Annotated in this window: 52 protein-coding genes and 1 riboswitch (1 of these 53 only partly in view); of the genes, 27 read left to right on the plus strand and 25 right to left on the minus strand. The window is 66.6% G+C overall.

Annotated features, from left to right (window positions below):
* Positions 1-64: 64 nt before the first annotated feature.
* The 14 genes from R5H30_RS10870 to napE all read right to left on the minus strand — a co-directional run bounded on the left by R5H30_RS10870 (position 65) and on the right by napE (position 12,868).
* Positions 65-1,174 (minus strand): ABC transporter ATP-binding protein, encoded by a 1,110-nt coding sequence (locus tag R5H30_RS10870; RefSeq protein ID WP_318328324.1) that lies wholly within the window; start codon positions 1,172-1,174, stop codon positions 65-67.
* An 11-nt stretch (positions 1,175-1,185) separates the two neighbouring features.
* The gene (locus R5H30_RS10875) at positions 1,186-2,085 is read right to left on the minus strand and encodes a carbohydrate ABC transporter permease (protein WP_318328325.1); all 900 of its coding nucleotides are present in this window, start codon (positions 2,083-2,085) and stop codon (positions 1,186-1,188) included.
* Positions 2,078-2,995 carry a carbohydrate ABC transporter permease gene (locus R5H30_RS10880; protein WP_318328326.1) on the minus strand — a complete coding sequence of 306 codons (918 nt, stop codon included), beginning with the start codon at positions 2,993-2,995 and terminating at the stop codon, positions 2,078-2,080. Before R5H30_RS10880 ends, R5H30_RS10875 begins: the two co-directional genes overlap by 8 nt.
* A gap of 64 nt (positions 2,996-3,059) precedes the next feature.
* On the minus strand, positions 3,060-4,331 hold the full coding sequence (locus R5H30_RS10885) for an ABC transporter substrate-binding protein (RefSeq protein ID WP_318328327.1): 1,272 nt from the start codon (positions 4,329-4,331) through the stop codon (positions 3,060-3,062).
* Positions 4,332-4,373: 42 nt separating this feature from the next.
* Positions 4,374-5,132 carry an SDR family oxidoreductase gene (locus tag R5H30_RS10890; protein WP_318328328.1) on the minus strand — a complete coding sequence of 253 codons (759 nt, stop codon included), beginning with the start codon at positions 5,130-5,132 and terminating at the stop codon, positions 4,374-4,376.
* 5 nt (positions 5,133-5,137) lie between these two features.
* Positions 5,138-5,887 (minus strand): SDR family NAD(P)-dependent oxidoreductase, encoded by a 750-nt coding sequence (locus R5H30_RS10895; RefSeq protein WP_318328329.1) that lies wholly within the window; start codon positions 5,885-5,887, stop codon positions 5,138-5,140.
* Complete coding sequence (locus R5H30_RS10900; protein ID WP_318328330.1) at positions 5,884-6,744, minus strand: fumarylacetoacetate hydrolase family protein; 861 nt, start codon at positions 6,742-6,744, stop codon at positions 5,884-5,886. Before R5H30_RS10900 ends, R5H30_RS10895 begins: the two co-directional genes overlap by 4 nt.
* Position 6,745: 1 nt before the next feature.
* Complete coding sequence (gene eno, locus R5H30_RS10905; RefSeq protein WP_318328331.1) at positions 6,746-8,059, minus strand: phosphopyruvate hydratase; 1,314 nt, start codon at positions 8,057-8,059, stop codon at positions 6,746-6,748.
* Positions 8,060-8,271: 212 nt separating this feature from the next.
* Positions 8,272-8,928, minus strand: coding sequence for a NapC/NirT family cytochrome c (locus tag R5H30_RS10910; protein ID WP_318328332.1), 657 nt, complete (start codon positions 8,926-8,928; stop codon positions 8,272-8,274).
* Positions 8,928-9,401: a nitrate reductase cytochrome c-type subunit gene (locus tag R5H30_RS10915; protein WP_318328333.1), complete on the minus strand. Its 474-nt coding sequence runs from the start codon at positions 9,399-9,401 to the stop codon at positions 8,928-8,930. Before R5H30_RS10915 ends, R5H30_RS10910 begins: the two co-directional genes overlap by 1 nt.
* 8 nt (positions 9,402-9,409) lie before the next feature.
* Complete coding sequence (gene napA, locus R5H30_RS10920) at positions 9,410-11,908, minus strand: periplasmic nitrate reductase subunit alpha (protein ID WP_318328335.1); 2,499 nt, start codon at positions 11,906-11,908, stop codon at positions 9,410-9,412.
* Positions 11,905-12,183 carry a chaperone NapD gene (locus R5H30_RS10925; RefSeq protein WP_318328336.1) on the minus strand — a complete coding sequence of 93 codons (279 nt, stop codon included), beginning with the start codon at positions 12,181-12,183 and terminating at the stop codon, positions 11,905-11,907. The genes napA and R5H30_RS10925 overlap by 4 nt, the downstream gene beginning before the upstream one ends.
* Positions 12,180-12,686 (minus strand): ferredoxin-type protein NapF, encoded by a 507-nt coding sequence (locus R5H30_RS10930; RefSeq protein WP_318328337.1) that lies wholly within the window; start codon positions 12,684-12,686, stop codon positions 12,180-12,182. Before R5H30_RS10930 ends, R5H30_RS10925 begins: the two co-directional genes overlap by 4 nt.
* A 5-nt stretch (positions 12,687-12,691) precedes the next feature.
* The gene (gene napE, locus R5H30_RS10935; protein WP_318328338.1) at positions 12,692-12,868 is read right to left on the minus strand and encodes a periplasmic nitrate reductase, NapE protein; all 177 of its coding nucleotides are present in this window, start codon (positions 12,866-12,868) and stop codon (positions 12,692-12,694) included.
* Between the two features lie 334 nt (positions 12,869-13,202).
* On the opposite strand from napE, the gene R5H30_RS10940 reads away from it, so the two are divergent.
* Positions 13,203-13,505 carry an SH3 domain-containing protein gene (locus tag R5H30_RS10940; protein WP_318328339.1) on the plus strand — a complete coding sequence of 101 codons (303 nt, stop codon included), beginning with the start codon at positions 13,203-13,205 and terminating at the stop codon, positions 13,503-13,505.
* Between the two features lie 113 nt (positions 13,506-13,618).
* Positions 13,619-13,830: riboswitch (cobalamin riboswitch) on the plus strand.
* A gap of 37 nt (positions 13,831-13,867) precedes the next feature.
* Positions 13,868-14,545, plus strand: a complete 678-nt coding sequence (locus R5H30_RS10945; RefSeq protein WP_318328340.1) for an energy-coupling factor ABC transporter permease — start codon at positions 13,868-13,870, stop codon at positions 14,543-14,545.
* A 135-nt stretch (positions 14,546-14,680) separates the two neighbouring features.
* On the opposite strand, the gene R5H30_RS10950 is transcribed toward R5H30_RS10945, so the two are convergent.
* Entirely contained in the window at positions 14,681-15,169 is a 489-nt protein-coding gene (locus R5H30_RS10950; RefSeq protein ID WP_318328342.1) for a MarR family winged helix-turn-helix transcriptional regulator, read from the minus strand.
* A 130-nt stretch (positions 15,170-15,299) separates the two neighbouring features.
* Between R5H30_RS10950 and R5H30_RS10955 the strand changes: the two genes are divergently transcribed.
* The 4 genes from R5H30_RS10955 to hmgA are packed head-to-tail and all read left to right on the plus strand — an operon-like array spanning position 15,300 to position 19,461.
* A complete protein-coding gene (locus tag R5H30_RS10955) occupies positions 15,300-16,250 on the plus strand; it encodes an MBL fold metallo-hydrolase (protein ID WP_318328344.1) in 951 nt (316 codons plus the stop codon).
* Positions 16,251-16,274: 24 nt separating this feature from the next.
* Positions 16,275-17,906, plus strand: coding sequence for an FAD-dependent oxidoreductase (locus R5H30_RS10960; RefSeq protein WP_318328345.1), 1,632 nt, complete (start codon positions 16,275-16,277; stop codon positions 17,904-17,906).
* A 2-nt stretch (positions 17,907-17,908) separates the two neighbouring features.
* Positions 17,909-18,115, plus strand: a complete 207-nt coding sequence (locus R5H30_RS10965) for a DUF2783 domain-containing protein (RefSeq protein ID WP_318328347.1) — start codon at positions 17,909-17,911, stop codon at positions 18,113-18,115.
* 59 nt (positions 18,116-18,174) lie between these two features.
* The gene (gene hmgA, locus R5H30_RS10970) at positions 18,175-19,461 is read left to right on the plus strand and encodes a homogentisate 1,2-dioxygenase (RefSeq protein ID WP_318328782.1); all 1,287 of its coding nucleotides are present in this window, start codon (positions 18,175-18,177) and stop codon (positions 19,459-19,461) included.
* A gap of 13 nt (positions 19,462-19,474) precedes the next feature.
* Here the strand turns inward: hmgA and R5H30_RS10975 are convergent, their stop codons facing one another.
* A complete protein-coding gene (locus R5H30_RS10975) occupies positions 19,475-20,344 on the minus strand; it encodes a LysR family transcriptional regulator (protein ID WP_318328348.1) in 870 nt (289 codons plus the stop codon).
* Between the two features lie 86 nt (positions 20,345-20,430).
* Here R5H30_RS10975 and R5H30_RS10980 point away from each other — a divergent pair, with 86 nt between their 5' ends.
* The 3 genes from R5H30_RS10980 to R5H30_RS10990 all read left to right on the plus strand — a co-directional run bounded on the left by R5H30_RS10980 (position 20,431) and on the right by R5H30_RS10990 (position 22,007).
* On the plus strand, positions 20,431-20,733 hold the full coding sequence (locus R5H30_RS10980) for a YciI family protein (RefSeq protein ID WP_318328349.1): 303 nt from the start codon (positions 20,431-20,433) through the stop codon (positions 20,731-20,733).
* Between the two features lie 172 nt (positions 20,734-20,905).
* Positions 20,906-21,127 (plus strand): hypothetical protein, encoded by a 222-nt coding sequence (locus tag R5H30_RS10985; protein ID WP_318328350.1) that lies wholly within the window; start codon positions 20,906-20,908, stop codon positions 21,125-21,127.
* Between the two features lie 94 nt (positions 21,128-21,221).
* Complete coding sequence (locus tag R5H30_RS10990; RefSeq protein WP_318328351.1) at positions 21,222-22,007, plus strand: HpcH/HpaI aldolase family protein; 786 nt, start codon at positions 21,222-21,224, stop codon at positions 22,005-22,007.
* Here R5H30_RS10990 and R5H30_RS10995 read toward each other — a convergent pair.
* Complete coding sequence (locus R5H30_RS10995; RefSeq protein ID WP_318328352.1) at positions 22,004-22,438, minus strand: BLUF domain-containing protein; 435 nt, start codon at positions 22,436-22,438, stop codon at positions 22,004-22,006. The genes R5H30_RS10990 and R5H30_RS10995 overlap by 4 nt on opposite strands.
* A 162-nt stretch (positions 22,439-22,600) precedes the next feature.
* Here R5H30_RS10995 and R5H30_RS11000 point away from each other — a divergent pair, with 162 nt between their 5' ends.
* The 4 genes from R5H30_RS11000 to R5H30_RS11015 are packed head-to-tail and all read left to right on the plus strand — an operon-like array spanning position 22,601 to position 27,963.
* A complete protein-coding gene (locus R5H30_RS11000; RefSeq protein WP_318328353.1) occupies positions 22,601-23,356 on the plus strand; it encodes a c-type heme family protein in 756 nt (251 codons plus the stop codon).
* Positions 23,353-26,049 carry a response regulator gene (locus R5H30_RS11005; protein ID WP_318328354.1) on the plus strand — a complete coding sequence of 899 codons (2,697 nt, stop codon included), beginning with the start codon at positions 23,353-23,355 and terminating at the stop codon, positions 26,047-26,049. Before R5H30_RS11000 ends, R5H30_RS11005 begins: the two co-directional genes overlap by 4 nt.
* Complete coding sequence (locus tag R5H30_RS11010; protein WP_318328355.1) at positions 26,046-26,411, plus strand: response regulator; 366 nt, start codon at positions 26,046-26,048, stop codon at positions 26,409-26,411. Before R5H30_RS11005 ends, R5H30_RS11010 begins: the two co-directional genes overlap by 4 nt.
* Positions 26,412-26,415: 4 nt before the next feature.
* A complete protein-coding gene (locus tag R5H30_RS11015) occupies positions 26,416-27,963 on the plus strand; it encodes an adenylate/guanylate cyclase domain-containing protein (protein WP_318328356.1) in 1,548 nt (515 codons plus the stop codon).
* A 9-nt stretch (positions 27,964-27,972) separates the two neighbouring features.
* On the opposite strand, the gene R5H30_RS11020 is transcribed toward R5H30_RS11015, so the two are convergent.
* From R5H30_RS11020 to R5H30_RS11035, 4 genes are read right to left on the minus strand one after another with little or no spacing between them, the layout of a single operon-like run.
* Positions 27,973-29,688, minus strand: a complete 1,716-nt coding sequence (locus R5H30_RS11020; RefSeq protein WP_318328357.1) for a hydantoinase B/oxoprolinase family protein — start codon at positions 29,686-29,688, stop codon at positions 27,973-27,975.
* The gene (locus R5H30_RS11025) at positions 29,685-31,745 is read right to left on the minus strand and encodes a hydantoinase/oxoprolinase family protein (protein WP_318328359.1); all 2,061 of its coding nucleotides are present in this window, start codon (positions 31,743-31,745) and stop codon (positions 29,685-29,687) included. Before R5H30_RS11025 ends, R5H30_RS11020 begins: the two co-directional genes overlap by 4 nt.
* Positions 31,742-34,468 (minus strand): molybdopterin-dependent oxidoreductase, encoded by a 2,727-nt coding sequence (locus R5H30_RS11030; protein ID WP_318328360.1) that lies wholly within the window; start codon positions 34,466-34,468, stop codon positions 31,742-31,744. The genes R5H30_RS11025 and R5H30_RS11030 overlap by 4 nt, the downstream gene beginning before the upstream one ends.
* Positions 34,458-35,294: an FAD binding domain-containing protein gene (locus R5H30_RS11035; RefSeq protein WP_318328361.1), complete on the minus strand. Its 837-nt coding sequence runs from the start codon at positions 35,292-35,294 to the stop codon at positions 34,458-34,460. Before R5H30_RS11035 ends, R5H30_RS11030 begins: the two co-directional genes overlap by 11 nt.
* Before the next feature lie 353 nt (positions 35,295-35,647).
* Between R5H30_RS11035 and R5H30_RS11040 the strand changes: the two genes are divergently transcribed.
* The 9 genes from R5H30_RS11040 to R5H30_RS11080 all read left to right on the plus strand — a co-directional run bounded on the left by R5H30_RS11040 (position 35,648) and on the right by R5H30_RS11080 (position 44,799).
* A complete protein-coding gene (locus R5H30_RS11040; protein ID WP_318328783.1) occupies positions 35,648-37,096 on the plus strand; it encodes a 6-hydroxynicotinate reductase in 1,449 nt (482 codons plus the stop codon).
* Positions 37,093-37,959 carry a UPF0280 family protein gene (locus R5H30_RS11045; protein ID WP_318328362.1) on the plus strand — a complete coding sequence of 289 codons (867 nt, stop codon included), beginning with the start codon at positions 37,093-37,095 and terminating at the stop codon, positions 37,957-37,959. Before R5H30_RS11040 ends, R5H30_RS11045 begins: the two co-directional genes overlap by 4 nt.
* Positions 37,952-38,536 carry an amino acid synthesis family protein gene (locus tag R5H30_RS11050; protein WP_318328363.1) on the plus strand — a complete coding sequence of 195 codons (585 nt, stop codon included), beginning with the start codon at positions 37,952-37,954 and terminating at the stop codon, positions 38,534-38,536. Before R5H30_RS11045 ends, R5H30_RS11050 begins: the two co-directional genes overlap by 8 nt.
* A 61-nt stretch (positions 38,537-38,597) precedes the next feature.
* Positions 38,598-39,671: an aromatic ring-hydroxylating dioxygenase subunit alpha gene (locus tag R5H30_RS11055; protein WP_318328364.1), complete on the plus strand. Its 1,074-nt coding sequence runs from the start codon at positions 38,598-38,600 to the stop codon at positions 39,669-39,671.
* 62 nt (positions 39,672-39,733) lie between these two features.
* On the plus strand, positions 39,734-40,933 hold the full coding sequence (locus R5H30_RS11060) for an ABC transporter substrate-binding protein (protein WP_318328365.1): 1,200 nt from the start codon (positions 39,734-39,736) through the stop codon (positions 40,931-40,933).
* A gap of 68 nt (positions 40,934-41,001) precedes the next feature.
* A complete protein-coding gene (locus R5H30_RS11065) occupies positions 41,002-42,861 on the plus strand; it encodes an ABC transporter permease (protein WP_318328366.1) in 1,860 nt (619 codons plus the stop codon).
* 1 nt (position 42,862) lies between these two features.
* Complete coding sequence (locus R5H30_RS11070; RefSeq protein ID WP_318328367.1) at positions 42,863-43,633, plus strand: ABC transporter ATP-binding protein; 771 nt, start codon at positions 42,863-42,865, stop codon at positions 43,631-43,633.
* Complete coding sequence (locus R5H30_RS11075; protein ID WP_318328368.1) at positions 43,626-44,327, plus strand: ABC transporter ATP-binding protein; 702 nt, start codon at positions 43,626-43,628, stop codon at positions 44,325-44,327. The genes R5H30_RS11070 and R5H30_RS11075 overlap by 8 nt, the downstream gene beginning before the upstream one ends.
* The gene (locus R5H30_RS11080) at positions 44,308-44,799 is read left to right on the plus strand and encodes a MarR family winged helix-turn-helix transcriptional regulator (protein WP_318328369.1); all 492 of its coding nucleotides are present in this window, start codon (positions 44,308-44,310) and stop codon (positions 44,797-44,799) included. The genes R5H30_RS11075 and R5H30_RS11080 overlap by 20 nt, the downstream gene beginning before the upstream one ends.
* Before the next feature lie 13 nt (positions 44,800-44,812).
* Here the strand turns inward: R5H30_RS11080 and R5H30_RS11085 are convergent, their stop codons facing one another.
* The 3 genes from R5H30_RS11085 to R5H30_RS11095 all read right to left on the minus strand — a co-directional run bounded on the left by R5H30_RS11085 (position 44,813) and on the right by R5H30_RS11095 (position 48,365).
* The gene (locus tag R5H30_RS11085) at positions 44,813-46,120 is read right to left on the minus strand and encodes an O-antigen ligase family protein (RefSeq protein ID WP_318328371.1); all 1,308 of its coding nucleotides are present in this window, start codon (positions 46,118-46,120) and stop codon (positions 44,813-44,815) included.
* Positions 46,117-47,622 (minus strand): GumC family protein, encoded by a 1,506-nt coding sequence (locus tag R5H30_RS11090; protein WP_318328372.1) that lies wholly within the window; start codon positions 47,620-47,622, stop codon positions 46,117-46,119. Before R5H30_RS11090 ends, R5H30_RS11085 begins: the two co-directional genes overlap by 4 nt.
* A 131-nt stretch (positions 47,623-47,753) precedes the next feature.
* Positions 47,754-48,365 (minus strand): response regulator, encoded by a 612-nt coding sequence (locus R5H30_RS11095; RefSeq protein ID WP_318328373.1) that lies wholly within the window; start codon positions 48,363-48,365, stop codon positions 47,754-47,756.
* Between the two features lie 359 nt (positions 48,366-48,724).
* Here R5H30_RS11095 and R5H30_RS11100 point away from each other — a divergent pair, with 359 nt between their 5' ends.
* The 4 genes from R5H30_RS11100 (at position 48,725) to R5H30_RS11115 (ending at position 54,290) form a co-directional block, all read left to right on the plus strand.
* A complete protein-coding gene (locus R5H30_RS11100) occupies positions 48,725-50,140 on the plus strand; it encodes a sugar transferase (RefSeq protein WP_318328374.1) in 1,416 nt (471 codons plus the stop codon).
* 24 nt (positions 50,141-50,164) lie between these two features.
* On the plus strand, positions 50,165-51,058 hold the full coding sequence (locus tag R5H30_RS11105; RefSeq protein ID WP_318328375.1) for a UTP--glucose-1-phosphate uridylyltransferase: 894 nt from the start codon (positions 50,165-50,167) through the stop codon (positions 51,056-51,058).
* A gap of 110 nt (positions 51,059-51,168) precedes the next feature.
* Positions 51,169-51,684: a putative pterin-binding protein gene (locus R5H30_RS11110; RefSeq protein ID WP_318328376.1), complete on the plus strand. Its 516-nt coding sequence runs from the start codon at positions 51,169-51,171 to the stop codon at positions 51,682-51,684.
* A 92-nt stretch (positions 51,685-51,776) separates the two neighbouring features.
* Positions 51,777-54,290, plus strand: a complete 2,514-nt coding sequence (locus R5H30_RS11115; RefSeq protein ID WP_318328377.1) for a hybrid sensor histidine kinase/response regulator — start codon at positions 51,777-51,779, stop codon at positions 54,288-54,290.
* On the opposite strand, the gene R5H30_RS11120 is transcribed toward R5H30_RS11115, so the two are convergent.
* Entirely contained in the window at positions 54,280-55,497 is a 1,218-nt protein-coding gene (locus tag R5H30_RS11120) for a polysaccharide biosynthesis/export family protein (protein ID WP_318328378.1), read from the minus strand. The genes R5H30_RS11115 and R5H30_RS11120 overlap by 11 nt on opposite strands.
* Positions 55,498-55,713: 216 nt before the next feature.
* Between R5H30_RS11120 and R5H30_RS11125 the strand changes: the two genes are divergently transcribed.
* On the plus strand, positions 55,714-56,337 hold the 5' portion of the coding sequence (locus R5H30_RS11125) for an oligosaccharide flippase family protein (protein ID WP_318328379.1). It continues 612 nt past the right edge of the window; 624 of the gene's 1,236 nt are visible here — the first part of the coding sequence; it begins with the start codon at positions 55,714-55,716; the stop codon falls past the right edge of the window.

Here is a 56,337-nt window from a genome sequence, read left to right on the forward strand (position 1 = left end):
CTATCAGCCATCGCGCTCGCCGCCGCAGTCATATTCTGGCTCTGAAAATCAATGAGTCTGGAGCCTAGAGGCGGCGCTCGGAGGCGGGGTCGAACAGGCTCACCTTGCTCATGTCGATCTCGAACGGAACGGTCTCGCCCGGGCGCGGTGCGTCGTCGGCCTCGCAGACCGTGACCGCCTCTTGCCCGGCGATGCGGCACATCAGGATCGTTTCGGCGCCGGTCGGCTCGTCCATGTCGATCTCGACCGGGAGCGTCACCGAAGGCCTGCCCTTGCGCTCGGCGCGTCGCGCCTGTGCCGGGCTGAGATGTTCGGGACGCACGCCAAGGATCACCTCGCGCCCGGCGGGCAGGTCGGCGCGCAGGTCAGGCGGCAGCGGCAGGACGGATCCGTCCCCGCCTGCGATGGTCACGCCGGCTCCGTCGCCCGCCGGCGCGCTACGCGCGGAGAGGAAGTTCATGTTGGGCGAGCCCATGAAGCCCGCGACGAACATGTTCGCCGGGGTTTCATAGATCGCCTTGGGCGTATCGTACTGCTGCAGCACGCCCTGGTGCATCACCGCGATCCGCGTGGCGAGCGTCATCGCCTCGATCTGGTCGTGGGTGACGTAGACGGTGGTGCGCCCGACGCGCTGGTGCAGCTTCTTGATCTCGCTACGCATCTCGACGCGCAGCTTGGCGTCGAGGTTCGACAGCGGCTCATCGAAAAGAAACAGCTTCGGGTCGCGCACCAGCGCCCGACCCATGGCGACGCGCTGGCGCTGGCCGCCTGAAAGCTGGCCGGGCTTGCGGTCGAGCAGCGGCTCGATCTGCAACAGAGCCGCCACGCGCGCGATGGTCGCGTCCTGCGTCGCCCGGTCGATGTTGCGGCATTCCATCCCGAAGGTCATGTTCTGGCGCACGGTCATCGTCGGGTAGAGCGCGTACGACTGGAACACCATTGCGATGTCGCGGTCCTTGGGCGCTTCGTCGTTGACCAGCCGGTCCTCGATCAGCACCTCGCCGCTGGTCACGCTCTCAAGCCCCGCGATGATTGACAGCAACGTCGACTTGCCGCAGCCCGAGGGACCGACAAGCGCGACGAACTCGCCCGACTCCGCCTCGAGATTGATGTCCTTGAGCACCTCGACAGCGCCGTAGCTCTTGCGGAGGTTGCGGATCTGCAGTGACGACATGTCGGATTTCCCTATTTGACCGCGCCGGAGGTCAGCCCCCGGACGAAGTACTTGCCCCCGATGACGTAGATGAAAAGCGGCGGCAGCGCCGCGAAGATGACCGAGGCCGCCTCGACGTTGTAATGCCGCTCGCCGGTGCCCGAGCCCGAGAAGGCGACGATGGCCGAGGTGATCGGCTGGTTGGCACCCGAGGTGAACACGGTGCCGAACAGGAACTCGTTCCAGATACCGGTGAACTGCCAGATCACGCAGACGATCAGGATCGGCGGCGAGAGCGGCAGCATGATGCGCCGGAAGATGCGCCAGAAACCCGCGCCGTCGATGCGCGCGGCCTTGATCAGGTCGTCCGGCACCGCGAGAAAGTAGTTGCGGCAGAACAGCGTGGTAAAGCTGATGCCCTGCACGGTATGCACCAGCACGAGGCCGGCAATCGTGTTCGAAAGGCCGATCTTGCCCAGCACGAAGGCCCAGGGCAGTAGTGTCATCTGCGCCGGCAGGAACACCCCGAGCGTGATCAGGCCGAAAACCCAAGTGTCGCCGCGAAAGCGCCATTTCGACAGAGCGTAGCCGTTCACCACGCCGAAAGCGGTCGACAGGATCGTCGCGGGGAGGGTCATCAGCAAGGTGTTGGAGAAATACCGCGACACGCCTTCGCAGGTGCCGCCGATGCAGAACGAACTCCAGGCTTCGCCCCAGTAGCGGGTCGACATCATGTCGGGGATCGAGATGAACCCCTGCCGCACGATCTCGTCGAGCGGCCGCAGCGTGTTCATCGCGATGATGAGCAGCGGCGACAGGTAGAGCAGCGCGAAAAGGCCGAGCAATCCATAGACTACCGCGCGGGCGCGAATCTGCCGTGACCGGCTGCCAGTGGCGAGCGGGTCGAACTCGTGATGCGTCGTCTCAGCCATGCGGGGCCGCCTCCTTGCGGCTGCGCCAGTTGGTCCAGAGCACGTAAGGCACCAGCACCAGCGCGAGGGCGACAAGGATCATGACGGCGGCGGCAGCCCCCTGGGCGATCTGGCCGCGCTGGAACATCAGGTCGTAAACGACAATCGCCGGAACGGTCGTCGCAACGCCCGGACCACCCTGCGTCAGGGCGACGACGAGGTCGTAGGTCTTGATCGCGAACTGCAGCAGCACGACGGTGACGGCCACGAAAATCGGCCAGATCGTCGGCAGGACCACGCGGCGGTAAATGCGCGGCATTCCGGCCCCGTCGATCTGGGCTGCCTTGACAAGATCGCCGTCGACCGAGCGCAGCCCGGCGAGGATCAGCGCCATCGCAAAGCCCGACGCGTGCCAGATGCCTGTGAAGACGACGACGTAAAGCGCCATGTCGCGGTCGGTGATCCAGTCGAACTGGGCGCTGATCCAGCCGAGGTCGTTGAGCGCGCGCTCGACACCGGTCTGCGGATGGAAGATCCAACGCCAGACCGTGCCGGTCACGATGAAGGAAATCGCCAGAGGATAGAGAAAGATCGTGCGCCAGACGGATTCGAAGCGCACACGCTGGTCGATCAGGATCGCCAGCAACGTTCCTACGGCAAGCGATCCAAGCACGTAGAGCAGACCGAAGAGAAACAGGTTCTGGTAGGAGACGATCCAGCGCTTGCTTTGCCAGAGGGCTGCGTATTCGCCGAACCCTCCATAGGCCATGTTGGGCAACAGGGTCGATTGCGAGACCGAGATCCAAAGGGTCCAGAGCGAGAAGACCACGACATAGATGAAGGCCGCGGCAAGTGTCGGCAAAAGCACGATCTGCGGAGTCAGCCCGGAGAGCCGCGCGAATAGCCTGGGCCGGGACGGACGGGACGTCATGGCATACCTCTCAAGGGAACGGCGCAGACCCGCACCGACCTCTGCCGGTGCGGGCCGCTGTCGGTCAGCTTTGCAGTTCGACCGCGTCGGCGAGCTGGTTCGCCGCCTCCTCGGGCGTGATCGAATCGTCGGCCACGAACTCGGTGATCACCTCCATCATCGCGCCACGGAACTTCTGCAGCACGGTCATGTTGTGGGCCATCGACCGCACAAGCGTGTTCTGTTCGACCGAGGCTTTCAGATCCTCCAGCCCCTTCTGCTGGCATTCTGTAAAACCGCCCTCGGAAAGATCGACGTCCGTGCGCGAGGGGATCGAGCCCTTGGCGACGTTGAACGTGACCTGGAACTCGGGCGACATGATCGTGCTTGCCAGCAGCTTCTGGCCCTCGACGTAGTCGGGGTCCTGCTGGTTGAAGAAGACCACCGAGTCGGCATTCAGGATGAAGCCGTCGCCACCCCAGTCGACCGGGGTCTGATTGCAGAGGTAATCCTCGCCCTCCTTGAACCCGGCGAGATTCGCCGAGGCAACCGTCCAGTCACCCATCAGGAAGAAGGCGGCCTCGCCAGACATGGTCATCGTCATCGATTGTTCCCAGGAGCGGCCGTTAATCCCGTCATCCATGTAGCCGACCATCCGGCGCAGCTGCGCGAAGGCGTCGATCATGCCCTGGCTTCGCATCGCCTCGACATCGGCCTCCTGGAAGGCCGCGCGGTAAAGGTCGATATCCATGCCGTAGACCACGCTGTCGAACGTCGTGGTGTCGGACCAGTCCGCGGCGCCGTGCGCGATGCAGGTGTACCCCGCTTCGATGATCTTTTCGCAAGCCGCGTTGAACTCGTCCCAGGTCTTGGGCACCTCGAGCCCGACCTCGTCGAGGATCTTGGGCGAGCTGTAGAGCCAGTTCACCCGATGGATGTTCATCGGGGCGGCTACCCAGTTGCCGGTGGGTTTCATCACCGAGACCAGCTCGGGCGCCACCACGTCGTCCCAGCCTTCAGCCTCTGCGACCTCGTCGAGGTTCGCGGTGGTGCCCGTGGCGTTCCATTCCGCGATCTCGGGACCTTTCAGCTGCACCGCCGCCGGCGCGTTGCCCGCCACCACGTCCGAGCGCAGCTTGGCCAGCGTGTTCGACGTGTGGCCGGAAATCGCCGTCTGCTCCCAGGTGCCGCCGGCCGCCTCGTACATCTCGCCGAGTTTGGCGATGGCCGCGGCCTCGGAACCCTGCGCCCACTGGTGCATCATGTTGGTCTTGGGCTCGGCCGCGGCGGCCGTGGCAAGCGCCACCAGCGCAAGCGCGGTGGCCCCGCTGGTCCGAAGGGTGTGTTTCATGGTCATCGTGGTTCTCCTCCTGTTTTCTTTCTGACTAAGGTCCGGCAGTCAGATCGAGATCCCGCCATCGACGTTGACGGTCTGCCCGGTGACGAAGCCGGCGTCTTCCGATGCCAGCCAGGCGCAGGACCCGGCGATCTCTTCGGGGCTTGCGAAACGACCCGCGGGCTGGCGGTCGAGAAACCATTTCTCCGCCGCCTCGAGGCTGCCCAACTCGTTTGCGAGATCCGCGATGCGCGCGCGCAGCGACGGGGTATCGACCACGCCGGGGCAGATCGCGTTGAAGCGGATGCCCTGGGACAGATAGTCGGCGGCGCATGCCTTCATCAGGCCGATCACACCGCCCTTGGCAGCCCCGTAGGCCGCGCGGAACGGGTATCCCTTGAGAGACGAGGCCAGTGAGGCGATCAGGGTGACCGAGCCGCCGCGGGTCTTCATCAGCGGCACGGCCGCGCGGGTGACATGAAAGGCACTGTCGAGGCAGATCGACTGCGACTTGCGCCAGTCGGCGTCCGAGCATTGTTCGACCGTGCCGTGATGCACGAAGCCCACGGCATGGGCCACGATATCGACCGATCCGATGCCGCCGAACCAGTCCTCGACCGCCCTGGCGTCGGTCGCATCCACCGCAGCCGTCGAGGCCACGTCGAGACCGTCAAGCAGGCCGCCATCGAGATCGGAGGCATGAACGCGGGCGCCTTCCGCCGAAAGCCGCTCGGCGATCGCACGCCCGATCCCCTGCCCCGCCGCCGTGACACAGGCGACACGCCCGACAAGGCGGCGCGGCACGGGGCGGTCTTGCGTCATGGCGGTCAATAGGTGGCCCTCCCGCCGGAGAGGTCGAAGACCGCTCCGGTGGTGAAGGAGTTTTCGGCAGAGGCCATCCAAAGCACCATGCTGGCGATCTCCTCGACCGTGACGAACCGTTCGCGCGGGATCTTCGAGCGCATGTACTCGATGAACTCCTCGCTCACCTGTTCGAGGATGCGCGTCTGTGCCGTCGCCGGAGTGATGCAGTTGACCGCGATGTCGTTCCTGGCCAGTTCCTTGCCCAATGACTTGGTCAGCGCGATCACCGCGGCCTTCGAGGCCGAGTAGGCCGAGGCGTTCGGATTGCCCTCCTTGCCGGCGATGGACGCGACGTTGACGATGCGGCCGTAGTCGCGCGCCGCCATGCCCGGCACCACGGCGCGGCAACAATGGAAGGTGCCGTCGAGGTTGACCGCCTGCACCTTGCGCCACGCCTCGGGCGGATAGTCGGCCAGAGTGTGGGTCGGCCCGGCAATACCCGCGCTGTTGACCAAGATGTCGACCTGCCCGAAGGCTTCCTCGGTCTGCGCAAGCGCGGCTTCGACGCTGGCGAGGTCACTGACATCGGTCTGCACCGGCAGGCGCGACGCCTCGGGCAGACGGCTCACCCGCGGCTCGAGGTTCGAAATGTCCACATCCCAGATCGCAGCGCGCCCGCCGGAGGCCACGATACGCTCGGCCACCGCCGCGCCGATGCCGTTGGCCCCGCCGGTCACGACGGCAACGCGGTCTTCGAAGTCATAGCTGTTCATGCTGTTCCCCCTCTCTCGACAACGGTCTGACGCTGAGTACCGAGCCCATCGATGCCCAGCGTCACCACGTCTCCCGGCGTCAGGAAGACCGGTGGTTTCATGCCCGATCCGACGCCCGGCGGCGTGCCGGTGCAGATCAGGTCTCCGGGTTCGAGCTGACAGAACTCGCTCATGTAGGACACGATGGTCGCCACGTCGAAGATCATCTTGGACGTGCTGCCGGTCTGCATCCGCCTGTCATTAACATCGAGCCACATGCCGAGGTCCTGCACGTCGGCAATCTCGTCCGGCGTCACCAGCATGGGACCCGTGGGGCAGAAATTGGGGTAGCTCTTGCCCTTGACCCACTGCCCGCCGCGTTCGAGTTGCCAGGCGCGTTCGGATACGTCATTGACCAGCGTGAAACCGGCGATGTGGTCCAGCGCCGCGTCGCGCGAAATCCCGAGCGTGCGCTTGCCGATCACGATGCCAAGCTCGACCTCCCAGTCGAGTTTCGTCATCTGCGGCGAATAGAGGATGTCGTCCTCGGGTCCGCAATAGGTGGCCGAGGACTTGTTGAACAGGATCGGTTCCGCCGGAACCTCCATCCCGGCCTCGGCCGCGTGGTCCGAATAGTTCAGACCGATGCACCAGATGTTGCGCGGCTGGGCCACGGGCGGCGCGATCCGGCGGCCTTCGGCGGAGATTTCCGGCAAACTGGAGAGATCTGCAGAAGCCAGCCGCGCAAGCGCGCCGTCGGCGAGGGTCTCGGGTTTGAAGTCGGGAACAACCGAGGACACGTCGCGAAACTTGCCATCTTCATCGACCAGGCAGGGGGTCTTGTTGCCGTAGCGGTCGCCGAACCGTGTGAGTTTCATGTCATGCTGCTCCTTGCTTCCTGTCTGCCCAGCCGGTCGCGGCCAAAGGTTTGCCGGCAACGAAAGCCTCCTGCCCCAGCACTTCCGCGATCCGGAGGCACTCGTTCCACTTCGCCATGCGCTCGGAGCGTGCAAACGATCCGACCTTGAGTTGCCCGGCGCCGAACCCGACCGCCATGTGACTGATCGAGACATCTTCGGTCTCGCCCGATCGGGCGGAGACGATGGTGCCGTACCCCGCCGCCCTGGCGGCCTTGAGGCAGTCCAGCGCCTCGCTGACCGTGCCGACCTGGTTCACCTTGATCAGCACCGCATTGCACGCGCCGTCCGCGGCGGCCGCCGTGACGAGGTCGGCTTTGGTCACGAGGTAGTCGTCGCCGATGATCTGCACGCGCGCGCCGAACTCGGCCGTAAAATCCCGCATGCCCTCCGGGTCGTCCTCGGCCAGCGGATCCTCGATGCTGGCAATCGGATAGTCGGCGATCCAGCGGCCCAGCAGGCCTATCATCTCGTCGCGCCCGAGTTCGCGATCTTCGAGCGCCAGCCGGTAACGCCCCTTCGCGCCGAACTCCGAGGCCGCCACGTCGAGCGAGATGACGACACGCTCGCCCGGCGTCTCGCCCGCGTCCTCGATCGCGCGCACCAGCGTCTCCAGTGCTTCCTCGTTGTGATCGAAGACCGGCCACCAGCCGCCCTCGTCCGCGACGCCTACCAGCCGGCCCTTCCGGTGCATCAGGCTGCCGGCGGCGCGGTAGATCTCGGCGGTAGCAGCCATCGCCTCGTCGAAGGTCGCAGCCCCCGGCACCATGACCATGAAATCCTGGATATCGACGCGACGCCCGGCATGCGCTCCGCCACCGAAGATCTGGATCTCCGGCAACGGAAGGCTCGGGGCGGCTCCGGACAAGTCGGCGCAGTGGCGCCAGAGCGGCACGGCTTTGGCGGCGGCACCGGCATGCAGGACGGCCAGCGAGGCCGCGACTACGGCATTGCCGCCCAGGCTATCCTTCAGGACGCTTCCGTCGAGCGCCAAGATCGCGGCGTCTACCTCGGCCTGTTCGGTGGCGTCCATGCCCTTCAGCGCCGGGGCGATGCGCCTGCGGACGTTGTCCAGCGCAGCCTGCACGTCGAGACCGGAAAGCGCGGTACCGCCATCGCGCAAGTCGACGGCCTCGCGGGTGCCGCGCGATGCGCCCGCCGGCGCGATTGCCCGCCCGGTTGCCCCGCCGTCGGTGACGATCTCAACCTCGACCGTAGGGTGCCCCCGGCTGTCCCAGACCCGGCGCGCGATGACGTCAGAAATCGTTCCGGCCACGCGGTAGCCTCCCTCAATTGTTCACGTGAACATCGCGACGAACACTCAGACTGTCAAGAGCCAATTCGGTTGCGGTTGGTGAACGCATGGCATCGGAGCTTCACAAAGCGCCGGCGGCGGTGCCGGGAAGACAAAGAAATGGGAAGCGCAAGGATACGCAGTATTATGGCTGTCTTCTGAGAAACCCCGCCGGGCCGCCGAAGGCTTTCCGCCTATTTCAGCGCGCTGTCGGGATCCGGCGCCAGGTAGAGACCGGTCTGGTACGCGAGGTCGGCGTCCAGCGGCACCAGGGACGCTTGCGACATGTCCGGCAACTGATGCGCGATGCCCTTGTGGCAGTCGATGCAGGTTCGCTCGCCGGTAAAAAGGAAACGTTCATGCGCCTCGGCCGCCCGGTTGCTCTGACGCGTGATGTCCATCGACTCGGCGGAATGACAGTTCCGGCACTCGAGCGAATCGTTCTCACTGAGCCTATGCCACTCGTGCTGCGCCAGTTCGATGCGCTTCTCGAGGAACTTCTCGCGCGTGTTGATCGTCCCGAACACCTTGCCCCAGACTTCTTTGGAGGCCTGCATCTTGCGCGCGATCTTGTCGGTCCATTCGTGCGGGACGTGGCAGTCGGGACAGGTCGCCCGCACTCCGGAGCGGTTGGTATAATGGATCGTCGGCTTGAGTTCTGCAAAGACGTTGTCGCGCATCTCGTGACAGCCGGTGCAGAAGGCTTCGGTGTTGGTGACCTCGAGCGCGGTGTTGAACGCGCCCCAGAAAATTATGCCCATGATGAAGCCGCCGAGGGTCAGGAACCCGAGGCTGAGATAGGCGGCCGGGCGCGTCAGGATGTACCAGGTCCGCTTGACCAGTCGCCACATCAGTCGGTCTCCTCCTGAAGCTGCTGCGCGATGCCCAGGACGGCATCGACATCGACGAAGCCGTTCTCCACCAGGGGTCGCGCATCGTGCTGCACGACATGGCACTGGGTGCAGAAGTACCTGCGCGGCGTGACCGCGGCGAGCACCTGCCCGTCCCGGCTCATGAAATGGGTGACGGACACCATCGGCGCCTGGCTGACCTCGATGGCCGTGCGGCTATGGCAGGTCAGGCATTTGTTGGCGTTGAGATCGATTTGGTAGTTGTCGATCTGGTGCGGGATCAGCGGCGGCTGCTCGGGGTAGTTGCGCACCTGCCGGATATCGGAGTTGACGACCTCGGGCATGCCGGTGGTCTGGGCATTGGTGTCGAGCGGTTCGGACTGCCGCAGCGTCGCGACATGCTCCTGAGCGACCGTTGCCGTTGCCGTCACGGCCAGCAGGCCCGCGATTAGGAGGTTCCTAGAATGGCCCATGTCGCACCTCACACCGCTTCGATGCGCACCGCGCATTTCTTGAAGTCCGTCTGTTTCGAGATCGGGTCGGTCGCATCCAGCGTCACCTTGTTGATCAGCCGCCGCGCATCGAACCACGGCACGAAGATCAGCCCACGCGGCGGCTTGTTGCGGCCCCGCGTCTCGACCCGGGTCAGCATCTCGCCCCGGCGCGAGATCACCCGCACCTCGGAGCCACGCCGCACGCCCATCTCGACCGCGTCGTCGGGATGCATGTAGCAGAGCGCATCGGGAACCGCGCGGTAAAGCTCGGGCACCCTCTGGGTCATCGACCCCGAATGCCAGTGCTCCAGCACCCTGCCCGTCGAAAGCCAGAATGGATACTCGTCATCGGGTTCTTCCGCCGCCGGTTCAAACGGCAGAGCAAAGATGTTCGCGCGCCCGTCGGCGTTGCCGTAGAACTCGATCTTCTTGCCCGCGCTGACGTAGGGGTCATAGTCGCCGTTGAAGCGCCACGGTGTCTCCTTGCCATCCACCACCGGCCAGCGCAGGCCGCGTTCCTCGTGGTAGCGCTCGTAGGGAGCCAGGTCGTGACCGTGACCGCGCCCAAACTCGGCATATTCCTCGAAAAGACCTTTCTGGACGTAGAAGCCGAAACTCTCGGCGTCGTCGTTGGCGTAGTCCGGGCTGATCTCTTCGATCCCGAAGGCATCGACCTTGCCGTTGGTGTAAAGCACCTCGTAAAGCGTCTTGCCGCGATAATCGGGATTTGCCGACAGGATCTCTTCGGGCCACACCTCGTCGGTCGTGAAGCGCTTCGAGAACTCCATCAATTGCCACAGGTCCGACCGCGCGCCCTCGGGCGGGGCGACAAGCTGGTGCCAGACCTGGGTCCGCCGCTCGGCGTTGCCATAGGCGCCTTCCTTCTCGACCCACATAGCGGCCGGCAGGATCAGGTCGGCGGCCTCGCAGGTCACCGTGGGATAGGCGTCGGAGACCACGATGAAGTTGTCGGGGTTGCGGTAGCCGGGCAGCCCTTCCTCCATCATGTTGGGTGCCGCCTGCATGTTGTTGTTCACCTGCACCCAGTAGCAGTTGATCAGCCCGTCCTTCAGATCGCGGTTCTGCTTGACGGCATGGCTGCCGACCCAGTCGGGGATGGTGCCTGCGGGCAGCTTCCAGATCTCCTCGGCATGGGCGCGGTGCTCGGGGTTGGTCACCACCATGTCGGCGGGCAAACGATGTGCGAATGTGCCCACCTCGCGCGCCGTGCCGCAGGCCGAGGGCTGGCCGGTCAGCGAGAACGGCGAGTTGCCGGGTGTCGAAATCTTCCCCGTGAGCAGGTGCAAGTTGTAGACGAGGTTGTTGGCCCAGACCCCGCGGGTGTGCTGGTTGAATCCCATCGTCCAGAGCGACATGACCTTGGTGTCGGGATCGGCGTAGAGTTGCGCAAGCTGTTCGAGCCGCGAAGCCTCGACGCCGGTCATCTCGACCGCCTTCTCGAGCGTGTATTCGGACACGAATTCCTTGTATTCCTCAAAGCTCATCGGCTCGGCACTGTTGGCGTCGCCGGCGTGTTCGGCCGCCTGCTCCAGCGGCGTCTCGGGGCGAAGGCCGTAGCCGATATTGGTCACGCCGCGCTTGAAGTTGACGTGTTCGTCGACGAAGGCCTCGTTCACCGCACCGTTTTCGATGATGTAGTTGGCGATGTAGTTCAGGATCACGAGATCCGACTGCGGCGTGAAGACGATCGGGATGTCGGCCAGGTCGAAGCTGCGGTGCGTGAAGGTCGACAGCACCGCCACCTTGACATGCGGATGGCTGAAACGCCGGTCTGAGATGCGGGTCCAGAGAATGGGATGCATCTCTGCCATGTTCGAGCCCCAGAGCACGAAGGCGTCCGCGTTCTCGAAATCATCATAACAACCCATCGGCTCGTCGATGCCGAAGGCGCGCATGAAGCCCATGACAGCGCTTGCCATGCAGTGACGCGCGTTGGGATCGATGTTGTTGGAGCGGAACCCCGCCTTCATCAGCTTGGATGCGGCATAGCCTTCGTGGACCGTCCACTGACCCGACCCGAACATGCCGATTGCCTTCGGTCCCTTCTCGCGCAGCGTGGCCTTCCATTTCTCGGCCATCAGGTCGAAAGCCTCGTCCCAGCTGACCGGCTCGAAATCGCCGTCCTTGTGGTACGCCCCGTCCCGCTTGCGCAATAGCGGCTGGGTGAGGCGGTCGGTGCCGTACATGATCTTCGATAGGAAGTAGCCCTTGACGCAGTTGAGGCCTCGGTTCACCGGCGCCTCGGCGTCGCCGTGGGTGGCGACGACGCGGCCGGCCTTGGTCGCGACCATCACCGAACATCCCGTGCCGCAGAAGCGGCAGGGCGCCTTTGACCACTTGAGGTCGGTGACGGCCGCATCGGTGACGAGGTTCTGCGCGGCCGCCGGCACCGGCAGCCCCGCCGCAGCGGCGGCCGCCGCGATGGCCTGGGCCTTGATGACATCCCTGCGGGTCAATTCGCTCATGAGGGCTCTCCTTGCGTGGCTTCGAGGTCGGCGGCGCGTTCGATCTGGTGAAACACCAGCGCCGCGTTCGCGACCCCGTCCATCAATTGCATCCGGGTCAGGGCGTCGGCGATCTCGCCTTCGCCGTCGGTTTCCATCGTCACGACGATCCGCCCGCCGCGGTCCGCGATGGCGATCTCCGTGTTCGCGATCTGAAGGACCGCGGTCTGCACCGCTTCGAGCCGCGCCGGGTGACAGCGCAGCACGAGGCTCGAGATATGCCGTGTCGCGCTCATGCCGCCTCGCGTTCGCGAGCGTCCAGTCTCAGCACCTCGGCGGGGCAGAGCCCGACGCAGGCGCCGCAGCCGGTACAGCGATCGGCGTCCACGCGCAGCGCACCGACGACCCCGCCGCGGGCGTCGAAGACAAGTGCTGAGCTGTCACAGGCGTCGGTGCACAGCCGGCAGCTGATCCCGAGATCCATCAGGCACCCGGGGTCGAGCGCGACGGTGACGTTCCACGGCGGGACACGCCCGGTGTCGAAGACTCCGGCATCGCAGGCTTCGGCACAGGCCCCGCAGAAGGTGCAGGCCCCGCCGTTCAACCCCACCGCCGGAACCGCGTCCGGTCCGAGGGCGAGGATGGATTCGGGACAGGCTTCGACACAGGCGTTGCAGCCGGTGCAGGCCGTGCGCGTGTCGGCATCGAACCACGGCGGTCGGATCGCCGCGTCCGGTTCGCGGGACCGCGCAAGCAGAAAACTGCGCCGCGAAACTGTTCTGCTATGCTCCGCCGGCATCCCCTCTAGCCGCCGTGCGGTCCGGGCGGCCCGTAGATCAGCTGGTACATCCAGACGATGAAGCCGTAGCCGCCGACGATCATCACCGCGAGGATCGGCGCCAGAAAAATCGCCAGGAAGACGAAAACATTTCGCTCTTCGGCGCGGGTCACCTCACGGGTATCGGACTCGTCCATAGCCATAGGTTAAATTCCCATCCCTGCGCACATGCTACAGTTGAACCCCAATCGGGTTAAGTCTTGATTTTCGGTTAATTTGCTGCCTTAAGCGCGCCGACTCGGACGGCGCCCCTCAAGCGGCATCGTCGACCACGTCCGACCCGCGAGCGGGTGGCCAACCGTCTGCCTAACTTTCACCGCAACTGCCGCAAGGCGATTGCCCGGCCCCCGGTGCGCGCGTCGAGACCTCCGGAGCACGGTCGCGACGAAATCGCGCCTGCTGGCCATGGATCGCCGTTCCTTTCGCGACGGCCCTGCCCTAGACTGATCGGCGAGGCAGAAAAAACAGGAGAGAATGATGCGCCGAGTGGTATCGATCGCGCTTGCGGTCGGCGTTCTTGCATCCGTTTTGGGCAGCCTGCCGGCATCGGCAGGCTGGCGCGACCGATACGAAGTGCACGGCGTCGAGGACGGCGACATGCTGAAAATGCGCTGGGGGCCGGGCACCGAGTTCGTCGTCGTGCTCGGACTGCCCAACGGCACGGTTCTGCGGGTGCATGAATGCCAGCAGACCGGCGGCACGCGCTGGTGCAAGGTCTCGCTTAACGACGCGCCACGGATGAAGGGTTACGTGTCCTGGGCCTACCTTCGGGAAATCTGACACTTCCCCCGTTGTCTCAGATCTACAAATGCGGTCCCGGGGCGACCTGACGCAGGAAATGGCGCGACGCGGCCTGTCGCGCGAACCTTGCCGCTTGACGCCCCGCGCCGCTTCGGTTTCTGTCGATCCATGGTTCCCCGAAAGGGCAATGGCCCGAGGGGATGAAATGGGAATGCGGAATCGCGCCTGGAACGGGCGCGCAGCCCGCAGCCGCCCCCGCGACTGTGAGCGGTAAGCGGTGTCCGGTGCCACTGGGTCAACCCCGGGAAGGCGGACATCGCAATGACCCGCGAGCCAGGAGACCAGCCATGCCCGGAAACCACTGAACCCTCCGTCGGGTGTGACGGAAAAGGAGAAAGACCATGCACATCGAAGAAGGCGTCGTCACCGGCGCGAAAATCGCCCTGGGCTACGCCACCGCGGCAGGCGCGGGCGCCTATACCCTCAAGCTTTGCGCCGACGCGCTGCGCCAGTCCGGCGCCGCCGCGCTGGCCGGACGTGCGGCGCTCTCGACGGCGCTCGTGTTCTGCTTCTTCGAGGTGCTGCCACATTATCCCGTGGGCGTCTCCGAGGTGCATTTCATCCTCGGCTCGACCCTTTTCCTGCTGTTCGGTCCGGCCGCCGCCGCGCTCGGTCTCGCCGCCGGTCTCTTGGCACAGGGACTGCTCCTCGCGCCCTTCGACCTGCCGCAGTACGGCATGAACATGACGACGCTGCTGGTGCCGCTTTTCGCGCTGCAGGCGCTGGCAAGGCGCATCATCGCACCCGGCACCGCCTATGTCGACCTGGAGTACCGCCAGGCGCTGGCTTTGTCGGTCGCCTATCAGGGCGGCGTCGTCGCCTGGGTGGCGTTCTGGGCCATCTATGGCCAGGGCTTCGCCGCCGGCAACATTGCCGCCGTGACCTCGTTCGGCGCGGCTTACATGCTGGTCGTCGTATTGGAGCCGCTGGTCGATCTGGCCGTTCTCGCGGGCGCCAAGGCGCTGCGCGGGCTCGAGCGGTCCGGCCTCGTGACGCCGCGGCTCTACAACGCCGCCTGAAAACTTCTTCAACTTGCAAATGGCTCCCTGACGGGAGCCATTTGTCTTTTCAGGGGTCGACGTCTGCCCCGCCAATCGCACCCGAGCCGCTTGATCGCGGATACGGACCCAGCGCCAGCGGTGACTTGCTGACGATCAGGCGTTTTCCCGCAGCGCATCCAGTCGCGACCGGGGCCGCGCCTCGCTGTCCGCGTCGAGGCGCGCGTGAATTTTCTCCATAACGGCGCAGAAGGTCGAAAGCTCCGCCGCCGTCAAACCGTCGAGCAGCCGCGCCTCGATCCCCGTCACGATCGGAACGATCTCGGCCAGCGCGCTTTCACCCTTCGCGGTCAGCGAAATGTCGACGAGCCGACCGTCCACGCGACCGGCGAGCTTGCGCACCATGCCGGCGGCTTCGAGCCGCGCAACCGCTCGGCTGACCCGGGGCTTGTCGAGATTCACGAAGTCGTGGATGTCGCGCACCGAGACCTTGCCACAGCGTTGCAGATGCACGAGCACGCGCCACTCCGCCACGCTCAAGCCGTGGGTGCGTTCATACTCCACGCTTAACCGTCGGCTCACGCGCTCGGACAGGACTGCGAGCCGGTACGGCAGGAAGGCGGACAGGTGGAAATCCTCGGGCATCGCGGCGTCTCCGGATCGTTGCACCGGGAACGATATTGACTTTCGTTGTAAATGCAACGAAAAATTGGAAGACAGTCTGCGGTGCGATTCCACGTGTCGCGCCGGCAGATTCATCAAGGGAGAGCAGGACATGGCCAAGGCATTCGCCTCGCAGGGAGACACTGGCGAAAAGGCGATCTCGTTCACCGAGATCGGCGAGGGCCTCTATGCCTTCACGGCCGAGGGCGATCCGAATTCCGGCGTCATCATCGGCGACGACAGCGTGATGATCGTCGAGGCGCAGGCGACGCCCCGGCTGGCACAGAAGGTCATCGACTGCGTGCGCGGGGTCACCGACAAGCCGATCACCCATCTGGTCCTGACCCATTACCACGCCGTGCGGGTTCTGGGTGCCTCGTCCTTCGATGCGCAGCAGGTCATCATGTCCGACACCGCACGGGCTATGGTGGTCGAGCGCGGGCAGGAAGACTGGGACAGCGAGTTCCAGCGCTTCCCGCGTCTGTTCGAAGGCTACGAGAGCATCCCGGGCCTGACGTGGCCGACCACGACCTTCTCTGACGCGATGACCGTCTATCTCGGCCAGCGCAAGGTCGAGATCAAGCAGATCGGCCGTGCCCACACCGCCGGCGACAGCGTGATCTGGGTGCCCGACGCGCAGACCATGTTCACCGGCGATATCGTCGAATACCATTCCGCCTGCTATTGCGGCGACGGGCATTACGAGGATTGGGGCGGCACGCTCGACGCGGTCAAGGCCTACGACCCGCAGTCCATCGCCCCTGGCCGCGGCGACGCGCTGGTGGGCCGGGACATGGTCGACGCGGCACTCGCCAGCACCCGCGACTTCGTCGACAGCACCTACCGGCCCGTCAAGCAGGTGGCCGCAAAGGGCGGAACGCTGAAAGACGCCTGGGACGCGGTGCGCGCGGCCTGCGATCCGAAATTCGCCGATTACGCGATCTACGAACACTGCCTGCCCTTCAACGTCGCCCGCGCCTACGACGAAGCGCGCGGCATCGACACGCCGCGGATCTGGACCGCCCAGCGCGATCTGGAAATGTGGGAGCAGTTGCAGGGCTGATCCGGGCGCGAGGGAGGAGGACCAATGCTCGACGACCGATATGCGCTGGCGTTCCGGCTCTACCCTTACCAACGCTCGGTTGATCAGGACGCGGAGACACCTGCGCGCCACCCGGTCGTTGTCATGGGCGGCGGTCCGATCGGCGTCGCCACGGCGCTCGATCTGGGCCTGCAGGGCATCCCCGTCGTCCTGCTCGACGACCATGAAGGCGTCGGCCAGGGCAGCCGGGCGATCTGTTTCGCCAAGCGCACGCTCGAGATCGCCGGACGCTACGGCTGCGGAGAGGCGATGCTGGAGAAGGGCGTGGTGTGGAACGTCGGCAAGGTCTTCCACAAGGATGCGCAGGTCTACGAATTCAACCTGCTGCCCGAGGACGGGCATCGCTACCCGGCCTTCATCAATCTGCAACAACCCTATTTCGAGAAGTTCCTCGTCGAACGCGTGCGGGCGGCCCAGGCAGCCGGTGCGCCCATCGAGCTGCGCGGCAGGAACCGCGTCGACGGCGTCGAGGTCCACGACGATCACGTCATGCTCGACATCACCACGCCCGAAGGCCCCTACCGGATCGCGGCGGACTGGCTGATCGGCTGCGACGGCGCCTCCTCGCCCTTGCGTAAGATGCTGGGGCTCGATTTCGAGGGCCGCGTCTTCAAGGACAGTTTCCTGATCGCCGACATCACCATGACGGCGGATTTTCCGACCGAACGCTGGTTCTGGTTCGAACCCTCCTTCAAGGACTCCGGCGCCTCGGCGCTGCTGCACCGCCAGCCCGACGGGGTCTGGCGGGTGGATTTCCAGATCGGCTGGGATATCGACCGCGCGGAAGAGCTGAAGGAAGAGAATGTGCGCCGCAGGCTCGACGCCATGCTCGGACCGGACGTCGACTACGATCTGGTGTGGACGTCGATCTACACGTTTCAGTGCCGCCGGATGAAGAAATTCCGGCATGGGCGGGTGATCTTCGCGGGCGATGCCGCGCACCAGGTCTCTCCCTTCGGCGCGCGCGGCGCCAATTCCGGGATTCAGGACGTCGACAATCTCGGCTGGAAGCTGGGGTTTGTGATCTCCGGCAAGGCGCCCGAAGGCCTGCTCGACAGCTACGACGCGGAACGCCGGCACGGGGCGGACGAGAACATCCTGAACTCGACCCGCTCGACGGATTTCATCACGCCGAAGTCAAAGATCAGCCACGTCTTCCGCAATGCCGTGCTCGACCTCGCGCGGCACCACGCCTTCGCGCGGCCTCTGGTGAACTCGGGACGGCTCTCCGTACCGTGCGTTTACGACGGCCTGTCGCTGACCGGCGCCGATGAGCTCGAAGGCGGTCCGGAACGGACCCGTCCGGGCGCGCCCTGCCCCGACGCGCCGCTGGCGGACGGGTTTCTGCTCGACCGGCTTGGATCGGGCTTCGTGCTGCTCGGCATCGATGCTGGCCTGCCCGGAGATCTCGAGATCGCAGGCATTTCTTTGCGCTCGGTCACGGTCTCGCGCGGCGACGACCCTTCCGGCGCGCTGACCGCGCGCTATCTCGGAGCCGCGTCTGCGGCCGTCTACCTCGTGCGACCCGACCAGCATGTCGCCGCGCGCTGGCACGCCTATGACAAGACCGTGGTCGCCGAGGCCCTGCGCACCGCCTGCGCGCTCAAGGACATCTGACCATGCTCAATACTGCCGCGAACATCCCCGACCCCGATGGTTTCTATGCCGACCTCATTGCCGCGCATGACGGCCTCGATGACGACGAAAGCGCGGCGTTCAACGCGCGCCTGATCCTGCTTCTGGCCAATCACATCGGCGACCGCGCCGTCCTCTCCGAGGCACTGGCCGCAGCCCGCGCCTCCAGCCCGAAAGGAGACACCTCGTGACCAAGATCGACCCAGTCACGCTGACCCAGTCCGACGGCAGCGCCATCCATCCCGGCTACATGCCCGGCTTCGGCAACGACTTCGAGACCGAGGCCCTGCCCGGCGCTCTTCCACAGGGCATGAACAGCCCTCAGAAATGCAACTACGGGCTTTACGGCGAGCAGCTCTCCGGCACCGCCTTCACCGCCGATCCGCCCGAGCGGACCTGGACCTACCGCATCCGCCCCTCGGTCAAGCATTCCACGCGCTACGAACGCATCGACCTGCCCTACTGGAAATCCGCGCCGCACGTCGTCGAGGACGTAACAAGCCTGGGCCAGTACCGTTGGGACCCGGTGCCGCACAGCGACGAGGCCCTGACGTGGCTCACCGGCATGCGCACGATGACCACCGCCGGCGACGTCCATACGCAGATCGGCATGGCGGCGCACATCTACCTTGTGAACACCTCGATGGACGACGCCTATTTCTACTCCGCCGACAGCGAATTGCTGGTCGTGCCGCAGGAGGGCCGCCTGCGCTTCGCCACCGAACTCGGCATCATCGACATCGAGCCGCGCGAGATCGCGATCATCCCGCGCGGGCTCGTCTATCGGGTCGAGGTGCTCGACGGACCCTGCCGCGGTTTCGTCTGCGAGAATTACGGACAAAAGTTCGAACTGCCGGGCCGCGGCCCCATCGGGGCCAACTGCCTTGCCAACCCACGCGATTTCAAGGCTCCGGTTGCGGCCTTCGAGGACCGCGAGGTGCCCTCGACACTGACGATCAAGTGGTGTGGCCAGTTCCACGAGACGAAGATCGCGCAAAGCCCGCTCGACGTGGTGGCCTGGCACGGCAATTACGCGCCGGTGAAATACGATCTGCGAAACTACTGCCCGGTCGGCGCGATCCTCTTCGACCATCCCGATCCGTCGATCTTCACTGTGCTCACCGCCCCGTCGGGCGTGCCCGGCACCGCCAACATCGACTTCGTGCTGTTCCGCGAACGCTGGATGGTGGCCGAGGACACCTTCCGCCCACCGTGGTATCACAAGAACATCATGTCCGAGCTGATGGGCAACATCTACGGGCAGTACGACGCCAAGCCGCAAGGCTTCGCCCCGGGCGGCATCAGCCTGCACAACATGATGCTGCCGCACGGTCCGGACCGGAATGCCTTCGAGGGGGCGTCGAACGCGGACCTGAAGCCGGAGAAGCTCGACAATACGATGTCCTTCATGTTCGAGACCCGGTTTCCGCAACAGCTGACCGCATTCGCGGGCCGTGAGGCGCCGCTGCAGGACAATTACATCGATTGCTGGGACAGCCTGGAGAAGAAATTCGACGGAACGCCCGGCCGGAAGTGACGCGACCGGCGCCTCAGCGCCAGTCTATTCCGCAGATCCAGTCCCGGGCCGCGGCGATGGCGGCCGGTCCCGGATGGTCGGCATGCCACAGCAGCCAGACGGCACGCGACATCGCCGGGCCTGACCGGCGATGCACGGCGGCCCGCAGGCGCGGATCGCCTCGGCCCAGTGACAGAGGCAGCACGGACTTGCCCTGCCGAAGCACGACCGCTTCGAGGGTCGAGGACAGATCACTGACGCGGAGGGGTGACAGGCGCTCGTGCGGCCCGCGCAGGTCGGCAATCCAGCGCGCCTGCGGCAGACCTGCGTGCGCATCGTCATAGCCGATCCAGGGCAAACTCTCCTCGTCACCCGCCGCAATGTCCGCGGCGCAGAAGACGCCGAAAGACCAGTCCGCCAGCTTCCGCGTCTTGACCGCCAGCCCGCCCTGGCCGGGACGGGCGAAACGCAAGGCGAGGTCGGCTTCGCGCCGGGTCAGATCGAGATTGCGCGCCTCCGGCACAAGCTCGACCGACAGATCGGGATGTGCTGCGCTCAGCGCCGGTACCGCCGGGATCAGCACATGGTTTACGATGATCGGCACGGCACTGATGCGCACCGTCCCGGACAGACCGGCCGACGTCCCCAAACGATCTTGCAGCACGCTGGCATGGCGCTCGACCTTCTCGGCCTGGCCCAGCACGGCTCTCCCGGTCTCGGTCAGCTCATAGCCGCCCGAGTGTGAGCGCACAAACAGCGCGGTTCCGAGATGCGCTTCTAGTCGTTTCACCCGCCGTGCCACGGTGGTCTCGCTGACACGAAGATGCCGCCCCGCCTCTGCAAGCGTTCCGCGCCGGTGAAGCGCCAGCAGATATCTCAGGTCGTCCCAGTCAAAGTCCTGCATTTTTGCAGACTACCGCTGCACATCTACTGCGACAATCGGCGCAGACGCCATGTGATGATGCAGCCGGACCCGAACAGGAGGCCGGAATGAAATACATCGTGCTTTTCGAAGACGCCAAGACCGCGGACCCGGACATACGTGCGAAATACATGTCAGAACATCTCGCTTTTCTCGCACGACATGCCGACGCGGTTTCGGCGGCAGGTCCGCTGGACGATCCCGAAGGCAAGGGCCGGGACGGCCTCTGGATCGTCGATGCGCAGACCCCGGAAGAGGTCGAGAGGCTGGTGCGCGAGGATCCGTTCTGGCCCACGGGTCTGCGCGGCGGGCACGCCATCCTGCCGTGGAAACAGGTCTTCCCGAAATCCGGCGGGACCGCGCAGAGCTGAACACCATCGCAGCCCGCCAGAGGTCTGCCACATCAGATTTTTGGCCGCGCAGGCTCTTTTGAAAACGCCACGATAGTTCAGGCGCAACCCCTTGCAACCGGCGGCGCCGAGGCGCATCTCACGGTCGGAACCGGCGGGGCATTGCGCCTCGACAAAGGGGTGAGCGGACCAGATGGCACGACATGGCTTCAAGCAGACGATCGGACGCGCGCTGGTGCGGATCAGGCGCCGCGTGCCGCCCGGCGCGCGCCTGCTGCTCGGGCTTCTTCTGATCGTCGGAGGCTTTTTCGGCTTCCTGCCCATCCTGGGCTTCTGGATGATCCCGCTCGGGGTCGCCGTCGCGGCACTCGACGTGAAACCCGCCTGGCGCGGGCTTCGGAAGCGCCTTGGCTGAGCCAACTGTCGGTTGACGCGCCCTTCCCGCTCGTCGACGGTCCCCTCACATACCGCGCGCAAAAATCGCAGGGCGGTCAAGCGAAGGGAACACCATGCACGAGAACGGCCTGAAACGGATCTGGGAGGCGGGCCGGCCCGCGATCAACGGTTGGTGTTCCATCGGCAACCCCTTCACCGCCGAGATCATGGCCGCGCAGGGATACGACTCGGTCTGCGTCGACATGCAGCACGGCGCGCTCGACTATTCCGACCTTCTGCCGATGCTGCAGGCGATGCGCGCCAGCGGGGTCACGCCGCTGGCCCGGGTTCCGTGGCTCGATCCGGCGGCGATCATGAAGGCGCTGGATGCCGGGGCAATGGGCATCGTTTGCCCGATGATCAACTCGCGCGCCGAGGCCGAACTCTTCGTCTCCTGCATGCGCTATCCGCCTGACGGCCAGCGCAGTTTCGGCCCGACACGGGCCGGCGTCGCCATGCCGGGGTACGGCGTTGCGATGAACGCCGAAGTGCTCGCGCTGGCGATGATCGAGACCGCGCAAGGGGTCGAGAACCTGGAGGAGATCGCCGCGACACCGGGGCTCGACGGGCTCTACGTCGGCCCGGCGGACCTGACCCTCGGGTCGCAGGCCGGACGCCTGCCGCCCGGGCTCGACCGCGAGGAGCCCGAGATGATCGCGCTGATCCAGCACATCGCGGAGGTCTGCGACAGGAACGGCCTGCGGGCCTGTCTGCACTGCGGCAGCGCGGATTACGCGGCCCGGGCAATCGGCTGGGGGTTCCACCTGACCACGGTCTCGGGCGACGCGCGCCTTCTGGCCGCGGCCGCTTCGGAAAGCGTGCAGCGTTTCAGGACCCTGACCGGGGCCGCCAAGGACTAACGCGTATTCTCGTTGAACCGCGTGAGCAGCCTCAGCGCGATATGCGGTTTGCTGGCGAGCGCCGGGGCCGCCAGATCGCCGCCAGACAGATCGTCAAAGCCCGCCACCCCGGCAAGGTCTTCGGCGGCAACCGTCCGGAATCCCATCGCCCAGCCGTCAAAATTGCGTTGCGGAACAGGCCGGTCCAGCAGCAGGAAGACGTCCTTGTGGCGCGGGTCCTCCACGATCCGGGCATAGGTGTTGAAAACCACGTCGCGCGGACCTTCGAGCGCCTGCATGAAACTTCCGTCCTTGTAGAGCAGCATCCCCGTAATCCCGTCGGCGAGGTTGCGTGCGCGACAGGTTTCAAGCAGCTCGGACAGATCGTCATCTCCCATCGGCCGGCTGGCGCCGCTGGTGTAGACAAGACAGTGCATCGGTACCGGGTCCATCCTTTTCCGGGTTACCTTTCGTCATCCTACCCTGCGGCGCGGTTTGCGTCCACGCGCACGACGACGGCGTGAAATCGGGAGAATCGCCGCTTTACGGATTTCGGCAAACTAGTCATGCTTGCAGCAGATGTACGCATTTCCATCACGAGAGGGCCGTTCGCCATGTTTAGACGTTGTGCTCTGATTGTCGCCGCAAGCCTGGTTTCGCTGAACATCGCGCCGGAGGCATTGCGCGCCGATGCGCATCTGGAAGAATTCGTCGACGAAGGCAATCGCCTCGCCGCGCTCTTGCGGGCCGGACGAGGTGTCGTGTCGGTCAACCAAGATCTCATCAACAATCCCGATATCGCCGACAAGGGCCTCGATGCGGAAACCTTCCTCGCCGCCGTCCACGAGCAGTACCGCGACGCGTACGGTACGGGTCCGCTCGACGGCGATCTGAGCGACGAGCAGCGCCGGCTGACCCAGGCGCAGCTGGACGCGATGGGCGAAATCATCGACGAGAACCAGGACCTGATCAATTCCGAGGGCCTGGGGTTCAAGGGCTTCATCCCGGCAGTCTTCGCGCGTCTGGTCAACGAACGCTTCGGCGAAAAGCTGGGTGGCAGCGCGACCATGAAGGTTACCGCGCCGCCCGAACTGGTGCGCAACCGCAAGGCGCGTCCCGACGCCTGGGAGGCGGCGGTGATCGACGAGCGGTTCCAGAGCGGGGACTGGACCGAAGGCGAGGCCTTCTTCGAGGAAATCGCATCGGACGGAGACGCGCGTTTCCGGATGCTGATCCCCGAGTACTACGGCGCCTCCTGCCTGACCTGTCACGGGGGACCCAAAGGCGAGGTGGACATCACCGGCTTTCCCAAGGAGGGCGGTGCGGCGGGCGATCTTGCCGGCGCGATCAGCATCACCCTGAGGCAATGACCGGCCTGTCACGCCGGTGGTTCCGGGCCGCGGGCGACAGCATCGCGCTGCGGGTCGGGTCGCTGTCCGCGGTGCTGCTGAGCGCCGTGCTGATCAGCACGCTGACGATGGCCTGGGACCTGCGGCGCAACCAGCAGCAGATCGAAGCCTCGACCGAGCGATTCCAGCGCCTGCAACTCGCCGCCGAGGCGGACCGCGATTTCGGCGAGATGCGCTATTGGCTGACCGATCTTTCCGTCAGCCTGCTGACCTTGTCCGAACGGCGCGCAGAGGCCGCGCGCGCAGCGCTCGAAGAGCGGTTGACGCAAATTGAGGCATTTGCCCCGGACGCCGCGGCTCAGATCCGTCAGGGGGTCGAGGATTACGCCGCAAGCGCGCTGAGGGCCGCCGACGCCTATACCGAGGACCGGCGCGTGATCGGCAACACGCTGGCCGCCCAGGCGCGCCAGGGCAGCGACCGCGTCGACGCGGCGCTCAAGGACCTCGTCGCTGCTCTCGCCTCGGAGGCCGCCGAAGCCGAAGCCGCGGCATCGGAGGCCGTGCAGGGCTCGGTCACCCGCGCGACGGTGGCCTGTGTCCTGATCCTGCTGGGCGGCGCGCTGCTGACGTGGTGGGTGCTTCGGTCCATCATCCTGCCGCTGCGCGGGATAAATCGCGCGATCTCCGAGCTGAACGCGGGGGCCGAGGACGTCGACCTGCCGCCAGAAGGCCCCGGCGAACTCGGTCGCATCTCGGCCACGGTGCGCGGCTTGCAGGACAGCCAGAGACAAAGACGCCAGCTTGAAGCGGAAGCAGAACGCCAGCGCATGACGATCCTGACCGCGATCGAAACCATCCCGGACGGGTTTGCGCTCTATGACGAGAACGACCGGCTGGTTCTGACCAATGAACGCTACCGCGGGATGTTTTCGCATATCTCGGAGGTGCTGGTTCCGGGCACGCATTTCCGCGAAATCCTCGCAGCACAGGCCGACAGCGACCCCGGAGCACTCGGGGACACCCCGAGAGAGCAATGGATCGACACGCGCATGCAGCTTCACGCCGCACCGGGTGCATCGCGGCGCGAGATCAGGATCGGCGGTGCGTGGCTGCACGTCTCCAAGAGCAAGACGCCGGAAGGCGGCACCGTGGCGGTCTACAGCGACATCTCGGACCTCATCGACAAGCAGGCGCAGCTCGAAGACGCTCGGCGCGGTGCCGAAACCGCGAACGACGCCAAGAGCCGCTTTCTCGCCTCGATGAGCCATGAGCTGCGCACGCCGTTGAACGCCATCATCGGCTACAGCGAGATGCTGATCGACGATGCCGAGGACGCCGGCCAGACCGAAAGCATCGCCGATCTGGAAAAGATCATGTCCTCGGGCCAGCACCTGCTGGCGCTGATCAACGACATTCTCGACCTCTCGAAGATCGAGGCCGGGAAGATGGAGGTGCATGTCGAACCCATCGAGATCGCGCCGCTGCTCGAGGATGTGGCGGCGACGATCCGGCCGATGATCGAGAAGAATGACAACCGGCTCGAGCTGCGGCTCGAGACCACGGCAAAGGAACTGACCACCGACAGGACCAAGCTGCGGCAGAACCTTTTCAACCTGCTGTCGAACGCGGCGAAATTCACCAGATCAGGCCATATCGAGTTGATCGTCCGCGATGGCCCGGACAGCGTCGATTTCATCGTCGCCGACAATGGCATCGGCATGACCCAGGAGCAGAAAGACCGGCTGTTCCAGGCCTTCATGCAGGCCGACAGCTCGACCACGCGCAATTACGGCGGCACCGGGCTGGGGCTGGCCATCGTGAAGAATTTCACCGAAATGGTGGGCGGGCGCGTCGACGTCGAAACCGACCCGGGCAAGGGATCGCGCTTCACCCTGAGCTACCCGCGCGATTACGATGCCGCGCAGGCAAAGATCAGCGCGGGACACCGGTCTGAGCGGTCGGGCGAAGTTCTGGTGATCGACGACGACCCCGAAGCGCGCAAGGCGATGCACGAATTGCTCACCGGAGAAGGCTTTTCCGTACTCGAGGCCGGCGACGCGCAGACCGGCCTCGCGCTGGCGGCCGATCACCGGCCCGATGCCATCGTGCTCGACATCATCATGCCGGAGCGCGACGGATGGTCGGTGCTGCGGTCGCTGAAATCGGATGACGCGCTCTGCGAGATTCCGGTGATCCTCGCCACAGTTCTCGGCGATCGCGAGATGGGCCTCGCGTTCGGGGCGGTCGACCACCTGACCAAGCCGATCAACCCGCAGCGCCTGATCGACACCATCAATGCCTTCGCAACCGGCGGCGAGCGCGAGGTTCTGGTGGTCGACGACGACGCCGGCACACGCGCTCTTTTCCGCCGCATCCTCGTGCGCGAAGGCTGGGCGGTGCGCGAGGCCGCCGATGGGGTGCGTGCGCTGGCGCAGCTAGACCGCAAGTTGCCGACCATCGTCATACTTGACCTTTTGATGCCGAACCTCGATGGGTTCGAGACGCTCATTGCGATCCGGGCGCGCGAGGATTGTGAGGCGCTGCCGGTCATCATCGCGACCTCGAAGGATCTCAGCCGAGAGGAACTCGACTGGTTGCACGCGAACGCGCGCGAGGTCGTCATGAAAGGCAAGAACGGGCGTTCCGATCTTCTGGCCGCGATCCGGCGGCAGATCGGCGCGGGCCCGGTCGCGGAAGGAACCGTCGGACCATGACACGCATCCTGATCGTCGAAGACAACGACATGAACCTCGACATGCTGTCGCGTCGGCTGAAGCGGAAGGGGTTCGACATCCTGACGGCGCGCGACGGCCGCGCAGGCGTCGACACGGCGCGTGCCGAGACGCCGGACCTCGTGCTGATGGACATGAGCCTTCCGGTGCTCGATGGCTGGCAGGCGACGCGCGAGATCAAGGGGGACGCCGAGACTGCCGCGATCCCGGTCATCGCTCTGACCGCGCATGCAATGGACTCGGACCGGCGCGCGGCGATGGATGCCGGCTGCGACGCCTTCCACACCAAGCCGATCGACCTTGCCGGACTGCTTGCGCAGATCGACGAACTGGTTCCGGGGTGACGCCATGAGCGAGGCCGACAGGATCAGCCGCGAGGCGCTTGCCGCCCGGATCGCCCAGCGTCTTGCCGGGCCCGCGGAAACGATCCTCGGCTACCAGGCTCTGATCGTCGACACGCTCGGGGCCTCGGAGGCCGGCGACGCGCTCGAGGACGCCGAGGTCGTGCTGAAGGCGGCGCGCGCGCTCAACGACAAGATCGCGCGCCTCGTCGATCCGGAAGCGGATCTCGACCCCTCGGACCTCGAGGATGCCACGCTGCGTCACGACCTGCGCACGCCGGTCAACGCGATCCTGGGCTATTCCGAACTGATCCTCGAAGAACAGGGCGACGCCATCGACGCCACGGTGCGCAGCGACATAGAGACCGTCGTCACGGCCTGCGGCCATGTGCTTGAACAGATCGACGGTCTGGTCGGGTTCTCGCGCGGCAGTGCCGAGGCGCTTGCCGCCGACGCTGCCGACGCAGGCATTGCCGAGGCGCTGGCGCGTACCCTGTCCGACGAGGTTGCCGCCGGTCCGGGGATCAGCGGGCGCATCCTTGTCATCGACGACGTCGAGGCCAACCGCGAATTGCTGCGGCGGCACCTGACGACCCGGGGTCATTCGGTGACCACCGCGGCCTCTGCACGCGAGGCGCTGAAGCTCTTGAAGGCCAGCAATTACGAATTGGCACTTGTCGACATCCTGATGCCCGACATGAACGGGATCGAGCTTCTGGCGACGCTGAAGTCGAACCCGCTCTGGCGCGAGATGGCCGTGGTGATGGTGTCGGGGCTCAAGGACGTGCAGGCGATCGTGAAATGCATCAAGGCCGGCGCGGCGGACTACCTGCCCAAGCCGGTCGATCCGGTCCTGCTGCATGCGCGCGTCGAAAGCTGCCTCGAGACCGTGCGATGGCGCGAGCGCGAGCGTCGCTTCGTCGAGAAGATCGCCTACGAGAAGTCCCGTGCCGATGGTCTGCTTTTGTCGATGCTGCCCGCAACGATCATCGAACGGGTCGGCCGTGGCGAGACCGTCATCGCCGACCGCTTCGAGGCGGCCTCGATCATCTTTGCCGATATCGTCGATTTCACCCCGCTGGTGGCACGGACCGATCCGACGACACTGGTGGGGCATCTGCACGCGCTGTTTTCGCAAATCGACGAACTGGCGGACCGACACGGGGTCGAGAAGATCAAGACCATCGGGGATGCCTACATGGCGGTGGTCGGTGTGCCGGAGGCCCGTGAGGACCATGCCGATCGCGCCATCGCCTTCGGGCGTGCCCTGCTTGGCTTGCAGTCCGAGATCTTCGGCGCGTCCGAACCCCTGAGGATCCGGGTTGGGGTCAGTTCCGGCCCAGTGATCGCCGGGCTCATCGGGCGCAAGCGGTTCGTCTACGATGTCTGGGGTGAGACGGTGAACCTTGCCAGCCGTCTAGAGGCCTCGGGCGAAGCCGGGCGGATCCATACCTCCACCGCAACCATCGAGGCCCTGTCGGCGACCCCGCAAAGCACGCGGCAACAGACCGCGATCAAGGGGGTCGGTCGGATCGAGACCTTCCTGATCGCCTGACCTCGGCGCTCAGCCGCCTGTTTTTGCGTCCTCCGCGTCGTCACCGCCCGTCCCGAACAGCCGGTCCGCCTCGTCCGGCGTGTACCGCCCCAGTCGCACGTCTTCCGCCACCAGCGCCCGGTCCCGCTCGGCCGGATCTCCATAGCCGCCGCCGCCGGGCGTCCTGACCCGGACCCGGTCGCCGGCCGACAGCGCGATGTCCTGCGCCTTCGACAGATGCTCCGGGGTGACGCTCTCGCCGCCGCGGGTCACGGTGACCTCGTTGACCGCGCCGTCACCGCCGCCCAGTACGCCCTGCGGGCCGAACCGCCCGTGGTCCATGACGAAGCTCGCCAGCGCCGTGCCCTTGCGCAACTCGACCTCGTAGTCGAGCCCGAACCCGCCGCGATGGCACCCCGCCCCGCCCGAGCCTTCGCGCAGCGCGTAGCGGTGGTAGAGCACGGGGAACTGCTGCTCCATGATCTCGACCGGCGGCGCCTTGGAGATGCCGATGGTCGAGCATCCATTCGAGATTCCGTCGCCCCCGGCAAAACCGCCGTAGCCGCCGCCCGAGATCTGGTACATCACGTAGCTGCGTCCTTCTTCCGGGACCGACCCGCCAAGCGCGAAATTGCCCGATGAACCGGCCGGTGCCGCCGTGACGCGGTCGGGCAGCGGCGCGACCAATGCGGCAAAAACCGCCTCGGCGATGCGCTGGCTGACCTCGGCCGCGCAGCCGGACACCGGGCGCGGGTAATGCGCGTCGAGAAACGTGCCCTCGGGCCGCAGGATTCGCAGCGGCTCGAACGCCCCGGCGCTGATCGGAACGTCGGGGAAGATGTGGCGCACGGCGAGGTAGACGGCGGAATGCGTCGTTGCCAGCACGCTGTTCATCGGACCCGCGCACGGCGGGCTTGAGCCTGCGAAATCGAAGGTCAGGCTCTCCCCGTCCGCGGTCACGGCCAGGCTGATTTTCAGCGGCTCGTTCACCACCCCGTCGCTGTCGATCCACGCGACGGAGCGATAGGTGCCCGGCGCGATCAGCGCGATGTTGGCGCGCATCTGGTCGGCCGCGCGGCGGCGCAACTCGGCAATGGCGTCGCGCACAGTGTCGTCGCCGTAGCGGTCCAGAAGCCGCGTCAGCCGGCTTTGCCCGACATAAAGCGCCGCCGCCTGCGCCTTGACGTCGCCGATACGCTGGTCGGCGACACGGATATTGGAACAGATGATCGCGTAGATCTCCGGATCGAGCGTGCCTTGCTTGAACAGGCGCACCGGCGGCAGGCGCAGCCCCTCCTGCTCGACCGCCGTGGCGGAGGCGGAAAACCCGCCCGGCACCGCGCCGCCGGTATCGGGCCAGTGCCCGGTGTTCGACAGCCAGCAAAAGATCTCGCCGTTCCGGTAAAAGGGCATGGCAAAGCGCACGTCCATCAGGTGCGTCCCGCCAAGGTAGGGATCGTTGACGATGTAGATGTCGCCCGGCTTCGGCGCCGCGGCGCGCCCGTCGGCGATCATCTCGATCAGCGTCCGCGTGGAATACTGCATCGTCCCGACGAAAACCGGCAGGCCCTGGCTGCCCTGAGCGATCAGGCTGCCGTCATCGGCGGCATAGATGCCGTCGGACCGGTCGTTGGCCTCTGCGATCACCGGCGAGAAGGCGGCGCGCGAGAACGAAAGGTCCATCTCGTCGCAGACCTGCTGCAGGGCCGACTGGATGACCGTCAAGGTGATCGGGTCGAGCGTCACGCGGCACTCCCCACGGTCACGACGAGGTTGCCGTCCGCGTCCTGCGTGGCCACGTCGCCCGGTTCCAGTACCAGCGTGCAGTCCATCTGTTCGACGATGGCCGGACCTTCCATCATCGCCGCGGCGGGCAGGAAATCGCGCCAGTAGACCGGCGTGTCGCGCCAGCCCTCGAACCAGACCCGTCGCTCCCCGGTCTGCGCCTCTGGCAAGGTGTCGCGCCGGCCCGAGACGTCGATCAGTGTGGACAGGTCGAGATCGGGCCGCCGCCCGATGACCGAGGTGTTGACGTTCACCAGCGCCGGGCGGATTTCGGGCAACGCGACCTGGAAGCGACGGAAATAGGCGTCTTCGAACAGGGCCTGCAAGTCCGCCCGCGTCGGCTCGGGACCCGGAAGCGCGACGCGCAAAAGGTGGGTCTGGCCGATGAATTGCATGTCCGCCGAGTGCAGCACCCGCACCTCCGCGATCTCGACACGTTCGCGCGCGATGGCGGCGCGGCCCTCCTCGACCTGGGTCGCGAAGTGGCGGTGCACCAGGTCCATGTCGCACGCATCGAGCGGTGCGTTCACGGTCGTCACGAAATCATGCCGCAGATCGGCGACGATGCAGCCCAGCGCATTGGTGATGCCCGGACGCGCAGGCACCAGCACGCGCGGCACGCCAAGCTCGCGCGCGATCGCGCAGGCATGCAGCGGACCGGCCCCGCCGAAGGCAAAGAGCGCGAAGTCGCGCGGGTCCTCGCCGAGCGAGATCGACACCATGCGCACGGCATCGGCCATCCGGGCATTCGCCACCTTCAGCACTGCCGCCGCCGCCTCGGTCGCGTCGAGCCCGAGCGGGCCGCCGAGCTTGCTCTCGAAGACCGCCGCGAGCTGTCCGAGCGACACGGCCTCCGCACCGGACAGCTTACCGGGGTCCATCCGCCCCAGCAGCATGTTCGCATCCGAGATCGTGGGCTCCGTACCCCCGCGCCCATAGCAGATCGGGCCGGGAACCGAGCCCGCACTTTCGGGTCCGACCTGAAGCAGCCCGGCGGCGGTGACCCGCGCGATGGACCCGCCGCCCGCGCCCACGGTGCGCACATCGACCATCGGCACGTGGATCGGCATGGCGTATTCGATCTCGATCTCGTGACTGACCGCCGGATTCGCGCCGCGGATCATCGCCACGTCGGTCGAGGTTCCGCCCATGTCGTAGGTCAGAAGGTCCGGCAGCCCCGCCCGTCGCCCGGTGTAGGCCGCTGCCATGACGCCGGACGCAGGCCCGGACATCACCGTCTTGGCCGCCTCGCGCGACACGGTTCGGGCCGAGACCATGCCGCCGTTTCCGTTCATGACCAGAAGATCGCGGTCGTAGCCGCGCTCGGAGAGCCGGTCCGCCAACCGCTCGACGTAGCGCCTCAGAAGCGGCTGCACCGACGCGTTGACCGCCGCCGTCACGCCACGTTCGAATTCGCGGCTTTCCGAAAGCAGCGCGTGGCCCAGCGTCACATTGCCGTTCGGCCATTCCTCGGCCGCGATCTCCCCGGCGCGCAACTCGTGCGCGGGGTTGGCATAGGCATGCAGAAAATGGATGACCAGCGCCTCGCAGTTCTCTGCCGCCAACCGGCGCAGCGCCGCGTACAGGGCGTCTTCGTCCAGCGGCGTGTGGACCGCGCCATCCGCCAGCATGCGCTCGGGGATTTCGAGCCGCAGGTCGCGCGGGATGATCGGGCGGAAGTGCCCGTGCATGCCGTAGGCCTGCGGCCGCGTGCGCCGGCCGAGTTCGAGCACGTCTCGGAACCCCATTGTGGTGACGAGCCCGGTCTTGCACAGACGCCGTTCCAGAACCGCGTTGGTCGTCGTCGTTGTCCCGTGCACGATGAGATCGAGCGCTGCGGCATCGACCTCGGCCGCGTCGAGCGCCGCCAGCACGCCTTCGGCCTGGTTCTGCGGCGTCGTCGGCACCTTGGCGAGCCGGACGGTGCCGCTGCGGCTGTCGAAATGCGCAAGATCGGTAAAGGTGCCGCCGACGTCGATGCCTGCGACGCTGCCGCGCAGGCCGGTTTCGGTCGTCATGCGCGCGCCTCGGCACTGGCCAGAATCGCCGCGCGCACCTTGTCGGGTGTTGCCGGAAGATCGTAGATGCGCACGCCGCAGGCGTTCGCGATCGCATTGAGGATCGCCGGGGCGGTCGGGATCAGGCAGTGTTCGCCCAGCCCCTTGGCACCGTAGGGGCCATGGGCGTCGCCGCTTTCGACGATGATCGAGGTCACGGGTGGAATGTCTCCGAAAGTGGGGATCAGGTAGTCATGCAGGTTCTCGGTCCGGCCCGGCACGAATTCCTCCATCAGCGCCATCCCGATGCCCTGCGCGACGCCGCCTTCGATCTGGCCTTCGATCAGCAACGGGTTTATCGCACGTCCGACGTCATGCGCCGCGACGATGCTCAGCACACGCACGGTGCCGAGCGCCGTGTCGACCTCGACCTCGGCGATCTGCGCGGCCGTGCCGAAGACGGCATAGGGGGCGCCCTGCCCGTTCTCGTCGAGCGCCAGCGTCGGCGGGTCGTAGGTCTCGACGGCCTCCAGCGCATAATCGCTGTCGCCCGCTCCGAGTTCGACCCGATGATTGCGCCCGTCCTCGACGATCTCGACGCCACCAGGACAAAAGCGAATGCTCGCATTTTCGGACGCATTACCGAGCCGCAGCACCTGCGCGCGCAGGGCCTCGCCGCAGAGCCTTGCAGCATTGCCGGTGATGAAGGTCTGGCGGCTGGCCGAGGTCTTGCCGGCATCCGGGGTCAGATCGGTATCGGCACCGACGAGATGAACGTCCGCCACCGCGACGCCCATGGCCTCCGCGAATATCTGCGTGATGACCGTGTTCGATCCCTGCCCGATATCGACCGCACCCTGGTGCAGCACCAGCCTGCCGTCGCCGGTGATCCCCGCCCGGATGGTCGAAGGGTTTGACATCGAGGTATTGCCGCAGCCGTACCAGCCTCCGGCGATCCCCACCCCGCGCCGCAGCCGGCCCGGCGTCGAATTGAACTCTGCGGCCTCGCTTTGCGCGCGCGCCCATGCGGGCTTTAGCGCATCTAAGCAATCCGCGATGCCCATGCCGGTGTCGAAGACCTGCCCGGTGACCGTCGCGTCACCGTTTGTCAGGCAGTTGCGGCGGCGGAAGTCGAGCGCGTCAATACCGAGTTTCCCGGCCAGCATGTCGTAAAGCTGCTCCTGCGCGACGGCGGCTTGCGGTACCCCGAAGCCGCGAAAGGCCCCGGCGGGTACGGTGTGCGTATGGATGCCGGCGCTTTTCGCCTCGTAATGCGGCGTCCGGTAAGGCCCGCTGGCATGGATCGGGACCCTGGTCGCGACCGTCGGACCCCAGCTGGCATAGGCGCCGGTGTTGAAATCGCCCGAGACGCGCGCCGCGACGATATGGCCTTCGGCATCGGCGCCGACCTCCATCTCGATGGCCGCCGGATGCCGCTTGGTCGAACTCGCCATCGACTCGGCGCGCGTGTAGGCCATGCGCACGGGCCGGTCGAGATGCCAGGCCGCCAGCGCCACGAAAGGCTGCACGCTGAGGTCGAGCTTGGAGCCGAACCCGCCGCCCGTCGCCGTCGGCAGGATCCGCACCCGACCCGGGTCGATCCCGAGAATCCCGGCGATACCGTCGCGGGTCATGTAGGGCGCCTGGGTGCAGCAGGCGATCTCGATCCGGTCGCCGACGCGGCGCGCGACGGCGGCCTCCGGTTCGACATAGGCGTGTTCAATGAAGCCGGTGGTGAAGCGCCCCGATACCCTGTGCGCCGCCTCCGCCAAGCCGGCTGCAGCGTCTCCGCGCGCGACGAACCCGGTACACATCAGGTTTCCCGCGCGCGCGCCGTGGAGCGGTTCGGCCTGCACCGCCGCATCGGGCGTCAGCGCCGCGGGCAATTCGGTCCACTGCACCGGGAACGCGCCCATGCCGGCCAGAGCCGCGGCGCTGCCGACAACGGCGGAGACGGCCTCGCCGCGGAACCGAGTCTCGGAGACCGCGAAGACGGGCTGGTCCTCGAACCCGGGGATCACGCCGAAGATGTTGCTGCCCGGCACGTCTTGCGCGGTAAGGATCAGGTCCAGTCCGTTCTCGCGCCGTAACCCGTCGAGGTCGCCAAAGTCGAAGCGCGCGCGGTGGAACGGCGCGCGGATGACCCGGCAGAACAGCGCATCGGCGGGCGCCACATCGTCTCCGAAAGCCTCGCAACCAGAGACCTTGGGCCAGCCGTCGACACGCGGAAGCCGCGCGCCGATGCAACCGTCCCGCGGCGCCTCCGCCTCCCCCTCGACGTCAAGGACCGCGGCAATGATTTTGCGGTAGCCGGTGCAGCGGCAAAGCACGCCACCCAACGCGTCCGAGACCGCCTCTTCGGTCAACGCGCCGCCCGCCCGCAGGTGCGCGACGGCCGAGACCATCATGCCTGGCGTACAGATACCGCATTGTGCGGCCTGGTGACGCTGGAAAGCAGCGGCGAGCTGCGCGGCCACGGGATCGTGTGCGACAAGACCGGACTGGGTTTCGACGCTGCGGCCCTGCGCCTGCCCCGCCGCGACCATGCAGGCGCAGACCGCTGTGCCGTCCAGAAGCACGGTGCAGGCCCCGCAGTCCCCGGCGTTGCAGCCCACCTTGACGTCGCGCGCGCCGGCGGCCTCGCGCAGCACCTCCGAGAGCCGGGCCGTGGCCGAGACCTGCAGGGCAACCGCCGCGCCGTTCAGGGTGAAGGACAGCGCCGGCGGCACACCATCAAGCGACATCGCCAGCCTCCATCGACTTCGACAGCGCCTGAGCGACCAGAGTGCGGACCGCGTCCATGCGGTAGGCGGACGTTGCGCGGATGTCGTCGATCGGCGCGAAACCGTCGAGCGGCGCATCTTGTACCAGCCGCTCGACTGCGTCGGGGCTCTGCCCGATCAGCGCCGCCTCGAGTTCGGGCAAGCGCCGGGCGACGGGGGCGCAGGCGCCGACGGAAACAGCCGCATGAAGAACACGGCCTTCGCGCATCTCCACGTAGGCCCCGACCATGACAATCGAAATCACCAGATAGCGCCGCGCGCCGAGCTTGACGAAACTGCCGCGCCCGGGCCGGTCGGGCACACGGATGCCCGTGACCAGTTCACCGGGTGCGAGGGCTGTCCGGCGCGGCCCGGAGATGAACGCGTCGAGCGCCAGAACGCGCCGACCCTGCGGCCCGGAGATCGCCACCTCGGCCTCCAGCGCCTGCAGCGCCGGCACGCCGTCTGCGGCCGGCGAGGCATTGCACAGGTTGCCGGCGAGCGTGCCCGCGTTCTGCACCTGCACGGCCCCCACCTCGCGCGCTGCCGCCTTGAGACCGTCGAAAAGCGGCGGCAGGTCGGCGCGCAGGAGATCCGACCAGGTGGTGGCAGCGCCGATGTTCCAGACAGCGTCCTCGCATATGATCCCGCGCAGCCCCGCAATCCGGGTGATGTCGACCATCCGCGCCGGCGCGGGCGCGTCTCGCAGGCCCGGGTAGAGGTCCGTTCCGCCTGCCAGAACCGGCCCTGCGCCCCGCGCCAGAAGCGCCAGGGCCGCATCGAGGGATTCGGGCTGGTAGAGCGTCACGCGGTCGGGCTCCCGGAGTCGCGTTTCATTTGTGTGCAAACATTTTCAGCTCAGCGTAGGGACGCCGCCCGATTCTTGTCAATTCCATTCGCGCCGGGCCGGACGGATCCCGAGAAGGGGACCGATTCTTGTTTGTATACGAACAAGAATGGTGCAGAGTTGGCGCGTCCGGCGATGCAGCATGGAGCGTCCATGACCCCTGAAGGTGCCAGCGAGATCGGGAACGACGGCAGGATCACTGCCGCAGCACCTGCTGTGTCGCGTCGGTCGAGGGCCGAAGCGTGAGCGGCGCGCCCGAGACGCGGCACAAGGCCGACGCGCCCGCCAAGATCCGCTGCGATGCATGCCCGGTCATGTGCTACATCGCCGAAGGCCGCGCCGGGGCCTGCGACCGCTATGCCAATGAGGGCGGAGAGCTTGTCCGGCTCGACCCGCTGACCATTCTCGAGAATGGCGATGCGCCGGTGGTGCCCTTCCTCGACCGCGAATGGGATGGCGAGCTGGTGTCGGGCGAAGGCCAGTTCGTCACCGCCCTCGGCTCGGGCACGACCTACCCCGACTACAAACCCGCGCCCTTCATCGTGGCCGCGGAAATCCACGGTGCGGACATGATCACCGTCGTCACCGAGGGGATCTTTTCCTACTGCGGCGCCAAGGTGAAGATCGACACCGACAGGCACCTCGGTTCGGAATGCGCCTGGGTACGCTCCGAAGGCGAGGTGGTGGGCCATGTCACGACGTCCGAGTACGGCTCGCAGATGCTGTCTCTGGGCGGGGTGAACCACCTGACCGGCGGCTCGAAGAAGGAAGGCCGCGCCACCTGCGCGGCGCTGCTGGCGCTGTGCAACGGCGAGGCGGTGGCGCTGACCATCGACGGTGGCGCAGACCTCGAGATATGCGCGGGCTCGGCGCCCGTCGTGAACGGCCAGCGCGAGGAGCGTATGCGCGTCGGCTGCGGATCGGCCACGGTCGGCATGTTCGCGGCGCAGTGGCAGGGGCTCGTGGACGAGGTGGTCGTGGTCGACGACCACATCACCGGCGTCATGTCCGAGCACCAGGCCGGAAAGGTGATCGGCTGGAAACCCACGGGTATCCGGATCAAGGGCCGCCGTTCCACGCCAGGGCGCTACTTCCAGGTCGCAGAACCCGGAACCGGTTGGGGCGGAACGGACCTGAGCGACCCTCTGGCGATCCTCGACACGTGGAAGCCGAAGGAGGCCTGGCCGGGCCTCAACCTGCTGATGGTTTCGACCACCGGCGAGAACGCGGCCTATTACGAACTCGATGAGAACCTGAACCCCGTCGAGAAAGAGATGCCGGAGCGCTTGCGGCCCTCCGTGGCCCGGATCGAGGAGAATTGCGAGCCTGCGCTCGCCTCGGTGCTGTTCATGGCCGGTGCGGGTGGTTCGCTGCGCTCGGGCGTGACCGAGAACCCCGTCAGCCTGACGCGCTCGGTGCAGTCGCGCCTGACCCGCGTGACCTGCGGTGGCGCGCCGGTGATGATGTGGCCGGGCGGCGGCATCACCTTCATGGCCGACGTCACGCAGATGCCCAAAAACGCTTTCGGATATGTGCCGACCCCGGCGCTGGTGGCCCCGATCGAGTTCACGATGCCCGCCAGCGACTATGCGGCGCTCGGCGGCCACATGGATTACGTCATGCCGCTGAAGGAGGCGCTGAAGGGCGTGACCGGGCGGCAAAGCGATCATCGCCTCTCGGGGCGGCGCGCGGAAAAGGCGAAGTCGGACGGGCCGTGGTCCGCGATGGTAGCGCGTTCGGAAAAACCGAAGGTGGCGGAATGAGCGGTTGGAGCGAAACCGCACAGGTCCACGACCTGTCCGGCGGGCGCTTCCGGCTGACGCACGGGCCGATCGACGTCGTCGCCTCTCTCGACGGGCCGCGCAGCGCTGTCGCCGCCGCCAGATCGCGGATCGAGACCGCCTTCGCGCCTGTGCTGGCGCGGCTCGCCGCCGAATTGCCCCGTCTGCGCGCGACGGACGGTCCCGATCCGGAGGGACCGCTGGCACGGCGGATGTGCCGGGCGACCGCGGCCTTCGCCCCCGCCTTCGTGACCCCGATGGCCGCTGTCGCAGGGGCGGTCGCCGATCACCTGCTTGGCGCGGCGCTGACCGGCCCGCACGGGTTGCGTTCCGCGCATCTCAACAACGGTGGCGATATCGCGGTATGGCAGCGGGACGGCGCGCTGCGGCTGGCCGTTTGCGATGACCCGGCGCGCCGCATCTCCGGCGCGCGCGCCGAGATCGCCGCATCGGCGGGCATCGGCGGGGTCGCCACCAGCGGCTGGCGCGGACGCTCTTTCTCGCTCGGGATTGCCGACGCAGTCACCGTGCTGGCCAAAGACGCCGCAACCGCAGACGCGGCAGCGACGCTGATCGCCAACGCCGTCGACCTGCCCGGCCATCTTGCGATCGCACGCCGGCCCGCACGCGACCTCGCGCCGGACAGCGACCTTGGGAACCGTCGCGTGACAGTCGCCGTGGGACCGCTCGACCGCAGCGAAACGCGCCGGGCGCTGGACCGGGGGCTTGCTCTCGCCCGGGACTACCATGCGCGCGGACTCATTCACGCCGCCTGCCTTGCCTTGCAAAGCCAGCGGTGCATTGTCGGAAACACCATCACGCTGCCGGAGCCTGCCCATGCCTGAGCCACAGATCCGCAAGTCCGCGATCACGGTCGAAACCATCCACCACGAAGGCGGGCCGAAACCGGACATCCCGGTGCGCCGTGCCGCCGCGCTGACGGTGATCGCCAATCCCTTCGCGGGCGCCTACCACGAGGACATCACGGGCTTCATGGAAGATCTCAAGCCGCTCGGCGCGCAGATGGCGCAGGATCTCATCGACGCGCTCGGGGGCGACGCCTCGGTTGTCGAGAGCTACGGAAAGGGGGCGATCGTCGGCATCGACGGCGAGCTCGAGCATGGCGCGCTCTGGCATGTGCCGGGCGGCTACGCGATGCGCGACAAGATCGCGGCCAGCAAGGCCATCGTGCCCTCGGCCAAGAAGGTCGGCGTCGCCGGCACACGGCTCGACGTGCCGATCACCCACACCAACGCTTCCTACGTCCGGTCGCATTTCGACGCGATGGAGGTTGGCATTCCGGACGCGCCGAAACCCGGCGAGATCGTGCTGGCGCTTGTCATGACCACCGGGTCACGCATCCACGCCCGCGTCGGCGGGCTGGCGGCAGAAGACGTCAGGGGAGAGGACGGGCTGCGGTGAGCCTGTCCGCGCCGCCAAGGGGCTGCGGCGACACCTGCCCCCGAGCAAAGGGAGAGGACCGATGACCATCTTCGTCCGCAATGCCTGGTACGTCGCCGGATGGTCGCGCGAGATCGACGACAGCCTGCGGCGATTCACCATCCTCGGCGAGCATGTGGTGCTGTTCCGCAAGTCCGACGGCAGCGTCGCGGCACTCGAGGATCGTTGCCCGCACCGCCTGCTGCCGCTGTCCAAGGGCAAGCGCATCGGCGACACGGTGCAATGCGGCTATCATGGCCTTACCTTCGACGGCAGCACCGGCCAGTGCGTCCGCGTTCCCGGCCAGACCAACCTGCCGGCCTCGGCCAGCGTCACCGCCTACCCGACGGAGGAACGCCACAACATCGTTTGGATCTGGATGGGCGACCCGGCGAAGGCCGATGCCGCGAAGATCTTCGACATGCCGCAGTTCACGGATCCCGGCTGGGCCGCGCACCAGGGCGACGCGCTCCACCTGGAATCGAACTACCTCAACGTGGCCGAGAACTTGGTCGATCCTGCGCATGTGAGTTTCGTGCATCCCACCACGCTGGGCAACGCAGCCTCCGAGAACGTGCCGGTCCATGTGCGCACCGACGGCGAGGTCATCGTCGCCTGGCGCTGGATCCGGGATTCCGAACCGGTCGGGTTCTTCAAGGCCTTCGGCGGGTTCACTGGCAACGTCGACCGCTGGCACTACTACTACCTGCACACGCCCTGTACGGCGGTCATCGACTTCGGCTCGATCGAGACCGAGAAGAAATGCGCCGAGGAGCACCGCGACAGGGGCGTGCGCATCTTCGCGCTGCACTTTATGACGCCGGTCAGCGCGACCGAGACCATCGACCGCTGGATGCACATCCGCAATACCGCCATCGACGACGACAGCGCCGCCGCGCGCATGGATACGCTGCTGCGCACCGCCTTCGCCGAGGACAAGGAGATCCTCGAAGCCGTGCAGCGCGAGGAACTTCGCCCGCAGAAGCGCCGCCCGATCCGCATTGCCATCGACAAGGGTCCCATGGTCTATCGCAAGCGCATTAGCGAACTGATCGAACTGGAACGCACCGAGGACGTGGCCGCCGACCCATCGCCCGCCTACGTCTACCACGACTGACCGGCGCCAGACCGGAAGACACCGCCGCGCCCGCGCGGCCGACCAACAGGAGACCGAGCCACATGAGCTTTACCAGACGCACCCTTCTCGCGGCCGCGGCCGCACTGGCCCTCGCGCCCGCCGCCAAGGCGCAGGACACGATCGTGATCGGCGAGATCAATCATTACAAGCGCATGGCCGCCTTCGCCGAGCCCTACAAGAAGGGGATCGAGCTGGCACTGGAAGAGATCAACGGTGCGGGTGGCGTGCTCGGCAAGCCGCTCGAATTCATCTACCGCGACGACCAGGGCGATCCGGCCGAGGCGGTGAAGATCGCCGAAGAGTTGATGACCCGCGACGGCGCGGTGATGCTGACCGGTTCGATCCTGTCGCATGTCGGCCTCGCGCTCAGCTCCTTCGCCGCCGAGAAGGGTTATGTCTACCTCGCCGCCGAGCCGCTGGCCGACACCTTGGTCTGGGAGAGCGGCAACCCCTACACCTACCGTCTGCGCGCCTCGACCTGGGTGCAGGCGGCGATGCTGGCCGAGGAGGCCGCCAAGACCGACGCCGTGCGCTACGCCACCATTGCGCCGAATTACGCATACGGGCAGGACGCGGTCGCGGCCTTCAAGGCCAACCTTCAGAAGCTCAAGCCCGAGGTCGAATTCGTCGCCGAGCAGTGGCCGGGCCTCTTCAAGATCGACGCCGGGGCCGAGGTGCAGGCACTTGAGCGCGCCAAACCCGACGCGATCTACAACGTCACCTTCGGCACCGATCTCGCCAAGTTCGTGCGCGACGGCACCGACCGCGGGCTCTTCGACGGTCGGCAGGTCTACGGGCTGCTGACCGGCGAGCCGGAATACCTCGAACCGCTGGGCGAGGAAGCCCCCGAGGGCTGGTACGTGACAGGCTACCCCTGGTACGCGATTGAGGGCGAGGGCAAGGTCTTTGTCGATGCCTACCAGGAAGCGACCGGCGAGACGCCCAAGATCGGCTCGCTGGTGGGCTACCTCACCGCCATGTCCATCGCGGGGGCCATCGAGAAGGCCGGCTCGACCGAGACCGAGGCGATCCGCGAAGCCTTCGAGGGCCTCTCAATCCCGGGCACCCCGATCGGCGAGCTGAACTTCCGCGAGATCGACAACCAGTCGAACATGGGCGCCTATGTCGGCACCATTGCGCTGGAAGACGGCAAGGGCGTGATGGTCGACTGGGAGTACAAGTCCCCGGACGCCTACATGCCCAGCGACGAGGAAATCGCCGCCAAGCGCCCGGCGGAGTGATCGGCGTGGGCCCGGTCGACTTCGGCCGGGCCCCGACCGCGCCCTGACAGGAGCGACAGACCCCCGACATGGCCTTTCTTTTCGCGCAGTTCCTGACCGGGCTCGCCAATGCGGCCGCGCTGTTCCTGGTCGCGTCCGGCCTGTCGCTGATCTTCGGCGTCACCCGGATCGTCAATTTCGCGCATGGGTCGTTCTACATGCTCGGCGCCTTCGTCGGCATCACCCTGATGGAGCTTCTGCCCGGTCATGTCGGCTTCTGGGGCGCGATCCTGCTGACCGGGCTTGCCATCGGCCTGATCGGAGCGATTGTCGAAATGCTGGTGCTGCGCCCGATCTACAAGGCGCCCGAGCTTTTCCAGCTGGTCGCCACCTTCGGCGTCATCCTGGTGATCCAGGACCTCGCGCTGATGATCTTCGGGGCCGAGGACCGGCTTGGACCCCGCGCGCCCGGATTGCGCGGCGTCTGGCGCATCTTCGGCGAGCCGGTTCCCAAGTACGATATCGTGCTGATCGCGATCACGCCGGTGATCCTCTTCGCGCTCTGGTACCTGATCCAGCGCACCCGGCTTGGCGTGCTGGTGCGCGCCGCGACCCAGGACCGCGAGATGGTTGGCGCGCTCGGTGTCAACCAGGCCTGGCTCTTCACCGGCGTCTTCGCGCTGGGCTCGGCGCTCGCCGGGCTCGGTGGCGCGTTGCAGCTGCCGAAAGGCGGGGCCGATCTGCTGATGGATTTCAACATCCTCGGTCCGGTCTTCGTCGTGGTCGTGATCGGCGGCATGGGCAGCCTGCCCGGCGCCTTCATCGCCGCGGTGCTGATCTCGGTGCTGGGTGTCTTCGGTGTGACCTACCTGCCCTCCTCGACACTGGTACTGATGTTCGTCGTGATGGCCATCGTTCTGGTGATCCGGCCCTGGGGCATTCTCGGGCGCGAGGAGGTCGCGGGCGAGCATGGCCAGGTCGGCCAGCCGGAGCAGCCGATCCGGCCTTACGGGGCCAAGGCGCGCCTCGCCGTCGGCCTGCTTCTCGCCCTGCTCGCCGCACTGCCGATGTTCGCAGACCGATTCGTGCTGATCCTGCTGATTGATGTCATCGTCTTCGCGCTCTTTGCCGCCTCGCTACACTTCATGCTCGGCACCGGCGGGCTGGTCAGCTTCGGGCATGCCGCGTTCTTCGGCGGCGGCGCCTATGCCGCGGCGCTGCTGGTGTTCCATGCCGGCACGCCGATGGAGATCGCCTTTCTCTTCGCCCCGCTCGCCGCAGGCCTTCTGGCGCTGGCAATCGGCTGGTTCTGCATCCGCCTCACCGGCGTCTATTTCGCCATGCTGACCCTCGCTTTCAGCCAGCTTGTCTGGTCGCTTGCCTTCCAGTGGCGCGCGGTCACGCGGGGTGACGACGGTTTGGTCAACATCTGGCCCGCCGACTGGCTGAACGGGACGGTGCCCTACTACTATTTCACCCTCGTGCTCGGGGTCTCGGGAATCGTGTTCCTGCGCCACGTCATTCACGCGCCCTTCGGCTACGCCCTGCGCGCCGGCCGCGACAGCCCCCGCCAGGCCGAGGCCACCGGCATCGACGTCAAGCGCGTACAGCACCTCGCCTTCACCCTCGCCGGCATCATGGCAGGGCTCGCGGGCGGCATCTTCGTGTTCTCCAAAGGCTCGGTGTTTCCCACCGAGCTGGAAATCTCGGCCAGCTTCGACGCACTGATCGCGGTGTTCCTGGGGGGCGTGAAAACGCTTGCCGGCGGGGTCGTCGGGGCCACCTTCCTGACCGCCGCCGAAGACTGGCTGACCCGCGCGGAGCACTGGCGCCTGATCCTCGGCCTCGTGATCATCGCCGTGGTGATCGTCGCCCCCGAGGGTATCGTCGGCTCGCTCCGTACGCTCTGGGCGCGTCTGCGCGCACGCGACGAAGAAACGGAGGCGTGAGATGAGCGCGATCCTCGACGTCCGCAACCTGAGCAAATCCTACGACGGTTTTCTGGCCGTGAACGGCATTTCCTTTTCGGTCGCTAAGGGCGAACTGAAGGCGCTGATCGGTCCGAACGGCGCCGGCAAGTCGACCTGCTTCAACATGCTCATGGGACAGATCCGCCCGACCACGGGTGAGGTCCGGCTCGATGGCGAGACCATCACCGGACAGAGGCCCCGCGATATCTGGCGGCGCGGCGTCGGGCGCACGTTCCAGATCACCGGGACCTACCAGTCGATGACCGTAATCGAGAACGTCCAGATGGCACTGATGAGCCATCACCGTCGTATCTACGCGATCCTGCCGCGGGCCTGGACGCTCTACCGTGACGAGGCGATGGAGTTTCTCAAGACCGTGTCGCTGGCCGACCAGGCCGACCGGCCGTGCTCGGTGCTGGCCTACGGCGACCTGAAGCGCCTGGAGCTTGCAATCGCCCTGTGCCACCGACCGCGCCTTTTGCTGATGGACGAACCCACCGCAGGGATGGCCCCCTCGGCGCGCATCGCGCTGATGCAGCTGACCGCCGACATCGTGCGCGACCAGGGCGTGTCGGTGCTGTTCACCGAGCATGACATGGATGTCGTCTTTACCCACGCGCATCACATCATGGTACTGAACCGGGGCGAGCTGATCGCGGATGGCGATGCCGAGACAGTGCGCAACGATCCGCAGGTGCAGGAAGTCTATCTTGGCGGCGGGACCCTCTTCGCGGAGGCCGCCGATGCTTAGCGTCGCGGGGGTTCACAGCTACTACAGCAAGGCGCATATCCTCGACGACCTCGGGTTCGACATCGCCGAGGGCGAGGTGGTGGCCCTGCTGGGGCGCAACGGTGCGGGCAAGACCACGACGCTGAAGTCGATCATGCAGCTTGTTGTGCCGCGCCGCGGGTCGGTGGTCTTCCGGGGCCATGACCTCGTCGGACTGCCACCCTACCGGGTCGCCAAGCACGGGCTCGGCTACGTGCCGGAAGATCGGCGCATCTTTTCGGACCTGACGGTGACCGAGAACCTTGAAGTCGGACGACAGCCCGAGCGGCCCGGCGCGCCGACCTGGACCGTCGACCAGCTTTTTGCGATCTTTCCGAATCTCGCGGAGCGCCGGACCAACCGGGGCAAGCATCTCTCTGGCGGCGAACAGCAGATGCTGACCATCGCGCGCACGTTGATGGGAAACCCCGAACTCCTGCTGCTGGACGAGCCGTCCGAGGGGATCGCCCCGGTCATCGTCGAGCAGATGGCCGAAACCATCCGCGCGCTGAAGTCGCAGGGCCTGACCGTGCTGCTGTCGGAACAGAATCTGCATTTCGCCCGCGCCGTCGCGGACCGCGCGATCATCATCGAGGGCGGGCAAAAGAAGTTCGACGGCAGTTTCGAGGCGTTGAGCCAGCAGCCGGAGATCCGCGATGCCTATCTCTCGGTCTGATCCGGAGCCGGAAACGCGCGCAGGTCGCGAGGACGACACCGGTGTGCCTGTCCGCGGCCCCGGGTCCTACGATCTCGACGCGCAGATCGGCTATCTCTTGCGACGGGCCTATCAGCGCAACTCGCTGATCTTCGCCGAACAGGTGCCTGGCCCCCTGACGCCCACGCAATTCTCGGTCATGCATCGCCTCGCCCGCGAAGGCGCGATGTCGCAGAACCGGCTGGGTCGCTCCGTTGCGATGGACGGGGCGACCACCAAAGGTGTCGTCGACCGTCTGATCGCACGTGGACTGGTCAAGACCGAGCGCGACGCGCAGGACCGCAGGCGGCACCTGGTTTCGCTCACCGCGGACGGATCAGCATTGATCGCCTCGGCCGAAGCGGCGGCGGCACGGGTCAGCGCCGAAACGCTGGCCCCTTTGCGCGAGCGCGAGCGCGAGACCCTGCTGCGGCTGCTGAAAAAGATCCTCTGAGCGCGATGCGGCGTCACGCGGCGGCAGGAAGCGACTGCGCACCGTATTTGTCGGCCCGCAATTCGGCGGCGTGGATTCCCAGTACGATCAGGCCCGGCCACATCATGTAGGCCTCGATCTCGATATTCTCTCCGAAGGACAGAAGCACCAGCACCATCACGACGCTCAGCGGCAAACGGCCGCGCGGCGAACGCGTGGCGTCGACCAGCGCCATCACCGTCTGCCAGACCAGGGGCACCAGAAGGGCCAGGAACCCGACCACCCCCTTGACGAACAGCAGGCCCCACCAGGTGTGGTGACTGCCGATGGGCATGTATTCCACGAGATGCGGACCGGGCTGCACCCGGCCGTGGCCGAACCAGAACGCGTCGTTGTACCAGCGTTCGCCGGCGATGCGCTGCAGGGTCTCGCGCACCCGGGTACTGTCGGCGCGCGCGCCCTTGAATGCGGCGACCCCGTCTTTGAGCGCCTGAACCAGGTAGGTTCCGATCACCGCAAGAGAGGCGCTGAATGCTGCCAGCACCTGCCACATCCAGCCGCGCAGGATCAGCGGCAGCAGGCGCGGACCGATGGTGCAGGCAACAAGCCCGACAAGACCCATGCGCGATTTCGACAGCAGAATCATCGCGACGCCGGCTGCGATTCCGATGCTGCGCCAGCGGATGTTGCGATCCTCGAGCGCAAAACAGACCTGCAAAACGCCAAGCAACGCGGCGAAGGGCGACCAGGGCGCGTAGAACTGCCAGCGCGGCGTCCAGCTCGATGGATCGTAAGTGAAGAAGTAGACCGAAAAGTACTCGGGCCCCGGACCGCCCACCGCCTTGAGCGGCGAGGTGAAGATCTTTTCCGGCAGGCCGACATAGGGCGCGGCAAAAAGCACAGGCAACAGGATCAGCGTCCACAGGCCGATGATGCACTGCCCGCGCACCAGCACCTCGCGCCGGATCGGCAGCACGGCGCCGGCCAGCGGGAACAGCGCCATGAGCGCCCAGCCCTTGGCCCAGCCGATCGAGGACTTGATGATCTGCTTGGCGTCGTAACCCCAGTCGAGATGCCCGATCCAGAGCGCCACCAGCATCACGAACATGCCCAGGAACCAGACCCAGACGAGGTCGGGCACGGGTCCGCGCGGGCGCAGATCGGCGCGGATCACTGGCGCGAAGTAGAGCGACAGTGCCGCCAGCCCCGCCAGCAGCCAGCCCAGCACCGGCCCGACGACGTAAATCGCGCCGACGAAGTAGAAGGGCCAGGTCCAGCGCAGCGTGGTGAGCACCATGCGCTCGGCCGGGTTGGCCGGCGCGATGTCCTGTCGCGGGATCATTCCGCAGCCACCAGGCTAGCCGGTGCTGCCGCGGTCTTGGAACCGGCTTCCGGGATCAGCTTGTTCAGCAGCGGACGGCGCAGCCAGCCGAGCAGAAGGCCCATGCACAGGAAGAACGTCGCGGCTCCGCCCGCGGCGATCGCCAGCTTGCGCCGGGGTGAGGAGGGTTCGGTCGGCAGCGACGGATCCTCGAGCACCTGCACCAGCGGGTAGGAGGCATAAAGGTCGACCTTCGAGGTCTGCGACCGCGCCATCGCAGAGGCGAAGACCGCCTCGGAAACCGAAAAGTCGCGCTGAAGATCCTCTAGACGGGCCGCGGGCTCGATCAGGTCGATGCGACGCGCCTCGGCGGTGGCGAGACGGGCCGACATGCTGGCATGCTCGGCCGCGAGGCCCGAGCGTTCGGCCTCGAGCGTGACGAGATCGCTCAGAAGATCGGCGCGACCGCCGACATGGCTGAGGTCGAGCGCCTCGAGCTGAGCGATGTTCAGGCCGGTAATCTGCGTGGCCCGGGCAAAGGCCTGCCGGCGGGCAGCTTCGTGTCCGGCCGTCGCCGCACGCACCTCCGGGTGACGTTCGCCGTATTTGCCGCGGGCCTGGGACAGCTCTGCGGCCTGGATCGACATCTCTTCTGTCAGCGCCGTGAACTCGGTGTCGGCATGCAGACGCAGCGCCGCGGCGGCAAGGCGCGCATCGGTATCGAGGGCGCGTTCCAGCGCCTGCACGGCCTCGGTCTTCTCGTCGAGCGTGGCGGCGAGATCGCGCACCTTCTCGGCCAGCGCGTCGGTTTCGGAGACCAGCATGCGGTACTGCTCGGCCGAGATCAGGCCGGTTTCGCGCTGCAGGCGCGAGATTTCCTCGCGCGTGGCCAGCACCGACTGGCGGTATTCCTCGATCGCCGAACGCCCGCTGTCCTCGCGCAGGGTAACCTCGTCGGTGCGCAGCGCCTCGATCTCGGTGAAAAAGGCCGTCAGCAGGGCTGCGGCGCGCGCCTGCGCGTCCTCGGGCGAGTTGCCGACCATCGAGATGTGAATGAGACCCGTCTGGTCGACAAGCTGGATCCGGGCGGAGCCGAAATCCTCGGCTATCATGTCCATCGATCCCGCGGCGGCATCGACAATGCGCCCCGCGCCGAGCAGGCGTTTGTAGGTTTCCGTCGGGCTAACCGAACTGCTGGCGTAGGGCGAGTTGGCATAGGACGAGGCCTGCCCGATGCTGTCGAGATTGACCGAGGCCGAGGCCCCGGAGCCGGGCAGGATCAGCGACAGCTCGCTGGTGTAGCGCAGCGGCGCCGTCTTGAGATAGGTGGTGATCGGCGTCCAGATGCAGACTGCCCCGATGGCGAAAAAGCCCGCGTAGCGCGGCAGGCGGCCAAGGTCGTTCGAGCGGCCGCCACGCATGATGCGGCTGATGGAAAGCTCGCGCAGACGCAGCCGCATCAGTGCGGGCACACGCAGGCGCGAAAGGGCTCGGGGGCGGTCGTTCTGAGCGCTGTGAGTCATGGTTAAATCTCCTGTCCCCGGAAACATACCGTTTGCGCACGGGCGAAACCCGCGGGCGGCAGGACAGGACCGGCGCCCCGGCGTATAGACCACCTATCCCTTCGGCGAGGTGAACCGGCGTTGGAGTGGTGTCAGAAAAGCCCCTGGTCGCGGGCGATCATCGCCGCCTGGGTGCGGTTCGACGCGCCGATCTTGCGGTAAAGCGTCTTCATGTGAAGCTTGACGGTGGGCTCGCGGATGTCGAGATCGCGCGCGATCTCCTTGTTCGACTTGCCCTGGGTCAGACCTTCGAGCACCTCGATCTCGCGTTGCGACAGCTTCTCGGTCAGCGGGTGCTTGTCGCCGGCCTCTTCCGCACGCAGGAAATCGAGCGGGGCGTATTGCTCTCCCATCGCCATGAAGCGCACCGCGTTGATGAGCGAGCGGGCCGGCAACGTCTTGGGAAGAAATCCGGCAGCGCCGCGGGCAAGGGTCTCCTCGGCAACCTCGCGTGTCGCGGTGCCCGAGATGATCGCCACCCGGTGCGCGCCCTCCATCGCCATGACCCGTTCGAGCCCCTCGAGGCCATTCATGCCGGGCATGGAATAGTCCAGCAGCACCAGGTCGAACGGGCCTTCCGTCAGCTGCTTTTCCGCATCCGCCAGGTCCGCCACCGCGACCGTTTCGATCCCGCCTTCCTTCTCGAGGTAAAGCAGGAGCGTATCGCGAAGCAGATCATGATCGTCTGCAATCAGAATGCGCATGGAAGTCTCCCGAACCGGCATGCCAACGCTTTCATGTTACGGCATAAATGCCGCTACAAAACCATTAACCGCAAACTTTTTATCGTGACCTGGCACAACCGGTCCGGGAAGCGCCGAAGCGCGGTTCCGACCTAGACCACAGTCCCCGCCACGTCGAGCGCGCTCCCGGACAGGCTCCCTATCCTTTCGGAGGTCCGCTCCCTGCCCCTTTGGTTGCGGCGACGTTCCGTTCGGAAAGGCGGCCTGACCGGTCGATCCGGCGGGCAGCCAAACGCCCCCTCGAACACTCCCGCCGCGCCGTTGAGCGGACCGACACTCCGGCGCATCCCTTTGGAAACGCCAGCTTTCGAGGTTTTCCCATGTCCTACATCAGCGCAGCAGAACTGTTTCGCACCCCGGTTCCGAATGCCGATCCCGTCGGCCGCGTCAAAGCGCGCAGCGCCGCGATCCGCAGCGTCCGGCTTTTCGGTCTCGATATCGTCAGCGCCAGCACAGGCACCGTCATCCGGCAGCTTCTCGCGCCGGGAGGCCGCAACCGGGTGGCGTTTCTCAACGCGCATTGCGCGAATGTAATGCACCGCGATGCCGAGTATGCGGATGCAATGCAGACTGCCGGAATGGTCCTGCCGGACGGGATCGGCGTCGACCTGGCTGCGCGCATGACCGGAGCAGAGCTCGAGGAAAACCTCAACGGAACCGATTTCGTGCCGGCCCTGCTGGCCGAGGCCGCGCACCGCGGTCTGGCCGTCTTCCTGCTCGGCGGTCGTCCGGGCGTCGCCGAAGCCGCCGCACGCAAACTCTGCCTGTCGACGCCGGGCCTGCGCATCGCCGGAACCCGGGACGGGTACGAGGGCGCCGCCGACACGGCGGACGCGATCCGCGCCATCAACGCGTCGAAGGCCGATATCGTACTCGTCGCGATGGGCGTGCCGGCGCAGGACATCTGGCTGGCGCGCCACGCCGACAAGATCGAGGCGCGTGTCACGATGGGGGTGGGCGCCTTGTTCGACTTTCTCGCCGACCGCGTGCGCCGCGCACCCGCATCCGTGCGCCGGGCGCGTTGCGAATGGATCTGGCGCCTGGCGATGGAACCGCGCCGGATGGCCGGGCGCTACCTAGTCGGCAACGTATCCTTCATGGTCCGCGCCGCCCGCCATGCTTTCGGCCAGCGCGAGGAAGGTGCGATAGCAAAGCGCGCGCTCGACCTCGCGCTGGTGTTGCCAGCGCTCATGATCCTGGTCCCGCTTGTTGCGCTTATCGCAGTCTGCATCAAGCTCGACAGCCGCGGTCCGGTCCTCTATTCGCAGATCCGCGTCGGGCGCTACGGCCGGCACTTCACCATGTACAAGTTCCGCTCCATGCATGTCGACGCCGAGGCGCGCCGGGCGGAACTGCTCGAGAGTTCCGACCGCGAAGGGGTCTGTTTCAAATCGCGCAACGACCCGCGCATCACCCGCATCGGCCGGATCCTGCGCCGCTGCTCGATCGACGAGCTGCCGCAGCTTCTCAACGTCCTGCGCGGCGAGATGTCGCTGGTCGGGCCACGCCCCGCCTTGCCCGAGGAGGTCGCCGCCTACCCGGGACGCGCACTTGGCCGGCTGGCCTGCAAACCCGGCCTGACCGGCATCTGGCAGGTGTCCGGCCGCGCCGAGATCGGTTTCGACAAGATGATCGACATGGATCTCGCCTATGCCGCGGCGCGCTCGACCCCGCTCGACCTGCTGCTTGTCCTGATGACCTTCCGCGCCGTCCTGACCGGCCGCGGTGCCTACTGATCCCCCTTGCAAAGGAGCTTCCCAATGTCGCACGTCAAGATCGCCGTCTTCCCCGTCGCCGGGCTCGGAACCCGGTTTCTGCCAGCCACCAAGTCGATCCCGAAAGAGATGCTGCCCGTCGTCGACCGGCCATTGATCGAATACGCGGTGGAAGAGGCGCGCGCCGCCGGGATCGAGGAATTCGTTTTTGTCACCTCCGCCTCCAAGCGCGCCATCGAGGATCATTTCGGTGCCGCACCCGAGCTTGAACGCCAGTTGCGCACCGCCAGAAAAACCGCCGCGCTTGACGCGGTCTCGCGCAGCCGGCTGCCGGAGGGTTCGTCGACCTTCCTGCGCCAGGACAACCCGCGCGGGCTTGGTCACGCGGTCTCGCTCGCCGCGCGGCTAGTCGGCGACCGACCCTTCGCCGTGCTGCTGCCCGATGATGTCATCGATGCGCCGGGCGGCTGCCTGCGCCAGATGGTCGCGGCCCATGCCGAGACCGGCGGCCACATGGTCGCGACGATGACGGTCGACCGCGAGGCGACCCGCGCCTATGGCGTGCTCGACGTCACCGAGCGTGCGGGCCGCATCTTCCACGCCCGCGGGCTGGTCGAGAAACCCGCACCCGAGGCGGCACCCTCGCGCGAGGCGGTGGTCGGTCGCTACATCCTCGATCCCGCGATCTTCCGCCGGCTGGCGACACTGCGACCCGGCGCCGGGGGCGAGATCCAGCTGACCGACGCGATCAGCGCGGATTGTGAAAACCTGCCGGTGTCGGGCTTCGGCTTCGACGGCGCGCGGTACGATTGCGGGTCCGTCGCCGGGTATCTCGAGGCCAACCTCGCCTTCGCGCTGTCGCGCCCCGAGCTTACGGGCGGGACGCTCGACATGATGGCGCGTCACCTCGCCCGCCACCAGACGCGCGGCGCCGCCTGACGCCTGTTCCCGGACCTATCCTTTCGGATAGGCGGCCTCGCCCCATGCCCCGGGTGACGGTTGAACGGGAACGTGCGACAAGCCTGCAACCAATTTACGGAGCGTTCACCATGACGATGACCAAGCTTCTGGCGCGCGCGCTTTTGCCCGCCGTGTTGCTCTTCCCCGCCCTGCTCGGCGCCGAGGAACTTCCGAGCCCCGAGGGCGAGGTAATCCTGACCGTGTCCGGCGCGATCACGAACTCCAACGCCGACGGCACCGCGCAATTCGACCGCGCGATGCTCGAGCAGCTCGACCCGGTCACCATCGAGACCTCGACGATCTGGACCGAGGGCGTGCAAAGCTTCACCGGCGTGCCGCTGGTGCGTCTGATGGAAGAGCTGGGCGCCGAAGGGTCGGCGATCAGCGCCACCGCAATCAACGACTACGCCGTCGAGATCCCCAGCGAGGATTGGGTCGAGGGCGGGCCGATCGTCGCCTACCTCGTCAACGGCGAGGTGATGTCGGTGCGCGACAAGGGACCGCTCTGGGTCGTTTACCCTTATGATTCCAATTCGGATTACCAGACCGAGGTGACATACTCGCGCAGCATCTGGCAATTGGACCGTATCGAGGTGATGGAATAGCGCCCGCAACCGATCAGACGAAGAACGAGGATCGGCGGGCGCCGGGGAGCAACGAGAAGCGCCCGCCTTCCTTACTGCGGTCACGGACATCCGTGACCGTCCTTTTGCTTGCGATCTGCATGGCCACGGTGTCCGGCATGGCCTGGGTGGTGCTGCGCGAGATCGAAGACCTCAGCATCGCCAATTCCGACAACATCCAGTGGAGCCTGTCGCAGGCCGAGGTCGAATTCCTGCAATTCGAGAACGCTGCGCTCAATGCCCGGGTCACGCCGGACCGGCTTCAAGAGGTCCGGCGCCGCTTCGATATCTTCTACAGCCGCATCGGCACTTTCCAGAGCGGCACGATCTACAACGCCCTGCGCGAGGATCCCGAGTTCGACAGCATCCGCTCGGCGCTGAGGATCTTTCTCGACGAAACCGTGCCGCTGATCGACGGCGACGACGCGGCGCTGCTGGCGGCACTCCCGGATCTTGCGCAGCGCGCCGCCGAACTTAACGACGAGGTCCGGCGCATGACGCTCATGGGTCTCGCGAACTTCGCCGAAGTCTCCGACCTCAGACGCAAGGACGTGACCGACAGCCTGACGCTGATGGCCGCCGTGCTCGGCCTGTTGCTCGCCGGCCTGTCGCTGGTGCTGCTGTCGTTCCATCACCTCTACCGCCAGTCGGTGCGCAACGCGCTTGACGCGCAGCGCACCGGGGCGCGGATGCACACCATCGTCGACACGTCGCTCGACGCGATCGTGGTCTGCGACACCGAAGGCCGTATTCTCGACATCAACACAGCCGCCGAACGCCTGTTCGGCTACCGCCGGGCCGAGGCCGTCGGGGCCTTCGCCCCGGGCCTCTATTTCGGCGTGGAGCGGTCGGATGAACTGGCACAAGGGGCGCTTGCCTTTCTCGCCGAAAAGCGCCGCCCGCAGCCCGGCGAGCGCCGGATCGAAACCGAAGCGCAAAGCCGGGACGGGCGCAGCTTCCCGGTGGAAATCTCGATGGACCGTGCCGAGGACGACGGCGAGAATGTCTACGTCGCCTTCATCCGCGACATTCACCGCCGCAAGGAGGCCGAGGCCATGCTGACCCGCGCCCGGGACGAGGCGCTGGCCGGAGAGCGCGCGAAGGCCGAGATCTTGGCGGTGATGAGCCATGAGATGCGCACCCCGCTCAACGGGCTGATGGGCACCATGCAGCTGATGCAGGATCAGGACCTGACGCCGGACCAGACCGCGATGCTCGAGCGGATGCTGTCCTCGGGGCATTTGCTGCTGGGCGTGGTCAACGACGTGCTCGAACTCGCCAAGTACGAGGCCGGCAAGCTGACCGCGGACCATCGGCCTTTCGAGGTCGCGCCGCTGCTCGATTCGGTGATCGAGACCACCGCGCCACTGGCGCACGCGAACGGCAACACGCTGGGCTGGAGCTGGGTCGGGTCGCCGCGTGCCTGCGCCGCGGGCGATGCGCGACGGCTGCGCCAAGTGATCCTGAACCTCGTCGGCAACGCGGTGAAATTCACACACGACGGTCACATCGACATCGAAGCCGAGGTGCTGGGCGCGCAGGACGACATCGTCGAGTTCCGGGTCATCGACACCGGGGTCGGCATCGCCGAGGAAAACCTCGAGCGCATCTTCAATGATTTCGAGACGCTCGATTCGTCCTACTCCCGCAAGGCCGGCGGCACAGGGCTTGGTCTCGGCATCTCGCGCCGCCTGCTCAACCTGATGGGTGGCACCATCGGCGTCGAAAGCGAGCTGGGCGAAGGGACCATGTTCTGGGTGCGGCTGCCCCTGCCCGAAGCGCAGCTGGCCCAGCCCGCTGTGGCCTCCGACGAGGCCGCGGGCGACGGCACGCTCGCCCGCGCGCTGTCGGTCCTGCTGGTGGAGGACAACGAGATCAATCGCTTCGTGGCCCGCGAGATGCTCGAAGCGGAAGGCCACGACGTGACCGAGGCGTTTGACGGACGCGCCGGGGTAGAGCGCGCCGAGGCGCGTCGCTTCGACGTGATCCTGATGGACATCTCGATGCCGGTGATGGACGGCCAGGATGCCGCCCGCGCGATCCGGGCCGGCACCGGCGCCTCCCGCGACGCGCCGATCGTCGCCGTGACCGCGCACGCGCTGCCCGAAGAGGTGGCGCGGTTCCGCGATATCGGCATGCAACGCTGCATCAGCAAGCCCATCGACCGGGCCACGCTGGTCCGGACCCTGCGCGATATCGCGCAGGTCGACCCGGCGACCGCGTCGGCACCGCCGGCCAACGCACCACGACGGCTGCTGGACGAGGACCAGCTTGACGAGTTGCAGGGAACCGTGGGTCTCGAAGGCGCGTCGCGCCTTCTCGACAAGTTCCTCATGCAGGCCGACGCATCGCTCGCGCAGGTCTCGGGCGAGACGGGTGACCCGCAGATACTCGCCCGGAAGGCGCATGAATGGGCCGGATCCTGCGCCACCTTCGGTCTGTCCGAGATGCACGGCCTTCTGAAGCGCATCGAGACCGGGACCAAGGCCGGCGCCACGCCGCAAGACGCGCTGGCCGAACTGCCGGAACTTTGGGCGCAGAGCCGCGCGGCCCTGCTGCGCTGGCGTGAGCGGCTGCCTACGGAATAATGACCGCCGCGGCGGTGAAGATCCCCAGAAGCCGCCCGACCTCGCCGAGGTTGGTGGTTCCGCTGTCGTAACAGGCGATCGCGTCGCCCGGCAGCACGTAGGGATCGTAGTCGTCCCGGTCCGCGCGCGACCGCATCTCCTCGATCCTGCGCTCGACAACGACCGACACCCCCGAGACAGGGTTGCGCGAAAACAGTGCCGCGGACCGGTTGGCCGAGGTCGCGCGCGCGCCACCGACGCAGTTAGCGTCGACCACCGCCTGAATATAGCGCGTGCCGTAAGGCACTTCGCGCACCGTCTGGCCGATCGCCGAGGGCGCGTTGCCGGTGGCCGGCTGGGTCAGGTTCGACAGATACAAAGAGACCCCCGGCGGGCTGACCGGGCTCGGGCGCATCAGGTCGTCCTGGAAGCACTGACGTGAGGGCACGTAGATCTCGTCCCCGTTCAGCAACATCACGTCGTCATAGTTGTACCCGTCGAGCGCTCCGCGTAGATCGACGATGTAATTCGTGCCCGCCCGGGTGATACGCACCGCCGACAAATCGGCGTCGGGGCGCACGCCGCCGGCGCCGCGCAGGGCAGCCGAGAGATTGCGACCTTCGGTAGACGCGCCGAGCGCCGCCTGGCGTCGGCTGTCGAGCTGGTCGCCCTGTACGCCGCCGATGCTGACGCCCTGCGGGTCGAAGACCGCGCCCGAAACGCCGATGCTGGCGGTGGCGAAATCCATCACCAGCAGCGAGATGTCGGGTTCGATGTCGTAGTATCCGCCGGCGATCAGCGCCCGGCGGATGTCGGCAGAGACCTGCCGCGCGGTGCGGCCCTCGGCGGCGATGGCGGGCAGGTACGGCAGCTTGATGCGCCCGTCGCGCGACACCACGTATTCACCGGTGAAGGTGGTGTCGTCGGGCAGGCGCACGTCGACGAGGTCGCCGCGCGACAGAAGCTCTCCGCGCAGCGCCGGGTGCGTGCGGCCGCCAAGCTTGCCGCCCTGGCTTCCGCCCGCGAACGGCAGGCACTTGGCGGCGTTTATCGACGGCGACTGCAGGGCGACGACCTCGCTGCGCGCCTCGAGCGGCCGGTATTGCGCCTGGTAGGCATTGCCGGCGGCGACCGTTTCGATGTTGTCCTGCCGCGCACCGGTACCGCAGGACGCGATGGCCAGCACGCCCAGCGCGCTCACCGCACCACGCATTCCGACGAGGGTCATGCTGCTCTGCTCCGGCGTTTCTCTTTCTGGTTGATCGGAGTCTAACCTTTCGCGCAGGGCCGCGTCCATAATTCAGCGCGCCAGAGCACCTATCCCTTCGGACATGTGGCTAGACCGTTGCGCCGTTGCACTGCCCCCTCGCGTCCGAGACCCGCCGCGGCGGCCGTCGTATCAAGCTTAAGACGCCCCGGTGTCGCCACTCACGGAAGGACCGTCATGACGCTTGCAGATCGGATAGGACCCTTTGCCGCCAACCTTGCGGCCTATTGCCTGTCCGAGGTGGCGGCGAAAGCCTCGCGCCTGCTTGTCGTCGTGGCGGTCGCCCGGACCATGGATGCCGCGGCCATCGGCATCGCGGCCACGGCGCTTGCCGCCGCGGACATCCTGAAATCCCTGACCGAGAACGGCGTCGTGCAGCGCATCATCGCCGCGCCCGACGAAGAACTCGCCGCCACCTGCCGCCGGGCAAGCCAGATCGTCTGGGTCTGGTGCCTGGGTCTTTTCGTGCTGCAACTGGGCCTCGGCGCCGCGATCTGGCAGGTCAGCGGGGACGTGACGCTGTTCGTCCTGGTCGCGATCCTGGCCGGGGAATATCTCTTCATGCCCGGCGGTCTGGTGCACTGCGGGCTGGCCATGCGGGCCGGCAAGCTCAAGCAGACCGCCGCCATCGCCGCCGGCCAGGTCGTCGGCGCGAACGTCATGTCCGCGGTGCTTGCGCTGATCGTGCCGGGGCCCGTCGTGCTGGTGCTTCCGCGTCTGCTGGCCGCCCCGCTCTGGCTCGTCGCGATGCGCCGTCTGAACCCCTGGCACGTCGACCGCTCGATCGCCCCGGCGCCGCTG

The organism is Roseobacter sp. FCG-D35 (assembly GCF_033436665.1).
GTDB lineage: Bacteria > Pseudomonadota > Alphaproteobacteria > Rhodobacterales > Rhodobacteraceae > JAWQFO01.

Bases quoted from the DNA above. Each gene is read 5' to 3' on its own strand.
- R5H30_RS10870 (WP_318328324.1), bottom strand. From the start codon at position 1,174: ATGTCGTCACTGCAGATCCGCAACCTCCGCAAGAGCTACGGCGCTGTC.
- R5H30_RS10875 (WP_318328325.1), bottom strand. From the start codon at position 2,085: ATGGCTGAGACGACGCATCACGAGTTCGACCCGCTCGCCACTGGCAGC.
- R5H30_RS10880 (WP_318328326.1), bottom strand. From the start codon at position 2,995: ATGACGTCCCGTCCGTCCCGGCCCAGGCTATTCGCGCGGCTCTCCGGG.
- R5H30_RS10885 (WP_318328327.1), bottom strand. From the start codon at position 4,331: ATGACCATGAAACACACCCTTCGGACCAGCGGGGCCACCGCGCTTGCG.
- R5H30_RS10890 (WP_318328328.1), bottom strand. From the start codon at position 5,132: ATGACGCAAGACCGCCCCGTGCCGCGCCGCCTTGTCGGGCGTGTCGCC.
- R5H30_RS10895 (WP_318328329.1), bottom strand. From the start codon at position 5,887: ATGAACAGCTATGACTTCGAAGACCGCGTTGCCGTCGTGACCGGCGGG.
- R5H30_RS10900 (WP_318328330.1), bottom strand. From the start codon at position 6,744: ATGAAACTCACACGGTTCGGCGACCGCTACGGCAACAAGACCCCCTGC.
- R5H30_RS10910 (WP_318328332.1), bottom strand. From the start codon at position 8,928: ATGTGGCGACTGGTCAAGCGGACCTGGTACATCCTGACGCGCCCGGCC.
- R5H30_RS10915 (WP_318328333.1), bottom strand. From the start codon at position 9,401: ATGGGCCATTCTAGGAACCTCCTAATCGCGGGCCTGCTGGCCGTGACG.
- napA (WP_318328335.1), bottom strand. From the start codon at position 11,908: ATGAGCGAATTGACCCGCAGGGATGTCATCAAGGCCCAGGCCATCGCG.
- R5H30_RS10925 (WP_318328336.1), bottom strand. From the start codon at position 12,183: ATGAGCGCGACACGGCATATCTCGAGCCTCGTGCTGCGCTGTCACCCG.
- R5H30_RS10930 (WP_318328337.1), bottom strand. From the start codon at position 12,686: ATGCCGGCGGAGCATAGCAGAACAGTTTCGCGGCGCAGTTTTCTGCTT.
- napE (WP_318328338.1), bottom strand. From the start codon at position 12,868: ATGGCTATGGACGAGTCCGATACCCGTGAGGTGACCCGCGCCGAAGAG.
- R5H30_RS10940 (WP_318328339.1), top strand. From the start codon at position 13,203: ATGCGCCGAGTGGTATCGATCGCGCTTGCGGTCGGCGTTCTTGCATCC.
- R5H30_RS10945 (WP_318328340.1), top strand. From the start codon at position 13,868: ATGCACATCGAAGAAGGCGTCGTCACCGGCGCGAAAATCGCCCTGGGC.
- R5H30_RS10950 (WP_318328342.1), bottom strand. From the start codon at position 15,169: ATGCCCGAGGATTTCCACCTGTCCGCCTTCCTGCCGTACCGGCTCGCA.
- R5H30_RS10955 (WP_318328344.1), top strand. From the start codon at position 15,300: ATGGCCAAGGCATTCGCCTCGCAGGGAGACACTGGCGAAAAGGCGATC.
- R5H30_RS10960 (WP_318328345.1), top strand. From the start codon at position 16,275: ATGCTCGACGACCGATATGCGCTGGCGTTCCGGCTCTACCCTTACCAA.
- R5H30_RS10965 (WP_318328347.1), top strand. From the start codon at position 17,909: ATGCTCAATACTGCCGCGAACATCCCCGACCCCGATGGTTTCTATGCC.
- hmgA (WP_318328782.1), top strand. From the start codon at position 18,175: ATGCCCGGCTTCGGCAACGACTTCGAGACCGAGGCCCTGCCCGGCGCT.
- R5H30_RS10975 (WP_318328348.1), bottom strand. From the start codon at position 20,344: ATGCAGGACTTTGACTGGGACGACCTGAGATATCTGCTGGCGCTTCAC.
- R5H30_RS10980 (WP_318328349.1), top strand. From the start codon at position 20,431: ATGAAATACATCGTGCTTTTCGAAGACGCCAAGACCGCGGACCCGGAC.
- R5H30_RS10985 (WP_318328350.1), top strand. From the start codon at position 20,906: ATGGCACGACATGGCTTCAAGCAGACGATCGGACGCGCGCTGGTGCGG.
- R5H30_RS10990 (WP_318328351.1), top strand. From the start codon at position 21,222: ATGCACGAGAACGGCCTGAAACGGATCTGGGAGGCGGGCCGGCCCGCG.
- R5H30_RS10995 (WP_318328352.1), bottom strand. From the start codon at position 22,438: ATGGACCCGGTACCGATGCACTGTCTTGTCTACACCAGCGGCGCCAGC.
- R5H30_RS11000 (WP_318328353.1), top strand. From the start codon at position 22,601: ATGTTTAGACGTTGTGCTCTGATTGTCGCCGCAAGCCTGGTTTCGCTG.
- R5H30_RS11005 (WP_318328354.1), top strand. From the start codon at position 23,353: ATGACCGGCCTGTCACGCCGGTGGTTCCGGGCCGCGGGCGACAGCATC.
- R5H30_RS11010 (WP_318328355.1), top strand. From the start codon at position 26,046: ATGACACGCATCCTGATCGTCGAAGACAACGACATGAACCTCGACATG.
- R5H30_RS11015 (WP_318328356.1), top strand. From the start codon at position 26,416: ATGAGCGAGGCCGACAGGATCAGCCGCGAGGCGCTTGCCGCCCGGATC.
- R5H30_RS11025 (WP_318328359.1), bottom strand. From the start codon at position 31,745: ATGACGACCGAAACCGGCCTGCGCGGCAGCGTCGCAGGCATCGACGTC.
- R5H30_RS11030 (WP_318328360.1), bottom strand. From the start codon at position 34,468: ATGTCGCTTGATGGTGTGCCGCCGGCGCTGTCCTTCACCCTGAACGGC.
- R5H30_RS11040 (WP_318328783.1), top strand. From the start codon at position 35,648: ATGTGCTACATCGCCGAAGGCCGCGCCGGGGCCTGCGACCGCTATGCC.
- R5H30_RS11045 (WP_318328362.1), top strand. From the start codon at position 37,093: ATGAGCGGTTGGAGCGAAACCGCACAGGTCCACGACCTGTCCGGCGGG.
- R5H30_RS11050 (WP_318328363.1), top strand. From the start codon at position 37,952: ATGCCTGAGCCACAGATCCGCAAGTCCGCGATCACGGTCGAAACCATC.
- R5H30_RS11055 (WP_318328364.1), top strand. From the start codon at position 38,598: ATGACCATCTTCGTCCGCAATGCCTGGTACGTCGCCGGATGGTCGCGC.
- R5H30_RS11060 (WP_318328365.1), top strand. From the start codon at position 39,734: ATGAGCTTTACCAGACGCACCCTTCTCGCGGCCGCGGCCGCACTGGCC.
- R5H30_RS11065 (WP_318328366.1), top strand. From the start codon at position 41,002: ATGGCCTTTCTTTTCGCGCAGTTCCTGACCGGGCTCGCCAATGCGGCC.
- R5H30_RS11070 (WP_318328367.1), top strand. From the start codon at position 42,863: ATGAGCGCGATCCTCGACGTCCGCAACCTGAGCAAATCCTACGACGGT.
- R5H30_RS11075 (WP_318328368.1), top strand. From the start codon at position 43,626: ATGCTTAGCGTCGCGGGGGTTCACAGCTACTACAGCAAGGCGCATATC.
- R5H30_RS11080 (WP_318328369.1), top strand. From the start codon at position 44,308: ATGCCTATCTCTCGGTCTGATCCGGAGCCGGAAACGCGCGCAGGTCGC.
- R5H30_RS11085 (WP_318328371.1), bottom strand. From the start codon at position 46,120: ATGATCCCGCGACAGGACATCGCGCCGGCCAACCCGGCCGAGCGCATG.
- R5H30_RS11090 (WP_318328372.1), bottom strand. From the start codon at position 47,622: ATGACTCACAGCGCTCAGAACGACCGCCCCCGAGCCCTTTCGCGCCTG.
- R5H30_RS11095 (WP_318328373.1), bottom strand. From the start codon at position 48,365: ATGCGCATTCTGATTGCAGACGATCATGATCTGCTTCGCGATACGCTC.
- R5H30_RS11100 (WP_318328374.1), top strand. From the start codon at position 48,725: ATGTCCTACATCAGCGCAGCAGAACTGTTTCGCACCCCGGTTCCGAAT.
- R5H30_RS11105 (WP_318328375.1), top strand. From the start codon at position 50,165: ATGTCGCACGTCAAGATCGCCGTCTTCCCCGTCGCCGGGCTCGGAACC.
- R5H30_RS11110 (WP_318328376.1), top strand. From the start codon at position 51,169: ATGACGATGACCAAGCTTCTGGCGCGCGCGCTTTTGCCCGCCGTGTTG.
- R5H30_RS11120 (WP_318328378.1), bottom strand. From the start codon at position 55,497: ATGACCCTCGTCGGAATGCGTGGTGCGGTGAGCGCGCTGGGCGTGCTG.